Annotated in this window: 44 protein-coding genes and 3 pseudogenes (1 of these 47 only partly in view); 32 read left to right on the top strand and 15 right to left on the bottom strand. The window is 40.9% G+C overall.

Going from position 1 to position 47,205, the window contains the following annotated elements; genetic code table 11:
* Positions 1-455 precede the first annotated feature (455 nt).
* A pseudogene (locus EEL30_27285) lies at positions 456-938 on the top strand (PadR family transcriptional regulator).
* Positions 939-1,107: 169 nt separating this feature from the next.
* On the opposite strand, the gene EEL30_27280 reads toward EEL30_27285, so the two are convergent.
* Together EEL30_27280 and EEL30_27275 are read right to left on the bottom strand one after the other, a co-directional pair.
* The gene (locus tag EEL30_27280; GenBank protein ID QDX95633.1) at positions 1,108-1,446 is read right to left on the bottom strand and encodes a hypothetical protein; all 339 of its coding nucleotides are present in this window, start codon (positions 1,444-1,446) and stop codon (positions 1,108-1,110) included.
* Positions 1,443-1,667 carry a hypothetical protein gene (locus EEL30_27275; GenBank protein ID QDX95632.1) on the bottom strand — a complete coding sequence of 75 codons (225 nt, stop codon included), beginning with the start codon at positions 1,665-1,667 and terminating at the stop codon, positions 1,443-1,445. The genes EEL30_27280 and EEL30_27275 overlap by 4 nt, the downstream gene beginning before the upstream one ends.
* 197 nt (positions 1,668-1,864) lie before the next feature.
* Here EEL30_27275 and EEL30_27270 point away from each other — a divergent pair, with 197 nt between their 5' ends.
* The 4 genes from EEL30_27270 (at position 1,865) to ytxJ (ending at position 3,638) form a co-directional block, all read left to right on the top strand.
* Positions 1,865-2,062, top strand: a complete 198-nt coding sequence (locus EEL30_27270) for a hypothetical protein (GenBank protein QDX95631.1) — start codon at positions 1,865-1,867, stop codon at positions 2,060-2,062.
* Positions 2,063-2,281: 219 nt separating this feature from the next.
* A complete protein-coding gene (locus EEL30_27265) occupies positions 2,282-2,518 on the top strand; it encodes a hypothetical protein (GenBank protein QDX95630.1) in 237 nt (78 codons plus the stop codon).
* A gap of 306 nt (positions 2,519-2,824) precedes the next feature.
* Positions 2,825-3,226, top strand: a complete 402-nt coding sequence (locus EEL30_27260) for a hypothetical protein (GenBank protein QDX95629.1) — start codon at positions 2,825-2,827, stop codon at positions 3,224-3,226.
* 85 nt (positions 3,227-3,311) lie between these two features.
* Positions 3,312-3,638, top strand: coding sequence for a bacillithiol system redox-active protein YtxJ (ytxJ, locus tag EEL30_27255; GenBank protein QDX95628.1), 327 nt, complete (start codon positions 3,312-3,314; stop codon positions 3,636-3,638).
* A 42-nt stretch (positions 3,639-3,680) separates the two neighbouring features.
* Here ytxJ and EEL30_27250 read toward each other — a convergent pair whose 3' ends face one another.
* On the bottom strand, positions 3,681-5,861 hold the full coding sequence (locus tag EEL30_27250; protein QDX95627.1) for a cell division protein FtsA: 2,181 nt from the start codon (positions 5,859-5,861) through the stop codon (positions 3,681-3,683).
* Positions 5,862-6,128: 267 nt separating this feature from the next.
* On the opposite strand from EEL30_27250, the gene aroF reads away from it, so the two are divergent.
* The 5 genes from aroF to EEL30_27225 all read left to right on the top strand — a co-directional run bounded on the left by aroF (position 6,129) and on the right by EEL30_27225 (position 10,696).
* Positions 6,129-7,223, top strand: a complete 1,095-nt coding sequence (aroF, locus tag EEL30_27245) for a 3-deoxy-7-phosphoheptulonate synthase (protein QDX95626.1) — start codon at positions 6,129-6,131, stop codon at positions 7,221-7,223.
* A 357-nt stretch (positions 7,224-7,580) separates the two neighbouring features.
* Entirely contained in the window at positions 7,581-8,597 is a 1,017-nt protein-coding gene (gene ccpA, locus EEL30_27240; protein QDX95625.1) for a catabolite control protein A, read from the top strand.
* Between the two features lie 21 nt (positions 8,598-8,618).
* On the top strand, positions 8,619-9,329 hold the full coding sequence (locus EEL30_27235; GenBank protein ID QDX95624.1) for a 5'-methylthioadenosine/adenosylhomocysteine nucleosidase: 711 nt from the start codon (positions 8,619-8,621) through the stop codon (positions 9,327-9,329).
* A 5-nt stretch (positions 9,330-9,334) separates the two neighbouring features.
* Positions 9,335-9,577, top strand: coding sequence for a glutaredoxin family protein (locus tag EEL30_27230; GenBank protein ID QDX95623.1), 243 nt, complete (start codon positions 9,335-9,337; stop codon positions 9,575-9,577).
* A gap of 264 nt (positions 9,578-9,841) precedes the next feature.
* Complete coding sequence (locus EEL30_27225; GenBank protein QDX95622.1) at positions 9,842-10,696, top strand: VOC family protein; 855 nt, start codon at positions 9,842-9,844, stop codon at positions 10,694-10,696.
* 154 nt (positions 10,697-10,850) lie between these two features.
* Here the strand turns inward: EEL30_27225 and EEL30_27220 are convergent, their stop codons facing one another.
* From EEL30_27220 to EEL30_27190, 7 genes and pseudogenes are all read right to left on the bottom strand, one after another.
* Positions 10,851-12,005, bottom strand: coding sequence for an acetoin utilization protein AcuC (locus EEL30_27220; protein ID QDX95621.1), 1,155 nt, complete (start codon positions 12,003-12,005; stop codon positions 10,851-10,853).
* Entirely contained in the window at positions 11,995-12,645 is a 651-nt protein-coding gene (locus EEL30_27215) for a CBS domain-containing protein (GenBank protein ID QDX95620.1), read from the bottom strand. The genes EEL30_27220 and EEL30_27215 overlap by 11 nt, the downstream gene beginning before the upstream one ends.
* A 32-nt stretch (positions 12,646-12,677) precedes the next feature.
* On the bottom strand, positions 12,678-13,310 hold the full coding sequence (locus tag EEL30_27210) for an N-acetyltransferase (GenBank protein ID QDX95619.1): 633 nt from the start codon (positions 13,308-13,310) through the stop codon (positions 12,678-12,680).
* Positions 13,311-13,458: 148 nt separating this feature from the next.
* Positions 13,459-16,557, bottom strand: a complete 3,099-nt coding sequence (locus tag EEL30_27205) for a penicillin-binding protein (GenBank protein ID QDX95618.1) — start codon at positions 16,555-16,557, stop codon at positions 13,459-13,461.
* A 114-nt stretch (positions 16,558-16,671) separates the two neighbouring features.
* On the bottom strand, positions 16,672-16,971 hold the full coding sequence (locus tag EEL30_27200; protein ID QDX95617.1) for a hypothetical protein: 300 nt from the start codon (positions 16,969-16,971) through the stop codon (positions 16,672-16,674).
* A gap of 256 nt (positions 16,972-17,227) precedes the next feature.
* Complete coding sequence (locus tag EEL30_27195) at positions 17,228-17,824, bottom strand: 30S ribosomal protein S4 (protein ID QDX95903.1); 597 nt, start codon at positions 17,822-17,824, stop codon at positions 17,228-17,230.
* Between the two features lie 305 nt (positions 17,825-18,129).
* Positions 18,130-20,096: pseudogene (locus EEL30_27190) on the bottom strand (peptidase).
* Between the two features lie 254 nt (positions 20,097-20,350).
* On the opposite strand from EEL30_27190, the gene EEL30_27185 reads away from it, so the two are divergent.
* The 7 genes from EEL30_27185 to EEL30_27155 all read left to right on the top strand — a co-directional run bounded on the left by EEL30_27185 (position 20,351) and on the right by EEL30_27155 (position 28,468).
* Positions 20,351-20,956 carry a histidine phosphatase family protein gene (locus tag EEL30_27185; GenBank protein ID QDX95616.1) on the top strand — a complete coding sequence of 202 codons (606 nt, stop codon included), beginning with the start codon at positions 20,351-20,353 and terminating at the stop codon, positions 20,954-20,956.
* A 23-nt stretch (positions 20,957-20,979) separates the two neighbouring features.
* Positions 20,980-23,250, top strand: a complete 2,271-nt coding sequence (locus EEL30_27180; GenBank protein QDX95615.1) for a sensor domain-containing diguanylate cyclase — start codon at positions 20,980-20,982, stop codon at positions 23,248-23,250.
* Positions 23,251-23,292: 42 nt separating this feature from the next.
* On the top strand, positions 23,293-24,303 hold the full coding sequence (locus EEL30_27175) for an MBL fold metallo-hydrolase (protein ID QDX95614.1): 1,011 nt from the start codon (positions 23,293-23,295) through the stop codon (positions 24,301-24,303).
* 239 nt (positions 24,304-24,542) lie between these two features.
* Positions 24,543-25,196, top strand: coding sequence for a TVP38/TMEM64 family protein (locus EEL30_27170; protein ID QDX95613.1), 654 nt, complete (start codon positions 24,543-24,545; stop codon positions 25,194-25,196).
* A 16-nt stretch (positions 25,197-25,212) separates the two neighbouring features.
* On the top strand, positions 25,213-25,869 hold the full coding sequence (locus EEL30_27165) for a TetR/AcrR family transcriptional regulator (GenBank protein ID QDX95612.1): 657 nt from the start codon (positions 25,213-25,215) through the stop codon (positions 25,867-25,869).
* Positions 25,866-28,268 (top strand): septation ring formation regulator EzrA, encoded by a 2,403-nt coding sequence (locus EEL30_27160; GenBank protein ID QDX95611.1) that lies wholly within the window; start codon positions 25,866-25,868, stop codon positions 28,266-28,268. The genes EEL30_27165 and EEL30_27160 overlap by 4 nt, the downstream gene beginning before the upstream one ends.
* Positions 28,269-28,270: 2 nt before the next feature.
* Positions 28,271-28,468 carry a hypothetical protein gene (locus EEL30_27155; GenBank protein QDX95610.1) on the top strand — a complete coding sequence of 66 codons (198 nt, stop codon included), beginning with the start codon at positions 28,271-28,273 and terminating at the stop codon, positions 28,466-28,468.
* 342 nt (positions 28,469-28,810) lie between these two features.
* Here the strand turns inward: EEL30_27155 and EEL30_27150 are convergent, their stop codons facing one another.
* Positions 28,811-30,088, bottom strand: coding sequence for an NAD(P)/FAD-dependent oxidoreductase (locus tag EEL30_27150; protein ID QDX95902.1), 1,278 nt, complete (start codon positions 30,086-30,088; stop codon positions 28,811-28,813).
* A gap of 302 nt (positions 30,089-30,390) precedes the next feature.
* Between EEL30_27150 and EEL30_27145 the strand changes: the two genes are divergently transcribed.
* From EEL30_27145 to EEL30_27135, 3 genes are all read left to right on the top strand, one after another.
* Positions 30,391-31,467: a M42 family peptidase gene (locus EEL30_27145; protein QDX95609.1), complete on the top strand. Its 1,077-nt coding sequence runs from the start codon at positions 30,391-30,393 to the stop codon at positions 31,465-31,467.
* 27 nt (positions 31,468-31,494) lie between these two features.
* The gene (locus tag EEL30_27140; GenBank protein ID QDX95608.1) at positions 31,495-32,001 is read left to right on the top strand and encodes a hypothetical protein; all 507 of its coding nucleotides are present in this window, start codon (positions 31,495-31,497) and stop codon (positions 31,999-32,001) included.
* A gap of 243 nt (positions 32,002-32,244) precedes the next feature.
* Entirely contained in the window at positions 32,245-32,865 is a 621-nt protein-coding gene (locus tag EEL30_27135) for a class I SAM-dependent methyltransferase (GenBank protein ID QDX95607.1), read from the top strand.
* A 480-nt stretch (positions 32,866-33,345) separates the two neighbouring features.
* Here EEL30_27135 and EEL30_27130 read toward each other — a convergent pair whose 3' ends face one another.
* Positions 33,346-34,593, bottom strand: a complete 1,248-nt coding sequence (locus EEL30_27130; GenBank protein ID QDX95606.1) for an MFS transporter — start codon at positions 34,591-34,593, stop codon at positions 33,346-33,348.
* A 413-nt stretch (positions 34,594-35,006) separates the two neighbouring features.
* On the opposite strand from EEL30_27130, the gene EEL30_27125 reads away from it, so the two are divergent.
* The 6 genes and pseudogenes from EEL30_27125 to EEL30_27100 all read left to right on the top strand — a co-directional run bounded on the left by EEL30_27125 (position 35,007) and on the right by EEL30_27100 (position 39,840).
* On the top strand, positions 35,007-35,321 hold the full coding sequence (locus tag EEL30_27125; GenBank protein ID QDX95605.1) for a sporulation protein: 315 nt from the start codon (positions 35,007-35,009) through the stop codon (positions 35,319-35,321).
* Positions 35,318-35,830: a hypothetical protein gene (locus tag EEL30_27120; protein ID QDX95604.1), complete on the top strand. Its 513-nt coding sequence runs from the start codon at positions 35,318-35,320 to the stop codon at positions 35,828-35,830. The genes EEL30_27125 and EEL30_27120 overlap by 4 nt, the downstream gene beginning before the upstream one ends.
* Before the next feature lie 101 nt (positions 35,831-35,931).
* Positions 35,932-36,708, top strand: coding sequence for a sporulation protein SpoOM (locus EEL30_27115; GenBank protein ID QDX95603.1), 777 nt, complete (start codon positions 35,932-35,934; stop codon positions 36,706-36,708).
* 94 nt (positions 36,709-36,802) lie between these two features.
* A complete protein-coding gene (locus EEL30_27110) occupies positions 36,803-37,396 on the top strand; it encodes a hypothetical protein (protein ID QDX95602.1) in 594 nt (197 codons plus the stop codon).
* 210 nt (positions 37,397-37,606) lie between these two features.
* Positions 37,607-38,383: a GTP-sensing pleiotropic transcriptional regulator CodY gene (gene codY / locus EEL30_27105; GenBank protein QDX95601.1), complete on the top strand. Its 777-nt coding sequence runs from the start codon at positions 37,607-37,609 to the stop codon at positions 38,381-38,383.
* Between the two features lie 249 nt (positions 38,384-38,632).
* Positions 38,633-39,840, top strand: a pseudogene (locus EEL30_27100) (MFS transporter).
* A gap of 8 nt (positions 39,841-39,848) precedes the next feature.
* Here EEL30_27100 and EEL30_27095 read toward each other — a convergent pair.
* On the bottom strand, positions 39,849-40,625 hold the full coding sequence (locus EEL30_27095) for an SDR family NAD(P)-dependent oxidoreductase (protein QDX95901.1): 777 nt from the start codon (positions 40,623-40,625) through the stop codon (positions 39,849-39,851).
* Between the two features lie 125 nt (positions 40,626-40,750).
* Here EEL30_27095 and EEL30_27090 point away from each other — a divergent pair, with 125 nt between their 5' ends.
* Positions 40,751-40,963 carry a DUF1540 domain-containing protein gene (locus EEL30_27090; GenBank protein ID QDX95600.1) on the top strand — a complete coding sequence of 71 codons (213 nt, stop codon included), beginning with the start codon at positions 40,751-40,753 and terminating at the stop codon, positions 40,961-40,963.
* Positions 40,964-41,122: 159 nt separating this feature from the next.
* Here the strand turns inward: EEL30_27090 and EEL30_27085 are convergent, their stop codons facing one another.
* A complete protein-coding gene (locus tag EEL30_27085; protein QDX95599.1) occupies positions 41,123-41,737 on the bottom strand; it encodes a hypothetical protein in 615 nt (204 codons plus the stop codon).
* A 93-nt stretch (positions 41,738-41,830) separates the two neighbouring features.
* Here EEL30_27085 and EEL30_27080 point away from each other — a divergent pair, with 93 nt between their 5' ends.
* Both EEL30_27080 and EEL30_27075 read left to right on the top strand, forming a co-directional pair.
* Positions 41,831-42,442 carry a hypothetical protein gene (locus EEL30_27080; GenBank protein ID QDX95598.1) on the top strand — a complete coding sequence of 204 codons (612 nt, stop codon included), beginning with the start codon at positions 41,831-41,833 and terminating at the stop codon, positions 42,440-42,442.
* Positions 42,443-42,536: 94 nt separating this feature from the next.
* A complete protein-coding gene (locus tag EEL30_27075) occupies positions 42,537-43,115 on the top strand; it encodes a hypothetical protein (protein QDX95597.1) in 579 nt (192 codons plus the stop codon).
* A gap of 161 nt (positions 43,116-43,276) precedes the next feature.
* Here the strand turns inward: EEL30_27075 and EEL30_27070 are convergent, their stop codons facing one another.
* Entirely contained in the window at positions 43,277-43,801 is a 525-nt protein-coding gene (locus EEL30_27070) for a DUF84 family protein (GenBank protein QDX95596.1), read from the bottom strand.
* A 181-nt stretch (positions 43,802-43,982) separates the two neighbouring features.
* On the opposite strand from EEL30_27070, the gene EEL30_27065 reads away from it, so the two are divergent.
* The 3 genes from EEL30_27065 to thiI all read left to right on the top strand — a co-directional run.
* Entirely contained in the window at positions 43,983-44,849 is an 867-nt protein-coding gene (locus EEL30_27065) for a diaminopimelate epimerase (GenBank protein ID QDX95595.1), read from the top strand.
* Positions 44,850-45,414: 565 nt separating this feature from the next.
* Entirely contained in the window at positions 45,415-46,560 is a 1,146-nt protein-coding gene (locus EEL30_27060) for a cysteine desulfurase (GenBank protein ID QDX95594.1), read from the top strand.
* A gap of 12 nt (positions 46,561-46,572) precedes the next feature.
* Positions 46,573-47,205: the 5' portion of a tRNA 4-thiouridine(8) synthase ThiI gene (thiI, locus tag EEL30_27055; protein QDX95593.1), read on the top strand. Its footprint extends 567 nt past the window's final position; 633 of the gene's 1,200 nt are visible here — the first part of the coding sequence; the start codon lies at positions 46,573-46,575; the stop codon falls past the right edge of the window.

The raw sequence follows: 47,205 nt of genomic DNA, 5'->3' as shown, positions 1-47,205 counted from the left end.
TGTAGATTACTCATCTGCTGAATTTTGTATTCGTATAGGACCAGCCTCTTGGTTTCACAACTTCATCTCCTTACTTCCCTGCAGATAGGTATACATTCATTCTTATGGAGAGAGGATAAAGGTGGAACGCCCAATTGTGTGAGGAGATATTGTATTCATCTCAAAGCCAAGTAGGAGTAATTAATATCGCAGAAAATTCCTAAAAACAAAGACAAAAACTAGGAATATAGGATGCTTTTACTATATGCGAGAGAGGGAAATAAGCCTAAAGCACTTGTGCTATGACGATTTAAAGCGTTACTCTCATAATAAGGGGAGAAGGATTCATTTCTTGTTAAAATCTTGTTAAAATCTTGCTAATATCAAGTTAAACATTTTATAATATTGAAATAAACAAAGAATAATGTAAGTAAATAATTGAAATTTTGTACCAAGCCTACATCCGGGGAAATGTTATGGACGTCAAATCAATCATTTTAGGCTATTACATTATCGTGAAATGAGCGGCTACGATATAAAGCAGTTCTTTACGAGCAGGCATAGGTTTCTTTTACGATGCGAGCTACGGCGCGATTTATCCCGCTCTAAAAAAGTTGGAACAAGAAGGACATTACAAAAGAAGAAGTGTTACAGACAGGAAAGCCAAACAAGATTATGTATCGTCTGACGCAACAAGGACGCGATCAATTTCATCAGGAGTTAAAGACGGAAATTGAAGGACCGATTGTCGTGTCAGATATGTTAACGCGCTTATTCTTTTGTGATTTACACCCGGCAGAAGATCAAAAGTACTTTTTTGATGATTTGATTGCTTATCAAGAGAAGCGACAGGAGATCATTCGAAACAGTTATCAGAAAAGCGTGGAAGAGTTGAATGAGTATCAAAAAATGTGTTGGAGTTTACCCTACATCAATTAGAAGGCGCTGTTCATTTCTAAAGAATAAAAAACAAATGCTTGATAAAGGGCAAAAACGTAGTTCATACATCATAAAATGGCTACGCTTCCTTTCAAATGGAACAATTAAAACAAAACCTCGGGGATTTTAGTTCCTCGAGGTTTTGTTTTGTGCATTTATTTAAGATTTTCAGGGTTGAGACACTCTAGCTCAGGAAGGACAAAGCGCATCTTTACGGATCAAAACATCATCAAAGTAGATTTCTCCACCACCCCATTCAGGACGTTGGATTAGTACCATATCCCAGTGAATGGAAGATTTATTACCGTTGAATGCTTCATCGTAAGCTTGTCCTGGTGTAAAGTGAATGCTTCCGTCAATTTTTTCATCAAACAAGATGTCTTTCATTGGGTTTTGATATAAGGATTCACCCCAATAGCAAATTCTCCAATGAGCGTGCGCCTTCATCTTCGTCAAAGATTTTGTTAATGCGCTCTGTGTCATTTGCGGTGGCCCAACGATTTTTCCATCTCTGAAGGTCAGCTTCACATTTTCAAATGTAAAGCCTTGGTATGGAGATGGCGTGTTATAGGAAAGGGTACCATTACAGAGTCTCTCACAGGAGCTGTGAAAATTTCACCATCCGGAATGTTACACTCGCCTGCGCATTTAATCGCTGGGATGTCTTTAATAGAGAAGGACAAGTCTGTTCCAGGAGCTGTTAAGCGAACTTTATCTGTTTTGTTCATAAGCTCTACAAGGTTGTCCATTGCTTTGGACTTTGCTGTAGTCTAGATTGCAAACATCAAAGTAAAAGCTTTCAAACTGCTCATACAATGAGCCATGGATTCGTTTGGATAACGCATAACTACCATTTTGTTTCAGGTACACGGATATCTGTAACAGGTCGCTGCAACTGACGGGAATACATACTCATTTTGTCGCTTGGAACATCGGGAGTTCTGTAATGTTTTTACCTCCGCAATATAACAATCCATTTTTTCATAAAAGCAACTTCAGCTTCTCGCATGACAGCAAGATGTTCTTCGTTTGTGTAACAATTCCCGTTGAATGGCAGGATCTTGAAGTTGTGGGTGAGCTTCAGCTTCATATACCTTGCGAATTAAGGCTTTTACTAATTCAGGCTGATGACCGAGGTGAATGAATGAGTACGTGCTCGCCCTTTTGAGCGCGAATGGAATTGTATTGTATGTTTGCGACGTGGTTTCATATAGTATCGTTCTCTTCGCTCATATTGTACACAAAAAAATTTGGAAAGCGAAGTTACCTTGGTAAAAATATTTTTACTGATGTTTATATTCTGAAAATGTGGAAAAGCTGAATGATAACAAAGACATTCACAAAAAGGAAGGGGATGGATATGATGAATCGAGACATTTACGCGTTACAACCCAAGGAACATTTGTATATGACTATTTTTGTGGGAGAAGATTTTAAATCGATTGCTTGGAAAGCGCAATATGATATGGAATTTAACTCTGAGTGCTTGTTCTGTTCCTCAGAAAAAATTACCGGTTATCGGGTAGAGGATGAAATAGGACATTCGGGTAAAATTGCTATTTGCCCTACATGTGAGAAAGTAAACGCTATTTATCACTAATTGTAGGCTATAAGTATGCTGGCATCTTTGGCATTTATCTACCAAATTAAGTGGGTAGATGCCAAAGTTTTCATCTAGTTACAGAAAGTATGACATGTAAAAGTGAAAGGAAACCCCTACAATGTGTAGAGGATACGCTTTTACATATGGGGAAAGCGTTTGTGCGTTTGGAAGTTAAACAAGTACTGCCATCATGTACCAACATACCTTCAGCAGGATTATTATATCCCTCACTCGAAATGGGTGACTTAGAAAAACAGACAGATAAATCTGGAGGAAAGGCAGTTTGAGAGAGGAGAAGTACAGATGAAATATTGCAGCCAATGTGGCAAAGAGATGGACATCGCGCTGCGCAGTGTAATCTATCGCAGTCGGGTGAAAATTCTTAATGTGCCAATTCATGTCTGCAAAGATGAAGAATGTGCTTGCACGTCTGTTGTCGATCTCGTAAAGGATGATCTAAAACAACTGATGAGAAACCTGGGAGACCAACCGGAAGAGCAAGAGGTTGCCTTTGAAGCAATCAGCGAGTTTGCCAATCTACTCGTCATTATAGCGGAACAGAGCGAAGATGAAGAATTGAAAGACAAGATTGATGAGAGAGTAAATGAATTACTTGATCTATATTTGTTGGCCAAGTCACTTCATGCTCAGCAATGGATAAGTGAGATTCAACGGAAGCTGACACAAATCAAACTAGAAGTGTAACGTAACTTGGAAAAAATTTGCCTTTCGCTATCTTTCTCTTTATCATTAATTATCATCTACGTTATTGAGAAGGGAGCGAGTTTATTTGGCATTTCAACAGTTGCAATCCCAAGAAGAACTACAAGCATTCTTAGAGAAGAAAGGCAAACTACTACTGTTTAAACACAGTACAGTTTGTCCGATCAGTACGTCTGCTCATGAGCAGTTCCATGCGTATTTGCAAGCAAACAGCGATGTGGAGGCAGCTGTGGTACTCGTTCGTGAGGCTCGCCCTGTCTCTAATGAAATTGCAGAGCATTTTCAGATTAAACACGAATCACCACAAATCTTTCTAATTGAGAACGGTGCAGTCTCGTGGCATACCTCTCATTGGAAGATTACGAAGGATGCAATCGAGCAAGCTATGAAATAGGCAGACAAGAGAAAGACCCCAGCTATGGGGTCTTTTTTCATGCTATTCCCAGTACAGTTCTACTCTATCCCCACTTACTAAAGGGGTTTGAAAGGAAGCTACTTCATTATTTACCTTCATGATGAAATTGGGCAACTGATTTGTCCCAATAGGCTGAGCGGGAATCTCTACATAACGGAAGATGTCACTTAACATAGGAGCTTCTCCTACTACAGAATGTATCGTTACAACAGCATCATTTTGTAGTTGGGTTTGCATGGTAGCTGGGCTTCCATTAAGTTGTATGTCCATGTGGCCTGTTTCTAAGGATATGAGTTGGTCATTTACATACACGTTCACAGTTTCTTGAACCATATCATCTGGTGTTATCAAATCGCCTATAGTAGGAGTTTCTAGATCATGAACTTCGCAATGAATGATATCTTGTGAATAAACAGAATCCAACAAAGAAGCTTTTTTTCCGTTTAAAAGAATATGTAACTCTTTACGTGGTATGGAATAGGTTTGCTTGTTACATGTCATCACAAACAAGGGAGCTTCGGCTACTTCTTGTATCAGCGAAGCATATTTGCTGGACTGAATAGCTTCTCCGATGGTTTTAGGTAGGCGCATCTCTAGGTCCATACGATCACATAGCAGGGCATCATTTTGTAGGATTAAACTGTCATGTAAAACAATAGGTAGCTGTACAAATTCCTCACCATTAATAGTGAGTGTAAGTGCCATACTTGGATCAATAAGATCATGAGCTACGGCAGTTGCCTCTTTACCATTCATACCAGAGACTACACTAATAGTGTCTCCATCTGAAATGAGAGAGTCCAGAGAGCCTGACAGACCATTGATCAGAATGGTCGGAGAGGTGCCGTGCTCACCTGGAATGATCTTAAGACGTCCGTTTACACTGACTGACATAGCTAGCCCAGGACGACCGTGTAGACGCTTAATATCCATACCAGCAGCTAATAGTGCATCGCCTAATGTCATTTTACGTAGATCAAAGAGTCTTACCTGCGTATCATTAATAGTCACCGTCACATAACGAATAGGCTGTGAATGTGCTGCGAGGGCAATTCCAACAGGTGTTACGAATGCTGGACCATTTAGCAAGGGATGCTCTCCAACAAATTGCTTGATCGCATCTGCTCCTCTAACAGCCACACGATTAGCGGGCAGTCCCAAGTGTTGCGCTACTTTTGTTGGGAGGGTCGGGGTTAAGCTTCCGCCTCCAATTAGCATAACTGCTTGTGGGGCCTTACTATTAAGTTCCAAAATTTTATGGGCGATCTGTTTTGCAAGGGACTCGATATCAGATTCAATAGCCGCAATGACTTGTTCTGTGCTTACATCATGCTCAATTCCCAAAATATCATGGAACTGGACAGTTTCCTGATCATGTAGGTGGCGTTTTACCTCCTCTGCAACAGGGAAATCTAGCAAAAATGCATTCATAAGGGCATCTGTAATCTCATCTCCAGCCGTAGGTACCATGCCATAGGCCGTAATGCTTCCGTCTTCTGTTAATGCAATATCAGAGGTCCCTGCACCGATATCAACTAGTGCAATATTTAATCGGCGCATCGTGGTAGGGATCAACACATGGATGGCAGCGATTGGCTCCAGGGTAAGAGCTTTCATCTCTAGACCACTACGTTTTAGAGCAGCCAATAAGGAATCTACAACGACACGGGGTAAAAATGTGGCAATTACATCAACAGAAGCGTTCGTTCCACGTTGATCGATTAGATTTCCAATGATTTCTTCATCTAAATGGTAGTTGACCACGCTGTATCCTACACAATAATAGCGTGTAATATCCGTCTCATTTAGCTCTTGAGCTAATTCAGCCTGAGCCTTTTGTACAGCGGAAAATTCTAGGGTGAGCACATCATCCCTGGTCAGCACAGGCAAATGCGAGATAGGGAGCTCGAAGCGAACTCGCTTTGTTTTGAGCGAGCGTCCAGCTGCCGCTACTGCTACTTCTTTTAAGGTGCCATGCTTTTGAGACAAATGCTGTTTGATCCGCTCTATTACTTCAGCGACTGCGAGCACATCATGGATTTGCCCATCCAACATAGAACGTTCCGTATGCTCTAAAATGTAACAATCTTTAATTTGAAATTTGTCTTCAAGTGGTTCTACAATAAGTCCTACCACACTACGGGTACCGATATCTAAAGCAAAAAGAGTGTTATTTTGCTTGTCTGCATGTTGTTCTAGCAAATGAATTGACTCTCCTTCCCATCTGGAATGGAAGATTTACGTATTTTCTCTATCATATACTAGCTTCTAAAGATAATAAAACCCTATTAAATTAACCTTTTTCAAAATATTTATGGCTGTTAACAATTACTTTCGCGCTTTTTGGTACTAAAGGGCTGGTCAAACGCCTAATCATCTACTATAATAACAGGTAACTCAGAACGTCTTATGAATAACCATACTGTATTTTGTAAACGATAAGGGAAAAAGTAGAAGGGTGGAGTAGAGATGAGTAATGAGCAGATTGAGGTCATTCGCCAAAAACTGGATACAATTAATTTGCAATTATTAGAATTGATCAACAAGCGTGCCTCTTTGGTTCAGGAGTTAGGCCAAGAGAAGAGCAAGCAGGGCGTAAATCGTTTTGATCCAGAACGTGAGCGTGACATGTTGAATCTAATTGTAGAGAATAACAATGGACCATTCAGTGATGAAGCCATTCGCCATCTATTTAAACAAATCTTTAGTGCATCTCTTGATCTACAAAAAGATGAGGATAAGAAAATTCTATTAGTAAGCCGTAAAAAACAACTAGAAGATACTGTCCTAAACATTAAAGGTGTGGAGTTTGGTGGTAAAGAGAAGGTTCTGATCGCTGGACCATGCTCGGTAGAAAGCTACGATCAAGTTCGTGCTGTAGCTGAAAATCACGTGAAACAAGGCTTACGTGTACTCCGTGGTGGAGCATACAAGCCACGCACATCTCCTTATGACTTCCAAGGACTTGGATTGGAAGGGTTAGAGATTCTTAAACGTATCGGGGATGAATTTAATTTAGTGACGATCAGTGAGATCGTAACGCCTTCTGATCTTGAGATAGCTACTAAATATGTAGATGTTATTCAAATTGGTGCACGTAACATGCAAAACTTCGAACTGTTAAAAGCAGCAGGTCGCACAAACCACCCTATCTTATTAAAACGTGGATTGTCAGCAACCATCGAAGAGTTCATTTACGCTGCTGAATATATTTTATCAGAAGGAAATACGCAAGTTATGCTTTGCGAACGCGGTATTCGTACTTACGAAAAAGCGACACGTAACACCCTTGATATCTCTGCTGTGCCGATCTTAAAACAAGAGACGCATTTGCCAGTATTTGTAGATGTGACACATTCGACTGGTCGCCGAGATCTATTGCTTCCAACAGCGAAAGCTGGCTTAGCAGTAGGTTCTGACGGTATCATGGTAGAGGTTCATCCTGATCCAGATGTAGCGCTATCCGATGCAAAACAACAGCTTACCATCCCTGCTTTCAATGAAATGCTAGATGAACTGTATGCTTCTGGTCTTTACAAGCCAGAGCTTGCTATCGTGAAGTAAAAGCAGAACCGAACCATGTGTAATTCTAGCAGGCCTCTCGTCAGAGCGGTCTGCTTTTCTCTTATGATAGATTAATTTAGGGAATGTTTGTTATACATAACGTAAAGATAAAAACACATGAATTGTTTTCTTCTGTTAAAATTAGACAATATAAATGGACTAGATTCTTTCATTTTCGATCGTGACATATCAGATTGAGAGATAGAAGAGCCAAAAAACGCGAAATTATACCGTTAATAGGAAAAATATAGACCGAGAAAACGGTTGCAACTATGGGTATCATATCGTATTATATGGCTATAAATTTATGAAAATAATACTGAAAGGTATAATTTGGAAAAGATAGGTGGACGTAATATGCCAATTACAATATATGATGTAGCACGTGAAGCAGGGGTATCGATGGCAACTGTATCGAGGGTCGTTAACGGCAATCCCAATGTCAAACCATTGACACGTAAAAAGGTTATGACTGCAATTGAACGCCTAGGATATCGCCCTAATGCAGTAGCACGCGGTCTAGCAAGCAAGAAAACAACAACGGTAGGAGTGATTATTCCGGATATCTCAAGTCAGTTCTTTTCTGAGCTAGCACGAGGAATTGAAGATATCGCTACCATGTACAAATACAACATCATTCTCTGCAACTCTGACCACCGTTTGGAAAAAGAATTGCAATTAATTAATACCTTATTAGAAAAACAAGTAGATGGCTTGTTGTTCATGGGCGCTGAAATTAAAGAAGAACATTTCCATTCTTTAAAAACGGCTTCCATTCCAACTGTTTTGGCAGCTACTCGTGATCCAGAAGGAAAATTGCCTGCCGTGACCATTGATCACTTCCAAGCGGCTTATGATGCTACCCAAGCTCTCATTAGACGTGGGCATAAGCGTATTGCAATCATTACCGGACCAATGTCTTATCCGCTAGAAGGACTCGTACGCTTTGAGGGATACAAACAAGCGTTACTGGATGCAGGTTTGTCTTATGATGAGAATTTGGTTGCCAATGGTTCTTTCCGCTATGAATCAGGCTTGCAAAGCATGGGAGACTTCATGAAACTAGCAGAACCGCCAACAGCAGTATTTGCAGCAAGCGATGAAATGGCTATTGGAGCGATTCATGCTGTACAGGATTTGGGACACTCTGTACCAGAAGATGTGGAAGTAATCGGTCATGACAATGTGCGTCTGGCAGAAATGGTACGCCCTCGCCTGTCTACGGTTGTTCAACCGATGTATGATATTGGGGCTGTTGCTATGAGGTTGTTAACCAAGTATATGAATAATGAACAAGTTGAAGATCATATTGTACTATTGCCGCATCGCATTGAGTATCGTCAAAGCACGAAGGAAATGGCAGAGGAAGAGTAAAGCGTTAGAGGGAGAGATGAAATGATCATCGGAATCATGGGAGCGATGGATGAAGAGATCGCTCTATATCTAGAGGATATGCAAAACAAACAAGCTGTAACAAAAGCGGGTATAACCTATCATATAGGTGAATTTCACGGACAGAAGGTAGTACTCTGCAAATCGGGTGTAGGCAAGGTAAATGCTGCTGTCTGCACACAAATTCTTATTCAAGAATTTCAGGTGAGTCAAGTGATCTTTACTGGTGTGGCGGGGGCCGTCCATCCTGATTTACACATTGGTGACATTGTCATTTCCACAGATTGTATGCAACATGATATCGATGCTACTTCACTTGGCTTTCAACCAGGAGAGATTCCTTATGAGAAAACCTGGTGTTGGATCGCAGATGAAAAATTAAAGGGATTGGCGATGAATGCTGGGCATCAGCTAGAAGATGATATTCAGATCGGTGCAGGACGCATCCTATCAGGCGATCAATTTATTGCAGATCGTAATAAAGTCCAACAATTATCGGAGACATTTCAAGCATCTTGCACGGAAATGGAAGGGGCAGCAGTAGCTCAAGTGTGCTCTATGAATGAAGTACCTTTTGTTATTGTACGAGCGATGTCTGATCGTGCAGATGGATCTGCACATGTTAATTTCCTTGAATTTACGAAGCTTGCTTCCAAGCGATCTTATCAAATGGTGAGCCATATGCTTCGTACTTTTGAGAAAGAGGGGGCTTAACAAGCATGAGTCAAACAACGGCGATTGTCTATTCCACAAAAGGTTGCATCGAGTGCGACATGGTTAAAAAAATGTTGGATGAGAAGGCTGTCACTTATGAAGTGCGAGATGTCATGAGCAGTAGCCAGTATCAGGAAGAGGTAGAGGCATTCGGATTTATGGGGGTGCCTGTTACTGTAGTGAATGGAAAAGCAGTGAAAGGCTACCAGCCTGAAGATATTTTACAAATGTTAGGGGTTTCAAAATAACAAAATAAACTCGGTAACTCATACTTGAGTGTAAGGGATACCGAGATCAGCCAAAGCGGATTTGTATCGTATGCTTCATGCATCGTACGAATTCGCTTTTCTTTTCCAGTAAAAGAGCCAAGAATAACTCATAGTAATGTAAAACTAGATATGAATTGACAAGGATCTTTTTACCATATATACTTACAATAAGTAATCAACTTACTTTTAATTAATTATTGAAAGCTTTTGGATAAGAAATCAGGCAAAAGGGGTTGGAAAGAAATGAACTTTCATGGCTATCCTTATACATTTGTGAGTCAGGTTCATCTTATAATAGAAAATCTAGAACGTTCTGTAACGTTTTACAGAGATATGCTAGGACTTCAGGTTCTCCATCGCACCGAAACAAAAGTAGTATTTACTGCTAATGGCAAAACTCCTCTGGTAACGATCGAACAGCCGGATAAAGTGGTACCAAAAGAACCCCGGACGACAGGGTTATATCATTTCGCCCTCTTAGTACCACAACGTGCCGATTTAGCTAATATCCTATTTCATCTTTTGCAAAAGGGTTATCCCTTACAAGGTGCTTCTGATCATCTTGTCAGTGAGGCGCTTTATTTAGCAGACCCAGATGGTAATGGAATTGAAATATATGTAGATCGCCCTTCCAAGACTTGGATTTGGGATGGTGACAATGTAGGAATGAGTACAGAACCGTTGGATATTGAGGGACTTTTACAAGAGAATAAAGAGCAAGATTGGCAGAGGATGCCAAGTGAGACAATCATGGGACATATTCATTTACAGGTAGCAGATTTAAAACAGGCAGAGGAGTTTTATACGCAGGGGCTTGGATTTGAGGTCACATCAAGATATGGAAGTCAGGCACTCTTTATATCAACAGGGAAATACCATCATCATATCGGTTTAAATACATGGGGAAGTGCTGGAGCACCTGCTCCAAGTCCAAATAGCGTTGGATTACAATCGTATACGCTGGTATTATCTGACGAGGAATCAAGGGAAAGAATGGTTCAGCAGGTAAAAAATATGGGGGCATCAATCATAGAAGAAAACGGAGTAATCATTACGAAAGATCCGTTTGGTACTACTATTCATTTAGTGGTTTACTAACATAGAAATTCTAGGTTATCGTGCCTAATGAAATGGAAAGAGGAATGCAAATTATCTGCATACCTCTTTCGCATTTTCGTAAAGAGGTAACGTATAAATGCCTTCACTGATAGTGTGGAAAGCTTTTGAAAACGAAGAAAGTCCAGATCGTCTATTAGAGATATGGAGCATGCAAGACTGCTTTTCCCAAGGACAAACGATTCTTTTCACTAATTTCACCACGTCTTGGTATCGGCATAAAAGAACCCACATCATCAAATAAACAGGTAGGTAATTCTAAAGGACTGTAAGGAAGCCATTTCTGCAACCATTCTATGGGAAGTGGACCGTCCTGTAGATATTGATCAGTCATCTCACTCCACAACATGGTCCAAGCACGTGGAACAACACGCCAAATATCATAACCGCCTCCGCCAACAGCCACCCATTTTCCTTGACATAATTCATGAGCCAGCTGATGAGCAAGTCGGGGAATTTCCTGATAGATACGCATAGAGCAACTCAAATGTGTGAGGGGATCGTAGCTGTGAGCATCGCAACCATTTTGAGTAATGATGATATCAGGTTGGAAGCCGCGTGCGATTCTAGGGAGGAGTGAGTCATAAATTTCTAGGAATGAATCATCTTCGGTGAAGGCATCCAGTGGCACATTTACACAATAACCAAAGCCTTGGCCATCTCCGCGCTCCGTGACATTTCCTGTACCTGGAAAAAGGTATTTGCCTGTCTCATGCAGGGAGATCGTCATGACATTGGGGTCGTCATAAAAAGCCCATTGAACGCCGTCACCATGATGGGCATCAGTATCGATATACAAGACGCGGGCATTCCAATGTTTGCGTATGTATGCGATTGCCACCGAGCAATCGTTGTAAATACAGAAGCCAGATGCTTTCCCGCGAAAGGCATGATGCAATCCACCGGCAGGATTAAAGGAGTGGTCTGCCTGTCCATTCATCACTACATCGACGGCTGCGATTGTGCCCCCTACAATAAGCGATGTGGCTTCATGCATATTTGCAAATATAGGTACATCTTCCGTTCCTAAACCATAGCTAGCGGCAAGGGGCAATTCTTCCTGTTGAGCACCTTGCCGTTTTACTACCTCTACGTATCGTGGATCATGTACAAGCAGTAATTCATCATCGGTGGCATGGCGTGGAGCCATGATATTCTCTGGGGTCAGTAATCCATAAGCTTGCATGAGATCATATGTCAGTAACAGTCGTTTTTGATTAAAGGGGTGCTCCTCATGAAAAAAGTATTTGGTATAGTCAGCTGAATAGATCAAACGGGAGTTACGAGTCACGAAGGGAGTCCCCCCTGATCGGGTCGAGGACATGGAAGCCTTTATCACGTAACATGCTTGTCACTATACGAGTATCCATGGTTGTCACTCGAAATACCAGATTTTTTTTACCTTCTGAGGCTGAGGGAAACACAATAACACTGCTTACATTTACTTTAGATTCGCGGAAAACGTGGCTTACTTCAGCCAACACGCCGTAGCGATCTTCCACTTCTAATTCTATTTGAGAGCTAGCCTTGTTTACACCAAACAGTTCTATCATTTTATATAAAATATCAGATTCTGTTACAATGCCTACTAATTTGTTTTCTTCGAGCACAGGCAACGAGCCTACTTTGTACTCATACATGGTCTTGGCAGCTTCTTCAAGAAAATCGAGAGGATGGGCAGTGATAACATCTGTATTCATGATTTCGTGTACTGGTTTAGCCATGATAATATGATCATCAGATCTAGCGTATAGAGACGAGGGGAGAGCATCTCGTAGGTCTCGGTCGGAGACAATCCCTACCAGAATCTGATTATCCAATACAGGCAGATGGCGAATGCGATTTTGCTTTAAGAGGGCTAAAGCTTCTCGAATGCTCGTGGTCGCGGTAGCTGTGACTACCCGTTTGCGCATAAAGTCTTCTAAACGCATAGACAAACTCCTTTCAATCAAGAGATAGATTCTTAATACATATAACGTGATTGAAAACGCATGCTGTCAAAGGTAGTCATACTTTCAAGTGGAACACGTTTACCGATACGGGTCATTAGGCAGTTCGCTGGATGAGAGCAGATTTCAGGATCATCGGTGGCCATCCACATCATGCCGACGCTCCCCATCACTTTTTCCATCATTTTGCGATAGTCCCAGACATTTAATCCTGTTCCTTGTAAATCCCAATGCCAGTAATACTCCGTTGTTAAAATAATGTAATCCTCTAACGCATTGTCCATGAAGGCCACTTCTAGCATCTGTTTTGCTATACCACCGTTACGAATTTTGGAACTTACCTCAATAGCTCCTAACTCCAGTAAATCATCCATTGGTATCATGGACCAACGCTCAAGTGGGTCAGGATGTAGGAAGGTGACGTAGGCCAACACCACATTTTCATGGCGTGCTACAATGATTCGTCCTTCTGGCAGTTCAGCAATTTCGACTAGGGCTTCTTGTTGTAGTTTGGGAGCCCGAAATGCTTTTAAACCTTCATCAAATTCCATGCTAGCCAAGTCTTCAGAGCGTACTGGGCCTTCAATTACGATCTGCGTATCATTAACCCATACTTTTTTTTGAAAAAATGTTTTCCTATGAATCATTAGGGCTCACCATCGCTTCCCTCGAATCTTCATGCTTAGTATATCTCATTCCACACAAAAGGAGTCTTATCTTTTCGAAAATTCAATAATCTGTCATGGATGCAAAAAAGACTGCTGGGCTAATCCCCAACAGTCTTTACGTGGTTTGTTAATTTACTTTTGCATGAGCGGAGGGAGCTGATTCACCATAGGTATTAACTGCAGTGATGTAGAAGCTACCCCCAACTTCGTTTGTGGTTAACACAAAGCTTGTCTCGGCTACTGAATCCATCAGTTGATAACTCGTTGTGCCGCTCATAGCATAGTAAACGTTGTAAGCAACAATGTGATCTTTTTCCGGTCCCTTTTTCCAACTAACTTTAACACCATCTGCGGTTTTAGAAGTGCTGACACCTTGGATTTTACCAGGTGCACTTGTAGCTACTGGTGGGTGTGTAGTTTGTCCGCCATCAGGTGGAACAATAGGGTCCACTCCAGTGCCAGATTGGTTGTTGTCAGGATTCGGCTGTACAGGTGGATTGATTTCACTTGGTATGTCTATATTTCCGTTCATTCCTGCACCTGACGTAGATTCATTACCCGAGATGTCGACAGCTGTCACATAGTAGCCATGTTCTCCACTGCGTCCAGCATCGGTATAATTGGTCGTTTTCGGGTCTTTTACAGTTGCAATTTTTTCAAATCCGCCGTTTAAGCTTGTGCGATAGATACGATAGCCGAGTACATCTGCTTCTGGGCTGGCACTCCAGGATATGGTAGTACCACTACCTGATTTGACAGTAATAACTCCTGCTGGAGCAGCTGGTGTACCATCCACAGCTTCACGTGGATCTACTTTTTCTGGCATTCGTTCTGCCCAGTCGGCAGGCTTGGTTCCAACATTGCTGTTTTTAGCGGAAATTTGATCAGAAGATGGGAGTGGTTCTGGGCTCTTAAAGAAGACGCCCTCCGTAACAAAATCATCTGGTGTATTTTCGCGAGCTAGATAGAGAACTTCACCGACTTGAACGACACGCACTTTTTGATGAGAATCGTCCACTTTAGTTGGTACGAATTTTTTATTAAACAAATCGGTAATGACATGACCGGTTTGTTTGGATAGTTCACTTGGTAATAAACCAGATTTACTATCGATTGTTGCGCTGACAATGCCGCTTGGTTTGACAAACTTCGCTGATTTATCGGCAACTTTTGGATCAATTTTAAAGACCTCAGTCATGACCTTGCCCCAAATTTCCATTGGTCGGCGTTGTGCTGAACTAGGAATGGTGGTTGGAACATCATAGCCTGTCCATACACCAAGTGTAACATCTGGTGTGTACCCTACGAACCAAAGATCCAAAGAATCATTGGTAGTTCCTGTTTTTCCTGCTATATCAACTCCCTGTGGTACATATCTTCGTACAGAAGCACCAGTACCAGAGTTAACTACGGTACGCATCATGTCTGTCATCAGATAGGAGGTCTGCGGGCTAAATACCTTCACTGGCGTGACATTGTGTTCAAAAACGACATTTCCACGACTGTCTACGATTTTTTGAATCATGTAGGCATCTACAAAATTTCCATCATTGGCAAATGTAGAAAATGCATTTGTTATCTCTTCACTGTTCAGACCATAGGCTAGTCCACCAATAACTCCGGTAGCTGCATAATTATCGCTTTCCACCAGTGTAGTGACACCCATTTTCTTCACATAGTCTAAAGCGGTTGGAATTCCCACTTTGAGATAGGTTTTAATAGCTGGTACGTTCCAAGATTGACGCAGAGCTTCACGAGCGCTCATCATACCATGATATTTGCGATCCCAGTTAAGTGGCAAGTGAGTACCCTTGCTTCCATCTGCCAACAGTACAGGAGAATCGTCAATAGGACTACCAGGCTGTAAAAGCCCCAATTCAATTGCTGGTGCATATGCAGCGATTGGTTTCATCGCCGAACCTGGTTGTCGTGGTGCGGTTGCGTGATTGGTCTGCTCTACATTAAAATCACGTCCACCCATCATGCCGATTATCGCGCCTGTCTTGTTGTCAATGAGCGTTGCCCCTACTTCCTCCAAGGCGTTTTCGATCTTTTCTTTTTTTCCACCGCGCGTCACAGAGTAAGTACGATTACTACCAAAGTTTTCCGGATTGGCAGCGATCTTCTCCATGGCGTTGTTGATATCTTTGTGTACAGTGGTGTACACATGATAACCCTTTTGTAGAATTTGACGTCGTTGCTCTTCTAGAAGCTGACGATATTCATTACGTCCAATCTGAGACTTATCACGGCCGTCTTTTAATAGCTTTTGGTCCAATAGAACTTCTGCTGTACGTTCCTCAATTTCCATCATGAGGAATGGATGCTCAGCGTACGCACGTTTTTCCGGTTTAGCGAGCTGTGCCTGTAAATTAGTGGAGAGAACCTGTTGTTGCTGAGCAGATGTTATGTAATTGTTCTCTCTCATCCGTTCGAGCACCATTTTCTGGCGCTCCAGTCCACGACGGTACCCTTCTTTGTTAAAAGGAGAGTAGGCGATAGGACTTTGTGGAAGCCCAGCCAAATAAGAGGCTTCTGCTAGATCAAGATTACTTGCATCTTTGCCAAAAATCCCTTTTGCAGCTGCTTGAACGCCATAAATGTTGGAGCCATTGGCGTCCTTACCAAAATATACGTCATTCATGTAAGCTTCCAAAATCTGATCCTTGGTAAACATTCTTTCAATTCGTATCGCATGAAGAATTTCTTTTGCTTTTCGTTTATGACTTACTTCAGGTGAGAGGATGGTACGTTTAATCAATTGTTGTGTAAGAGTACTACCACCTGTTATGACACTTTGTTTGGTAATCTCCTGAATGGTTCCACGTAAGGTGGACTGAACAACAATTCCATTATGTTCATAGAAATACTTATCCTCTGTAGCAATGATTGCGTTAATGAGAGAAGGTGAAATCTCCGAAATTTTAACCATCCGGCGATCTTCTCCCTTGGCTCGAAGCTGACCGATCAAGGAACCATCTTGATAGTAGGCAAACCCTGTCTGAAACTTGCTAAACAAGAGTTCTTGAATTTCATCTTTGCTTCGGATCGGTTCATCTTTCACAAGAGCAGCTATGTAGCCCGTAGCAATCCCGCCTGCGAGAAAAAGCCCCATAAATCCTAACAAAAGACAGAATGTAAGAACTACTAGTATAGGGTTCTTCTTTCTGCCGCGTTGCCCTATTTTACGCCTAGGCCTCTTGGCAGAAGCATCTTTATTCTGCATATAAGTCCTTTCCCCCTTAAAAGATCAGCCCCATTATACCATAAGTAAAAATACTGGGGTAGAATCATGTCGAGCCCTAGATAATCTGGCTGAAAAATGACCGAAAACCATGAATTATGGCGTTTTTTTGGTCAGAATAAATTCCACACTCGGTGGTATTTCTCTTATGTGTGGAAAAATAGAACGCAGAGTAATTTTTCCATTCAGATAAGAGATTGTGATGGTTTTCATTCTAGGATATGTCTCTGTAGTAGGTACTTCTTCATAGCTAGATTCTGCGTTCAAATAAGCTATTATTGCACAAACGGAAGCTCCCCCATATAATTGACGCAAATTTTTCGTCCAGGTTTCGGAATTCCAGTCTGATGGCGTAATTTTGATGTTTTCTGACTTTAAATCATGGATAGCTGACATGACTAAATCGCCGTTAGCTTCTCGTAAACCACGTTCGAAAAGAACGTTTGAGTGGTCAGATGGAAATCCTTTCTGGTATTTGGTCAGGAGCAGGTTCCGTATTTTTTTTGAGGATGAGTCTGAATCTGAATATTCCCTTTTTTGGTGGCGTTTTATATCCCTCCATATTTGGGTTTTTTATAACGATCATTGTAAGCGTAAATACAAAAAAGCTCCACACCCAAAGGATGTGAAGCTTGATGTTTCCAAGTAAAGACTAACGGCTGTACCACTCAACGATCAGAGTTTCGTTGATTTCAGCAGGCATTTCAGAACGGTCTGGTAGACGTGTGAAAGTACCTTCTACTTTGTTATCATCGAAAGTGATGAAGTTTGGCACGAAATTGCGAGCTTCCAAAGATTCTTTCACGATTGTAAGACCACGAGATTTTTCACGAAGAGTGATTACGTCTCCTGGTTGTACACGGTAAGAAGCGATGTCAACTTTTTTACCATTAACAGTCATGTGACCATGGTTAACCAACTGACGAGCAGCTGGGCGAGTTGCAGCAAAGCCCATACGGTAAACTACGTTATCAAGGCGGGATTCAAGAAGCTTCATGAAGTCCTCACCCAATACGCCTCTCATTTTTTGAGCGTGTTCGAAAGTGCGACGGAATTGCTTCTCGTTTACACCGAACATGTGACGTAGTTTTTGTTTTTCTTGCAACTGGATACCGTACTCAGTCAATTTACGACGACTTTGTCCGTGTTGTCCTGGTGCGAAGTTGCGTTTAAGATCTTTTCCTGTTCCATCTAGAGAGATACCTAGACGGCGAGCCAGTTTGTGGCGTGGTCCTGTATAACGAGACATGTATTCATTCTCCTTTAATATGGATTCGCAGGTGTTTACTTCCAGAAGGCAAGTTTCATCTTCATACACGAACTTCAGACGGTAGCGTTTCTGCATCGTGCTCCTCTTGAAAAACAGCCGCAGTCAAAAGGCAAAAGGGGGGTGAAACTAAGAAGCAAGCCTCGTAGTCCTTCTGTTTTTACCTACAATCAATGCTACCCTATTCAAACATAACTCTTATTCTATATGTTGGTTCTAGGTAAAGTCAAGAGATTGCCTTAGAATAATGGTCGGAATTAGCTGGGAAAATCGAGTTTACTGTAGGGCTAATGACGATATGGAACGAGCAGAGCTTCTTCAGCCCCTCTTTTATTATAAACGTCTAAGAATTTCAGGAAAGAAATAGCTACTTCTTCTCGAGTGATGGATGCATCTGGCTTAAAGCTTTGATTTGTGGTGTCCATAATACCAAGTGCGGTTACGATTGAAATAGAACCCTTTTCCTTTGAACTGGCTGTGTCCGTTGTAGGTGATACAAAGAGATTAGGCAACTGGGCTAGGGAATGATAGCCTAGGGCTCGGTCCCCTGGTTCTGTGCGGCTTAATTCAACAAGTTTATTTGTATAAGGATTGATCCATTTACCAGTAACTGCGTCTAGAGTATAGCTTTGTTGCAATCTCTTTTCACTTGGCTGTACAGTATAAACTAATGTGATAGATGGGGGAGTTGAAGCTTGTTGTTCTTTACTTCTGTTTTCTTCATTATTAATTTGATAAGATAACTCTATTTCCAATTCCTGTAGCCATTTTTCTTTTGCTTCTTCTAGAGATAGGTGAGATGGTAAATGTTCAGGAAAGTTGTCTTGATAGGCTGATGAATAAAATAATAGTAAGTTCCCGGTCTTCTGATCTAAGGTGACTGTAGCAGTATCTGGAAAAAATTCCACCCCCTGTATATAACGCTTGAAATGGATATCCATCTCATCAGCTTCATGTTTGTTTGCTTCCCCATTGCTTTTCGTCACGTCTAGATATAGAGTTTCAGCTTGATAAGGGGCTAACCTTTGGACTGTTTCCAGAGCTATTTTCTGTAATTTTTCTGGAGCAAGAGGAGCTTTGCTTGCGTTTTCTTTAGATAATTTTTCTCTAAAGGGGAGTAAAGTGTAATTTAGTACGTTACCATTTCTTGCATCAAGAGTAATCTCTATTTCGTCATTACTATCTTTTGGATCATTCCTTTCAAAATAGAGCTCCCAAGCAGCTATTTCTTTTATATATTGCTTCCGATAGCTTACTCGTGTTAATTTCCAATCCTTCAGTTTCAAGTTTTTCTCTGCTAATTCTACTGCTTGTGTCTGAGTTAAGGATGTCTTTTTTTGCAAAGGAGCAAGTGGTTTGTTTGATACCGGTATATATTTTTGTGAAGAATCAGAAAAAAGTGCTGGTGGTTCTTGTACGAATTGACCAGTAATTGCGTTTATGACTAGTTTTGGTTCATAATCATAAACCAGTTGGGGTGCAATCGTTTCGTCTTGCTTAGAAAATAGTACGTTATATCCTAGTCTCAGGAATGGGCTTTGTTTAAAAATATGGGTAGCTTCCTCCAGAGATATCTTTTTTGTAGCGGGAGGAAAAATCAGATCTTCATGCCATTTTAAGGAATAGTCTACGACCTTACCATCAGGGCTGACCTCCAAATCAATGGAGTCATCAGGGAAGGGTACTCCATTAACTTGTCTTGTGTATGAAAAAAGGTATTTTTTAGAAGGGAGTGGTTCTCTGGTAACTGAAGTAGCATCAGGCTGCAAGGAAATGCTGGATAGATGCTTACTGGCGTATTGACGTAGAAATACTTCAGCTATCTGCTGAGCTTGTTCTCGTGAGATTAGTTTTTTACTTTGGTTTTCTAAGGATGAGGGTCAGATAAGAAATAATTAACTAGCTCTCCAGTGTTCGTATCAATAGCGACATGTAATTTTAAGGAGTTTCTTGGGTCAGTGTGTTCACTACTCTCCCAAAAAAAGCTCCAAACGGAAGGAGAATCACTACCTTCACGGGACTTGAGAGAGCTACCGGAAAGAACTGGTTTCATGCTAGACCATGCCTTTACGAACTCAGACGCAATAGAGAGGGCTTGTTCTTTCGTTAATTTTGATGTGCTAACATTTTGAGCTATAAGCTGTACATCTCGTTGAGTCAATTTTGATTTTGTGGTAGCCTCCACAATTGATCCGGGAAGTAGTAATATTCCTGATAAACCAAGCAAGACCACTGGACGTATCCATGAATGCATAAATAAAAGCCTCCTAATTTGAAATGGGTAATGTACTTACAGTGGATCGCCATATTATAGAAGTGAATAAACAAGGAGGTAAATGATGACGCTCCATAAAGAGTAAGACGAAAGAGGAGTTTGAGCGTTTCAGTGGAAACTTAAAAATAGGAAAAATGTGTTATTAGATTTTGAAGATTCTAGTATCTCATGAATATATCCATTATAATTAGAATGGATATATTCATGCAAGGAAAGTAGGGTGTCTTACTAACATGGAAACCATCGTTTACTTAATCCGACATGGAGAAACGGATTGGAATCATATACAGAAAATACAAGGTCATACAGATACCGATTTAAATGAATTAGGGTATAGACAAGCGGATAAGCTAGCGAACCGACTTGCTTTAGAAGGCTTTGCTCACGTATATTCAAGTGATTTAAAACGAGCTTTTGAGACGGCGAAACGTGTAGGAGAGCGTCAGCAGATTCCTGTTCCTGTCACGAAAGTACGCGGGTTGCGCGAACGCTGCTATGGCGAATGGGAAGGGCGACACCTTGCTGATGTACAACAAGACATGCTACAAGTCGAGCCACATCAGTCTATCTGTGGGATCGAATCCTATCATGCTATGCAAGAGCGAGCGGACCGGGTAATAGGCGAAATCATTGAGCAACATCCTGGTCAAAAAATTGCTGTGGTAAGCCACGGAGGATTCATTAATGCTTTTCTTCATCATATTACAGATGGGCAGCTCGGTACAGGCATCACTAAAATTGGTAATACCGGAATCACCATTTTACATGTGGAGAATAAATCGTGGAAAGTTATGGAGATTAGCCGAATTGACCACCTAGAGGAAACCATAACCGATTAATATAGAGGAAGAAGGAATCAGCATTGCGGACACGAACGCAAATAGGAACAGTAGGTAAATTATTTGATAGCGTTGTTCCCTTTTTTCTGCCTTCTTGGCCCATACAAGCACCAGGGCTTCTTTTCTTTGCTACTCCAGGGCGTGGTGTAATCGCTACCTATGAATTGGGGACACTCCCGGCACATTTGCCCCCAACTTTTTTTCAAGATGCCATGGAGAATCTTGTTGAACATGAAGTACCTAAAGCTTGGAAAAGTGGTCAGGTCATTTGTAAGGAGCGAGTTACTACTGATTGTGGTGATTACAAATGGCTGTTGCAAGCCCTAGGACCCCAACCAGACGACATACACGCGATCGCGGGCATACTTACTTGTGTAGTGGAAGCTCCGGTCAATATACAAACATACGGTGAAATGGTAAAAGGATTATATTCGCTTGGGTATAAAGGATTTATTCAGCGGATGGCTAGTGAAATAGTAGTAGAAGCGAGCAAATGTAAGGAAGCTATCCCGTTTATGAAGACTGTTGTTACTGGCTTACATGACATGGTAGGGAGGGGGCATTGTTCGCTGATTAAGTTAGATGAGAATGGGTATTTGTTGCCTCAGGAACGTTTCACCACAGATCCAGCTGTATATACAGGGTCTAAATTGCATCAGGTGTTAAACAGGTTTGTATCCAAAAAGGCAGAAGTATATCAAGAAGATTCACGCGTTGCTATGTACCCTATCTATGTCGAAGGTGAACCGATTGCTGCTCTTCTTCTCCATGTATCCGATCAAGAAGAAAAATGGCTCGATAGATTGGATATGGAGATGCTACATACGACTGGGGAGCAGGTCAGTCACCAATTACATCGAACCTTGCACATGCACGATATATTACGTGAAAGTCAAAAGAAAGAGCTTCTTTATCAACTGACGAAACAGATTCATGCCTCGATTGATGTAAATGATGTGCTAGCAGGAGTGCTTGCAAGCATTAAGCAATTATACCCGTATTTTTCAGCAGAATTGTATCTCACCATGGAAATGGAAACGAATTTACCAATCAAGACCTTCTCCTTACAAAAACAACATAATCAAGTCAGTCAGCAGGCTTATTTTGAAGGAAAACTAATTATGGGCCAAGAGGAAATGGGAGAGGAAACGATTACGTTCGTTGCCGCTCCATTGCATGGCAGACAGGGGATTTATGGAATCCTACAATTAGCAACCAATGAAATCATTAATTTATCTTCTAAAGAGACCGAGTATATCTCTATTTTAGCGGAAACAGCAGGTAGCGCTTTTGAAAACGCTCAGTTGTATCAGCAATCACGTGACATGGTTCGTGAATTACGTTTAATCAATGAGATGGCTCAACAGATTAATCGTAGCTTAAACATGATAGATATTCTAGAATTTGTGACCAAGATGTTGCATAGGACGTTTGATGCTAGTTATTCCGCTATCTTACAAAAAGCTCCAGACGGCGAGCGGATGCAAATTATCTCTTCATCTAAGAGTGATCAGGTCGGCCAACTGATACCCATTACAGCTACACCGATCTCAGAAATTTTTATTGATAAGCGGAAAATTCTGCCTTCTCCTGACTGTTTTACAAATCAATCTCATCATTTATTTCCCTACCAATCTGTGATGGGAGTGCCTTTATTACAAGATTCAGAAGTATCAGGACTATTAATTGTAGCAGATCATAAGTCCAATTTCTTTACTTATGACGACTATAAATTACTCGAACTATTTGGACAACACACAAGTCTAGCCATTACCAATGCTCTTTTACTAAGTGAAGTGGAACGTATGGTGATTACCGATAATCTGACTGGGCTTTTTACGAGAAGATATTTAAACGAAAATGTGAAAAAATCGTTACTTGCTGATGAGCAGGGTTCCTTGATTTTAATTGATATTGATTACTTTAAAAAAATTAATGATACTTATGGTCATCTTGTTGGGGATGAAATTTTGCATAAAGTAGCGTCTGTTATTAAGAACTGTATTAGAGACAGCGATATTCCGGCGAGATGGGGCGGAGAAGAGATAGCGATATATCTACCTCATGTTGATGTACTTGTAGCTAGTAAAATAGCGGAGCGAATCCGCATCCGCGTGCAGGAAGAAAGCAAGCCAAGTGTCACGATTTCTAGCGGAGTTGCTATGTGGAGTAGAGATGTACAACAAAATCGATCAGCGGAAGAATTACTTCACGATGCGGATGTAGCTCTGTATAAAGCGAAGCAAGACGGACGGAATCTAGTAAGAAAGAGTGATTCAAGAAAAATATGGTAGATTATGAAAAAGAGCTATCTGTAGGAAGCTGGAGGAGATAGAATGTCTGCCGTATCCAAGAAAAATATACTGTCTAAAGCCAAGATGGAGGTTGCAAAGGGCGTGTATCAAATTCCTCTACCGACTCCATTTGCGGTGGGAGACGTGAACGTATATGTGATTGAAGATCAAGGATGGATCACGCTGGTAGACGTGGGACCGTTAACAGATGAAGCTTGGATAAGCCTAGAGAACGGACTGGCTAGAATCGGATATCGTCTAGCTGATGTTAAGCAGATCGTGCTTACTCATCACCATGTGGACCATATTGGACAATTGGAGAAAGTAAAAAATTTATCGCAAGCAAAGGTGTATGCGCACCCTCTGGCGGCACCATATGTGGAATTAGACGAGGAGTTCATGCAATTCCACGATGAATTTTTTACTACACTATATAAAGAGTGTGGGCTACCAGAGGAATTGTTATCTGTTGTTGAAAAATTTCGTAGCATGATGGCAACCTTTCAACAAAAGAGTACAGTGGATGAATGGCTTGTTCATGAGCAAGGTATGCCTCATTTGCCAGAGTGGCAGGTGTTGTTTACGCCAGGACATTCCCAATCTCATTTATCCCTGTACCGTGCCTCTGATCAAGTGATGATTGCAGGAGATCACTTGCTTTCTTTGATTTCCTCGAATGCCTTTATTGAGCCACCACGGGATCGTAGCATGGCTCGACCATTAACATTGGTGCAATATCGGACAGCATTGGAGATGTGTGCAGCGATGGATATTAAACTGGTGATTTCTGGACATGGGGAGCCTATCGAGAACCATCGTGAGCTAATTTTTGAACGGTTGCAGAAAACCTGGGATCGTACCACGGATATTCGTCGATTTTTGCAGGATGGTCCTAAGACTGCATTTGAATTAGCTACCCTTTTATTTCCAAGGCTCTATCTCAAGGAATTACCGCTCGTCATTTCTGAAACCTTGGGACATATCGACTTATTAGTGATGGTTCATCAAGTGCATGTGCAAAATAAAGAGGGCGTGCTCTACTATTCACTATAACCCTTTCTTTCAGCAAAAGTCCTTTCCTGTTATACGAAACGGGTAAGGACTTTTTACTGAAATGAATCCTCCCAATACGATAATGCGTCTTTCTATAGAGAGAGGGTGAGTAAGGAACTCTTCATACGGTAATCTTATAGGTAACTATAATTGTCGAAAGAACCGAGAGGCACCCTTTTTTTGCATGTCAATCTGTACTATAATAAATGAGTTCCTACTCAAGATAGGGAGGTGGATGGATGAAAAAAATCATTCTTCCGCTACTCTTACTTCTACTAGTCATATTTTTATTGACTTATACTCAGTTAGGTAACATGTTACGTACAGGTGATCTGCAACGTATTGCTCATTATATACAATCTTTTGGCATTTGGGCGATTGTGGTAAGCTGTTTTATTACCATCCTACAAACCTTCTTTCCGTTTGTCCCTTATTTTTTGATTGCAGGTGTAAATGTTCTGATTTTTGGCGGAGTGGCCGGTTTTTTTATTACGTGGCTGTCTGCGACTGTAGGGGCTACTCTCAGCTTTTTTATGGCTCGTTACGTGGCATTTGACTGGGCGCAAAAAAAAGTGGGAAAGCAGCCTTTTTTTGCTAAACTGAATGTGCAGGCAAAACAAAGAGGCTTTCGTATTATTTTGATGGCTCGGCTTATTCCTGTCATACCCTCAAGTATGATTAATCTAGCAGCAGGATTGTCAGAGATACGCATTGCTCCATATTTGTTGGCAACTTTAATTGGCAAGATACCTATCACCATCTTAGAGGCTACAATGGGACATGATTTATTTGAGTTTCACGCTCATAAACTACGATTTTTGCTGATGATTGCCATTTTAGGTATGTTGATGTGGCTAGGATCTGTAGTAGGAAAAAAAGCGGAGAAGAAGTAGCCTAAGGATGATAAAAATGAGAACTGAACAGCATAACACGAAGGAACGAATATTGGTAGCTGCGGCCTCACTGTTTTATTCACAAGGGTATGATCGTACCACTGTGCGTCAAATTGCGGAGAAAGCTCAGGTTAATGTAGCATTAATTTCTTACCATTTTCAAGGAAAACAGGGAGTTTTGGAAAAGTTGATCAGCCACTATTATGATCATTTTTTCCAAATCTTACAGGAACAATGGGAGGAAGAAAAGCCGCAAAATTCGATGGGGCAGTTAGAAAAAATAGTGGGTCTATATGTTTTTTATCAACATGAACATGCGTTGGTAACTCGGCTAATCCAGCGAGAATTAAGTGTGGAATCTATGCTCGCTCGAGAAGTAATGACCGTCTACATACATCAAGTGAAGCACTGTTTTGCTAGCGTGATAGAAGAAGGGATACAGGCGGGGGAGTTTCGGGCGGTCAACATTGATGCTGTCTTAATGAATCTTTCCAGTATTTTAACCTATCCGTATCTGAATCCGCAGATTGTGCGTGAAGTATATTATTTAGAACCGGGTTCTGCTGATTTTTGTGAATGGCTTGTCTCCTCAAGCGTTCAATTCTTGCGTTCCCTCTTAGTACATACGAGATTGAATGAGAAACAAGTTGGTAAAGGGGTTGTCCAACCGTGAAAAAAAGGCTGTTGTTGTTATGTCTTGCCGGTACTCTTTGCTTTCACAATGTGGCAATGGCGTCTGCATTTCCTAAGAAGACGAATGACATTGTGCAAGACCAAGCAAAGATTTTTAAAAAAGAAGAACGAAAAAATCTCGAAGAATCACTCAAACAAACACCAGGCACCTATAAGGTTGTTGTGGTGGAGAATACAGAGCCAGAAGCAAAGACTCCTGATGAATATGCACAGAAGCTTTTTGCTGATTATAAATTAGAGGAAGATTCTCTCCTCATGGTGTTGGACAAGCAAAAGAAGGATCTGGGCGTATATGCAGGACCTAAGCTTGTTCAGCAAGGAGCAAAATCTGAGCTATTAAAGGGAAAATTGACAGCTTATTTTGATCCTTGGAAGAACACTGCTAAATTTGATCAGGGTATCTCTCAATTTGTAAAAGAGGTACAGAATGAATTGGGCAAAATGCCAAAGCCTGCGGAAACAGCAGCTACGGCAGACGCAGACCCCAACATCGAGTCACAGGAAAATACACTGTTGAACTGGTTACCTTGGTGGGTATTTGTTTTGGCAGGGGCCTTGTTTGTGGGGCTAATTTATTTGATGACACTAACGATGCGTCGCCGTAGCCTTATGCGTGATATTGATGAGATGGAAGATTGGAAAGATGAATTACTGGAAAAAATTGAAAAGATTGAAGTGGAAAAAAATAAGCGACGTGTGTCAGGCATTACGGAAGAACGCTATGTGGCACTCGCATCACGTAAAGAAAAGTTGCTAGGAACTAGTATTCCAGATATTGAAATGTTGATTATAGAAGCGGATGAAGCTTGTGATCGTTTCCGCTTTAAAGCAGCCAATAGCCTCATTATTGAAGGCGAATCGATGCTCAATGATATTGAAGATCAACTAGAAGAGCTTAAAAATGATACAACTCAAGTAGTACAGGCGAAAAATGAGAATAAGCAAGCTATACCAGAGATTGATAAAATGCTAGAACAGGTGGAGCGAAAATTATCTGATGTTCGATTGGAATACGGTCTTTCGTTCCATGAATTAAAAATGGATCTAGACCGCATTGGTGAAATGAAGGCTACAATTAAATCTGCCATTGCTAGTGGAGATAATGTTAAAGCGGCAGAGGTAGCTTTTGAAGCCCACTCTATCTTAAAAGAGACAAGTGACTTATTAGAACAGTTGCCCACATATGTTAATCAAGTGCGTACGGAAATGAAAGAAGAATTGCATCAGCTCGAACAGGATATCGAGACCGCATTGGGTGGTAAGTATGACCTGAATCAAACAGCGCTTGATGAGGAATTATTGCAGGTAAAACAATTGGTAACCTCCGCTGGTAATGCATTAGAAGAGGGCAATTTTCATATGTTGCAGACACATGTAAAAGCGTTCGTCTTAAAGGTGGAATCCATTTATAGCAATCTAGAAGAAGCGGTGCTTGGAGAAAAAGAGGAAGGGATCACTGATCGTGCGCAAGTAATACAGCTTTCTCCCGTTCTAACTCGTGAGGATACCTTCCAAGAGATTAATGATGACAAGCAGGCAGTCGACGAGGTAGCAGATTCAGAAGCGGGTACTCAGATGAATGATGAACAGGACATTGGAGTAGAGAGGCAAGAATCAGATAATCGTGCTACCAATCCATCTGAGTTGGCGGATACGACTGTAGCATATCGAGAAGCTGCGACAAGTGAGACAGTGGAAGCACCTGATAGTGAGAAAAGCGCATCTCTTTTACCTGATGATTTACAAAAGCGCAATTCTCATGACAATCATGGACAGCAGGAGCAGACGGCTAGAGAAGAGCATCCTGAATATGAGTTGGTTATGCCGAAAATCCCTAAACCGATGTCACAGGAATCTGAGAAGCTGGTTAAGATTGAAGAAAAACCATTCATTGAAACAGAAGATGATATTTTGGATGAAATGGAGCGCATTTCAGGTGAGTTAATATGTATCCGACAGCGCATTAAACGGAGTTATCTGCCAGGAGTGCCAGATGATTTAAAAACCAAGTTTGATACAGTTGTTGGTCTATTAGGGCAAATTCAATTACGAATGGAGAACACTCGATATGACATTCGTGAAATTGCTTATTACCTTGAAGAGGCGCATGAACAACTGATGGATACGCACTATATGGCCGAAAATACTATCGCGGCTTGTCAATCAGCGGAGGGTGCTATTCAATATACGAATCGCTATCGACGCTTAAATCGTCAGGTAAATGAATTGCTAACGAAATCAGAGCAAGCTTTTCGTCAGTTGTATTTTACCGAAGCCTACCAGTTGGCAGAAGAAGCCCGCTTAATTATTGAGGGTGACCATGATGATGAAGCAGGTAGTCGCTGGATGCTACGTAAGAAGAAAAGAGGAGCGCGTTAGCGATGAGTGATCCTATGCCGTACTTTCTGATGTTAGCAGGTTTATTAGTCGCTATCCAGCCCAAAACGAAACGCTGGAAACGACGCTTGAGTGCTCACTTTGCAGGAAACCAGAAACGGGTTAAACAACGAGCGAATACGTTTTATCTATTGGGTGTATCATGTTTGATACTGGGATGCTTCTTGCTATTACGGAAATAAGTGTGCTGTGCAATAGGATTGAACCCTTATAGAATAAGTTCTTATCATAAAGTAAGGCACGTCTTTCTTAAAAAGGCGTGCTTTTTTTGTAGACAATGCTCGATTCCAAACAAAAAAAGAAGCGTCAACGATCGACGCTTCCAAAGATAAAGATAAAGGGAGTAGAGGTGTGAGAATCAGTAACCAACTACTTTTAGGGGGAGTAGGGTTCTGAGACGCTCTTCTGGGAGGAAGAGCAATTAGTAATATATTCCCCAATAATAGAGATAGTTAAACATGTATTTTCAAAAAAATGATGCAAACCGTTATTTCTCTATAAAATGTACACAACTTACAGGGAAATTAACTAGATAAGGTGTATTGAGCCGCATGTAAGCCTGCTACATAACCGGAAGAAAAGGCAATTGTAATGTTATAACCACCGGTATGCGCATGCACATCAAGCACTTCTCCTGCAAAGAATAATCCACCTGCTTTTTTAGACTGCATAGTCTTCGGATCTACTTCCTTCGTTTGAATACCACCGCCTGTAATAAATGCTTCTTCTAACGACAACGTTCCAATGATGGTTAACGGGAATGATTTTATGAAACGTGTGAAATGTTGCCATTTTTGCTTGTTGAGATGGCTAAACGTGGTCTCTTCATCTAACTCTGCTTTCTGTAATAGAACAGGAATAAGCCGTTCAGGTACATAGCCCTTCAATGCATTCTTAATTGATTTTTTCGGTTGTTCCTCACAGAGCTTCCACGTTTCCTGGGAAATGATGTCGATCGAACGATCTGGAAGCAAATCAATTGTCAGTTGGAGGGGAACGGTGCCGAATTTCCGCTGAGTAACAGAGACATAATGGCCCAAACGAAGAACGGCTGGACCAGATATCCCAAAGTGAGTAAAGATCATGTCTCCCTCTTGAGTAGTTACCCGTTTTCCCTTTGGATCGGTCAGTGTCAGTTCAACATCACGTAAAGAGAGTCCTTGTAACGTTTTTTGTTTAATTAGATCATCGCTCACTCGTAATGGCACTTCAGTGGGATACAAATCAGTAATAGTATGTCCTGCTGCTTTTGCCCATTTGTAACCATCTCCGGTTGAACCAGTTTGCGGAACGGAACAACCACCAGAAGCAACAATTACAGCTTTTGTCCCCAGAATTTCTCCATTCTTTAATTCAACTCCTGAACAAGCCTCTTGTTCGTACAGGATACGTTCTACCTCTGCATGTAGGCGAATTTGAACTCCCTCCTGTTTTAATTGACTAACAAGAGCATTTGCTACGGTAATCGCTTTATCTGTCGTGGGAAACATCCGACCACGATCTTCTTCCTTTAATGAAACGCCCATGCCTTCAAAAAAGTAGATAATATCTTGATTATTAAATTGCGCAAAGGCACTGTGCATAAATCGACCGTTTCCAGGAATTTGTTTAATAAGTTCTTCTAATTCTTTAGCATTTGTGACATTACAGCGTCCGCCACCTGAAATGATCAGTTTACGTCCCAGTTTTTCGCCTTTTTCTAATAAACAGACACTGGCGCCGTGTTTGGCAGCAGAATACGCAGCCATTAGTCCTGCGGGACCGCCGCCGATAACAATGCAATCAAATCTTTCTTTCTTCATGATGTTCATCCTTTTATTTCCTGTATAGGGTATTGTGCACCTTTTCCCCGCTTGTTACACAAGATGTGATAAGGGGATAGTGACTGGGTAAACTAGACATAAGCCTGATAAGGAATGCTATTATATTTCTAAAAAAGACTAATAAAACCTTTTACTTCCATTGTTTTTAAATAAGGGCACTCTTTAGTTTTACCTGACTTACATGGTTGCATAAGTCCAACAGGTAGTCGATAATGGAAAAGTATACAATTGTCTCTACATAGAATACTACAAAAAAGACTCAGTTTGGGAGGATCAAGGTAATGGCCGATCAATTTCAATTAGAATTATGGGAAAAATTAACAGAAGCGCCTGGTGCCTCGGGATTTGAAGGACCTGTCCGCTCCATTATGAAAGAATATATCTCCTCTTATACAGAAGAAGTCACCTACGATAATATGGGAAGTATTTTTGGTGTGAAGCGTGGGGATGAGCATGGTCCTCGTATTATGGTTGCTGGACATATGGACGAAGTAGGATTTATGGTTACCCAGATATCTGATAAGGGCTTTATTTCTTTTCAAGCATTGGGTGGTTGGTGGAGCCAGGTATTATTGGCACAACGTGTTCAAATTATTACGGAGAACGGTCCTATTATTGGGGTAATTAGTTCCATTCCACCGCATGTATTAAGTGACGATATGCGAAATCGTCCAATGGATATCAAGAAAATGTATATTGATATCGGATGCGATTCTAAAGAAGATGTTCTCAAAGTAGGTGTAAAACCTGGTCATCCAATCGTACCGATCTGCCCTTTTACACAAATGGCGGATCCAAAAAAATTCATGGCAAAAGCTTGGGATAACCGGTATGGTTGTGCCCTTTCTTTAGAGTTACTAAAAGAGTTACACGAAAATCCACAGCATCCTAATGTGATCTATGCAGGTGCTACGGTTCAGGAAGAAGTGGGCCTACGTGGTGCAAAGACAGCGGCTCACATGATTGATCCTGACATGTTTATTGCATTAGATGCTAGTCCAGCTGGTGATATTCCAGGTGTAACAGACGGTATGGGTAAATTAGGTGATGGTTTGTTATTGCGTATCTTGGATCGCACGATGATTATGCAACCCGGTTTGCGCGATTTGTTAATCGATACATGCGAAGAGCTAGGAATTAAATATCAATACTTTATTAGCCAAGGTGGGACTGATGCGGGAGCTGTCCATATGCACGGTAAAGGTGTTCCTTCTGTGGTCATTGGTATTCCGTCTCGTTACATTCATAGTCATGCCTCTATCATGCATGAAGATGATTATCAAAATGCGAAAAAGCTATTGTTTGCCCTAGTGAAGAAGTTGGATTGGGCTACATTAGAAGCTACCCGTCGCCGATAAGCGTATGCGAAAGGAAGCGTGATTCCCATGAATGCCATCAAATTTTATCGCCATGAAACGGTTACAGATGCCGTACTGGAATATAATTTTTATGATCATAAATTTGCTCCAACCAACTTGGTGGTACGCAAAGTATTGATGGCTATGCTTAACTCTGTTCAAACACGTCTAACTGATTTAGAGGTGGAGTATAACGACAACATGCTGGTTGAAAAAGTAGGGGGACATGCAGCAAAGATTCTTAAGCTGCTGGGTGCTACTGCGGAAAATGTGCAGGACAATCATCGAGGGGAGACGGTGGTAAGCCGTACTTTTACCGCTAAGATGACACCTGAACGCTTTCAATACTTTTATGAGGTAAAAGATGTTGGTGAGCTCCCACGTTTTACTCTCAAAGAGCAGGAAGCTGATCGTATTATTTCATATTTCAATCAGTATTTGCTATTAGTAATTCCTCTTGAAGAAGAAAAGCAGTTTTTTGAACAGTTACAAGAAATGTACGTTCCTTACCACGTCCAAGCGGTTCAAAAGTGAAGTAGCTGAGGATTCTCCTGATCGAGCAGGAGAATCAGATATATTTCCTAACGCTACCTTTCAGCCAGCTATTTTGGAAATTTACAGGCATCCTTTTTATTCTGTAGGAGTTGTACAGAAGGAGAGGGGTGCTTTTTTGCCATATATATGCTAGCGAAAACAAAAAAATAGTTGTTTGAATATTATTCTATATCTTATAATATAAACATTCAAGCCATTATTTGAATGTTAGGGGCGAAGGAAATGAACAATAGTTGGAATAAATTCATCTATAGAATAGGGGCTCCGTTTTACGATGCTCTTTTTAACAGTGGATCCTTTCTACGAGCTAGGAAACAGGTATTTGATGACCTCCCTTTGCGTGCAGGGCAACATATTTTGATTGTGGGTGTTGGTACGGGAGCTGATCTATGTTTTTTTGCCAAACAGGACATTCAAATAACTGCTATTGATATATCATCTTCAATGATTTCTCAAGCTAAAGAAAAAGTAAGCACTCAAATGAATATTGATTTCATCGAAATGGATGCCCAGCACTTACTTTTTCCCGACAAATCATTTGATATGATTATTGCAAATTTAATTCTCTCCGTAGTACCTGATGCTAACCGATGCATGCAAGAAATAATACGTGTTACAAAAGAACATGGAAACATTGTGGTTTTTGATAAATTTGAATCTAAACACAAGAAACTTTCATTTGGTAAACAACTACTTCGTCCCATCATCTCCATACTTGGTACGGATATTGGACGTAATTTTGAAACAATGATTGAACCATTTCATAAGAAAGTAATAATTCAAGAAGATACCCCAGTTTTATTTAATGGAATGTACAGAAAAATTATCATGAAAAGTCAGTAAGGATTAAAAGTTGAACTTCGTTCGTTCAAGTACTGGTTATCTGGATATTAGGAAAAATTAACAGGAATATATGGAGCATTTAATTAGTGATGGGACCTTTTTCACGTAAAAAAGGCTTCCAATTGCCTCAGCATAGACAAATGAAAGCCAGTCTGTTTTACGTGGAAGGACGATCTGGTCCTTCTAATTTCTTGTCACCAAAGCCGGGACGATCGTCCTGGGTTTTTTTAGGCTGTGTATTCGTTTCGCTGCGTTCCTTGGAGTTGTTGGAAAAACGCTCTTTATCCATATTCATCTTCTCATCACTCCTTCCAGGGTTTTATTATTCCCAAAACAAAAACTTGTACTCAGGTTTATACCGCTTATGCTCCTCAACCATCGCCTCGTGAGCCTCATTTTCGATATGAAACAATAGAGACGAAAACGGTGCTTTATCCAAAAGGTTTGCTCCTTGTAAATCCTTATGATCAGATGAGAAATTCATCGTGCACGCTCCTTTTTTAGTAGTAGAGAAGAGGATGGACCCTTATTTTTATGTCGGGGGTTGGCATAGATAGCAAAAGCAGTCAGAATGGCAGTGGAGATCAATGTAATAATGCCATACATATACCAAGGTCGCATACTACCTACACCACCTAAATGCTCAATCATATAACCACCAGTTGCGTTACCTATGGCGCCACTAATGCCTGTGACTACGTTCGCGATCCCATAATAGGCTCCTAATAGATGGGGTTTAGCAAAATGCCCTACTAAGCTGTCAAACACGGGTACAGCTAGCATTTCGCCAATGATAAATAGAATGGCAGCAGCACTGAACGTCCAGAACTGTTGAGCAAATCCCATGGCGAACAGCCCTGCACCAAGAAACAAGGTGCCACTGACCATCGCCCAATATGGACTAATTTTTTCTAAGATATATCGGGCAATGACACCTTGAAATAAGACCACGCAGATCGAATTAATGGTCCAAATTAATCCTACCTTGGCACCCGTCCCCATAATATGTTGTCCGCGCAACGGAACAACGAGCGGAAATTGGGCATATAATCCCCAGACTAGCAGAGAAACCAGACAGAAAAACAGAAAGCTCCGATGGCCAAATAACTGTTTGTACTGGCTCCATGATAAGGGAGATTTTTTGGTAGCTTCTTGACGGTCTTCTTTAGGTAAGGTAAATAGTAGAAAAAGGGTCAACAATACATAAACCCCTGCTGCGTAAATGAAGGCAAGTCGATTCGTACTTAAGGCAAGCAATGTTACCGTGAGACCTCCAATAATGATCCCGATGTTTGCAGCGATTCCTCGCCATGAAAAAGCGGTTGTCCGATCTTCTTGTTTCACTACATCAGCTATTTTTGCCTTTAAGGCAGGGGCTAGTAAACCCATACCACTACCGTTAACGGCCGAAAATAGCATAAATAACAGGAAGGTTTGACTTCCACTATACCCGAACATGGCACCTGCCTGAATAGCAGCTCCACACACCATGACAATCTTCCGTGAAACACGATCACATAAAAATCCACCTACTAAACTGCCGATTTGGTACATTAAGCTAGTTATAGCAAGAATGAAGCCAATTTGACTCGCATGCAAATGACGTGCCTTTTCCAAAAAAATAGGAAAAATCGGCGTGACTAGAAAGATTGCGATATGCATGAAAAAAGCTGCAACCAGCAGAAATAGGAATGTGCGATTACCAAGTAAATGACGTGGGGTGGTCAATGTATCTGATCCTCCTCCTCTCCCCTAATGTCGGACTTAGTATGTGAAAAGAAGGACTCCCTTTATTCGTCAGCCCAAAATCCATGAAATTGGGCAACTACCTAGGGACTTTTTTGCAACCGTGACATATCCCTATAGAAAAGGAGCGAGTAGGAGGGAGATTATGGGAAATTTTTTAAAACTGGGCGGTTTTGAGGTTGTCATTGGGATCGTTGTTGTGATTTTTCTCGTCTCCATCGTCATTGATGATGGATTTGAATAAAGTCATATGGCAGATAGATCGGACAAAGAAAGATCGATAGAAGAGAGGTGCTTAGGACCTCTCTTTGGTCGCAATCATATTTGGCACTGTTCGCGCGTAGGGTAGAACATACACAAAAATGGTACAAGTATGAAGCAAGGAGCGTGAGATAGTGGCGCAAGTCATTTTAACGTTTTGTATTGCTTATGGAATCGTTATTGGAGGATCGGTGCTTGGAGGCATGGGTGCTTTTTTTAGCGATCGAGCCCCGTTACTTGTGATATCAGAGTTAGCCATTCAACTCAAAATTATGGGACTGGTCGGAGCTCTTGGAGGCACCTTTGACTCATTTTTGCAAATCGAAAAATTATTTGTAGGAAATTTCTCACCTGTCTTAAAACAGCTCATTTATATTTTTGCAGCGTTTATCGGAGCGCATCTCGGGACCATCTCTATGTTATGGCTTACGCAGGGGAGAGGCTCATGACAAGTAAGCAGGGGGAGCAACAACTACCTAAATTACGTCGTTACCTGCGCTATATCAGCTTGTTTATTCTAGGAGCAATCGCAGGGGGAGCTATATTTTTATTCCTATTTACTCAAAGGATGGAAGATTTAATGCTGGAGAACAAGAATCTATATGTTTTAAATGATCGCCTACAAAGCGAGATGGATAGCCTCAATGAATTGCATAAAGTGGCACGTAGAAAGCAAAACGTCGTGATTGAGGATGTTGAAATCACCTTTTTAGGACAACGGCCCAATACATTTGTAGAAGAAGAGTTGAAGCACAGCTTAGAAAAGGATCTGGCTCAATTAAAAAGGAAAAAAGTCGAACAAGTAGGGGAGATGCATGAATTACTCCACGAATTGTTGCAAAAAAGAGAGTACATTATTCAGGGAAAGGTCATGGAGGTAAATATAAAGACACTAGTAATTTCACGAGTCCTGCACTTATACGTAATAGTCAAAGAACAGCCGAAAACAATTGGATGACCATTTATTGATAGAGAGAAAAATGCAGCGAAGCCCAAAATCGTTCGTATATAGTTATAGTCAATTAAAGAAATGTTTTTTGAACGAGGGGGTTTTGGGGGATGTCTTTATTTAAAAAAATGATGGCGAGTGTAGGCGTTGGTGCAGCTACTGTAGATACACGTCTGTTCAAGGAATCATTGCTGCCTGGTGAACTAGTACAAGGCGAGGTTCATATCACCGGTGGAGATATTCAACAGGATATTGATGAGATTTATATTTATGTCATAACTCATTATGAGCGAGAAAGTAATAATAACAAAACAAAGGAAGAGTGTATCCTGTTAAAACATCGTTTGACAGAACCCTTTACCATTGAACCGCAAGAAACGAAGGTTTATCCGTTTACCTTCCAGCTACCTTATGCGACGCCCTTAACGATAGGTAGACAGCCGGTCTATTTACGTACAGGCCTAGATATTAAAAATGCTATTGATCCCGGTGACTCGGATTATATTGAAGTAAAACCACATCCGTTGATGTCTAACGTGTTAGAGGCAATAACTTCATTAGGCTTCCAGTTATATAAAGTAGATTGTGAATTTAATCGTCGACTTGGTCAACCTTATCCGTTTGTACAAGAATTTGAGTTTCGTCCACAAGGTCAATTTCGTAAATATGTGGATGAGTTGGAAGTCATTTTCTTTTTACGGGAAAATGAAATGGAGGTCCTTCTTGAGGTAGATAAACGTAAGCGTGGATTTGCAGGAATGTTGGAGGAAGCGTTTGATATGGATGAGCGATATATGAGATTTCATTTATCCGAAAATGACGAGAATAGACCAACTCAAGAGCTGGCAATCTGGATTGAACAGATGATTATGAAAAGCATTGGATAAGAAATAGGAATTACTAACGCCTTTTTCCTTTTTGGGTATGAGAAGCAGGCTTTGTTCATACACTAGTCTTGACCTCATCCCCAAGGAGAAGAGTATGGAATACATGATACGTAAAGGAATAGCTGTGATTGTAGGTAGTGTATTACTTGCGCTTGGAGTAAACGGTTTTATCATTCCACATCAATTAATGGACGGCGGTTTGACAGGCATTGCTTTGATAATCAACTATATGGTTGGCTACAAGGTAGGTCTGGTGATGATCATAACAAGTATCCCGATCTACTTATACGCTTGGTTTACCAAACGAGCTTATTTTTACAACAGCATCAATGGTTTATTGTTTTCCTCCTTTTTAATTGATTTATTTTCGCCGTTACAGCATGTTCCCACATTCACATCATTTTCGTTACTATCAAGTAGTATATTGGGAGGCTTATTCATTGGTACGGGTATTGGATTGTTACTTAAATTTAATACAGCTACCGATGGATTTGATTTAATGGCTAAATTTTTATCTGATCTAACACGAATTAATATCGGGATTTTTATCTTTGTTTTTGATATGGTCATCTTATTTATTGGTTCGCAGTTAGCTGATACGCCCCATTATTCTTACTCGTTTCTAGCGATTTCGATTGTGTCAGTCGTTACATTTTTGTGGAACCGTCAAGGCATTGTGCATGAATGACTGGTGCTTGTTAGTTGGAAAGGCTTGGCAAATGCCAGGCTTTTTCTATTGATTGGCTCCAGAGCTTTCAATCGTCCCATTTTTCGTAAAAAGTCCTCTCAAATATGGCGTATGTATAGGTCTGAAAAAATTTTTTTGGAATACGAGGTATCAAGGCACATTTTTCAGACAATACTGTGAGCATGAAACATTTAGAGGAGGAATTTCCAAATGAATTTGTTAGAAAAAACGAGAAGAATAAATACGATGTTACAAAAAACTATGGGTGGCAGTGGAGTGTCTTACCAAGATATTGCTAAATTGCTCGCTGATATCATCAACTCCAATATGTATATCATCACGGCGGATGGTCAAATTTTAGGTAGTGGATTTGTACAAGAGATTTCTATTCAGGAAACAGGACGTTTTACAAGCTTCTTGCCTGAAAACTATAAGGAAAAATTATTGGAGATTCATTTCTCCGTAGCTAACGAAGCTGTTCAAAGCAACTACAGCATGGTTCCTTCTGAGTGGAAAAATCTGTTTCCGCAAATGATGACAACAATTGTGCCCATTAATGCAGGTGGTAGTAGATTAGGAACATTAGTATTAACTCGTGCGTTTGGTGCTTTTGAAACCGACGATCTCATTTTAGCTGAAATTGGTGCAACAGTAGTCGGAATGAAAATTGTACGTCAGCGTACAGAACAAATTGAGAATGAAGTTCGTGATAAAACATTTGCTAAGATTGCATTGTCTTCTCTATCATATAGCGAGCAAATTGCAATTGAAAAAATCATGGAGCAATTGGATGCCAAAGAAGGCTTATTGGTAGCTAGCCAATTAGCAGATCAAGCAGGTTTGACCCGCTCCGTTATCGTTAATGCATTGCGCAAGCTGGCAAGTGCAGGTGTTCTAGAATCACGTTCTCTTGGTATGAAAGGAACGTATATTAAGGTGTTAAATGATAAATTCCATTCTGAACTGGAAAAATGGAAAACATCATAATCACATAAGCCTAGTATCAAACGGTTTCCATGTTCTCCTTCCTTTTGTAAGACATGCTTATTTAGAGCATGTCTTCTTTTTTATTATTTTTAATGTTTCATGTGAAACTTTAATAGACTAAAGTAAAGAATGGTATCTAACTGCTAACAAAAAATGAAAGAGATATTTACTAAATATTATCACTTATTAAATTTTTTTATATAAAAAGTTAATCAAATATGATATCCTCTTTTTTAGGAGGTGTGCAGCATGAGAGACCTATGGAGGACACCATCGTTTCGTTGGTTCTGGCTTGGTATCTTTTTATCAGCTGTTGGAAATTCTTTTGGATCATTTGGAGTAAGTTGGTATTTGTTGCATCGAACAGGTTCTGGAGCTATTATGGGTACTTCCATTTTGTCTTATTATGTACCGGCTCTATTATCCGGTTTAATAGCAGGTGTTTTACTTGATCGTATCGATCGGCGCAAATTAATTATTTTTGATAATGTGGCAAGAGGATGCTTGTATGGCTTGCTTGTTTTCTTGCTTTCTTTGCCAACAGTCCCCGTAGTAACGGTATGGCCTTAGCTGGTATGTTATCACCATTAAGCAGTACCGGTCAGCAAGCTATGTTACCGCATCTTATCAAGAATAAAGAACAGATTATAAAAGCAAATAGCGTAATGAGTGCACAGTGGCAGATTGTCTGGCTTTTTGGACCTATGCTAGCTGGATTGGCTGTTACATTAATTGGACCTGCTAACGTCATTATTATTGATTCGATTAGTTTCTTTTTGTGTGCAGCTTGTTTTTTACGAGTTTCCTATACATATAAGCCAAGTTCTACCGTAGTAAGTAATACAAAACGAGAATCTTTGCTGAATTTCTGGAAAGATCTTGTTGTAGGGTATCGTTATATTGGCGCGCATTCGATGCTTCTTTCTCTTTTATTCTTTAGTTTGTTTTTTAATATGGGATATGCACCTGTGGAATTATTGCCAGTGTATATACAGCAAGTGTGGGGGCTTGGTAATGAGGCTTATCAGGGATATATGCTTACAGCAATAGCTGTTGGGTCCTTGTGTGGCTCAGTGTTATTCATTGCGAAGAACTGGAAGTATCCAATTGGAGTGACAGTAGGGGCTATTATTTGTTTGTGGGGCTTGGTTACATTTCCTCTGGGTTTTACCAAACGTATGGAAGTCGCTGTTTTGTGTTTTTTTGTTGCAGGCATTGTTTTTGCTCCGTTTCATGTGTTGGTTTCAACCTATATCCAAAAACAGGTGCCGAATGAGATATTGGGTCGAGTATTGACTGCCAATCGTTCCATTACAGGATTTGGTCTACCTGTAGGAAGTTTCTTATCCGGCCTCCTGGCTTCTTCAATAGGAATGGATCGTATTTTTGTCTATTGTGCCGCGCTATGTATCATAGTTGGAATTTTAGCTATGGTAAGATTGCGTGCCTTGTATTGATGGTATGATCATTTACGGTTTAATAAGGATGCAACGCGTTTCATGATAAACTCTGGCAACAAAGGATAAATAAGCGACAATAGATGGAGGCGTTTTGGTAGAGCAACCTCATAGCGCTTCTGTTTTGTTGCTTTAATAATGGCTTTTGCAGTCGCTTCGGGAGATAACAGGTAGCCACTTACCTTTTGTTTATAGGAACCCGTTTCGTCTGCATACATGAGGAATGGTGTATCAATAGGTCCGGGTAGTGCGCAAGTGACAGAGATTTGAGTAGAAGCGAGCTCATGTCTAAGTGACTCACTAAATCTTATCACAGCAGCCTTGGTCGCCGCGTATACAGCGGTTTTAGCAGAAGCAACTCGACCTGCTAGAGAAGCGATGTTTACAATCCTAGCTTCTGATTGAGCGAGCATCATGGGTAGAAAAGCACAGGTCATATATAAGGTGCCCAATAAATTAGATTCAATGGTCTGATGAATTTCTTCCAACGAGTGTTCTAAAAAAGGCTTAAATAAAGCAGAACCTGCATTATTAATAAGAATGTCGCAACGACCAAATCTAATTTTTACCCAAGCTGAAAAAGCCCTTACCGCTTCATTATCAGATAGGTCAAGTTTATAGATATGTAGGACAGGAGGGCGGTTCCATTCATGTTGGACCCTTTTTAGTTTCATATGATCTCTGCTTGTGATAATCACATGGTATCCCTCACGTATATACTCCTTGGCGAGTGCCATTCCAAGTCCACCGGTACCTCCTGTAACAATTACTACTGGTTTACTCATAATGGTAATCATTCACCTCCTGTAGATATCCTACCATTACCGCTATACTATGTAAAAAAATCCTGAATGTAACGGTTATAAAAGTCTTCATATGGGTGCAGTATAGCCCATAGGAGGTGACCAACATGCCAGAAGTAAAATGTAGTGTAGCGAGTTGCACGTACTGGGGGCAGGGAAATAACTGTAATGCCGAAGCAATTATGGTTGAGATTGACGCCCATGCAAACAAAAAGTACAACGCTGAAATGGCAGGCGAGTTCGGTTATGATACAGAGCACCGTGATTATGCAACAACTTCTCGTGAAACCTGTTGTCATACGTTTAAACCAAAGGAGTAATCATTCAAATGCGACGTTGATTACTTGAGATGAAAGAAAAAGTGACGTTTTCAGCGGAGATAACAACTAAAAACGGGCGACATGTAAAAGACGTAACCTCTCGCAAGGTTACGTCTTTTTTTGTCAGCTATTTGGCTATGTAAGAAAGAATCACTTGTCTTACAAGGCTTGTTTTTCTAAAGTCGTTCCTGCTGTATGTCCCATTTTCATCCGGTTCATAAATGCATTAGCTTCATCCCAGCTAGTAATCCGATGGACTAGGGATGGTAACTCTCCCTGATTATAGGGCGTGTCAAACAACAGAACAGGAATTTCGAGCTCACTAGATAATTGCAAGGCATTTTCCAGACGATCTTCCATGAATAGATCAATGCTCCATGTTTTTGCGGCACTAACTTTATCATGACAGCCAACCAGATCAATATGATGATAAGGGATATGATGTTTAGTAAACCAAGCTTTGGTTACATCCATATCATCTAAGGCTCTGGCACTGATATAGATGAGTTCGTGCGATAGGTACCAGTTTTGCAAAATTTCGGAGGCGTTACCATGTAAAAGCGAATGGGAGTAAACCTCCTGGCTATTTTGTAGAAGCCAGGTATTAAATTCTTCATCTGTTATCTGATATACATTCGCTAAATTATATTCAAAGCAATCTTGTAGTGTTAAATTTTTGCCATAAGTTCGATTTAGAAATGGGACAATACTGCCCGGATCGGTAACGGTACCGTCAATATCAATGCCAATTCTTAGTGATTTATTGTTTGTCATCTCCACACCTCCTGAGTAAATTGTACACCGAAGACAGAGAATAAGGCTACTTCCTTCATTTCATCCTGATTAAAAAAGGGGTTGGAGCACAGCATGGGTAACGATCAGAAACGACGTTTACGTGGTGAGCAGAAGGAAGCGAGGACTGCTCAAAGCCGCAAGGACAAAATTGATACAAAATCGTATGACACGGAGCTAGCGAATGATTCATGGATGCGAGCTACGATGGAACCAGGTGCTACTGAAACAAAGGGGAATATGGAATATAATCCTCGGACGCAGACAGAGCGCTATTCAGGCGATCTAGATCAATCTGTGCAAGCGGTGGCGACATCTTCTCAAGTCGATAACAATGATGCGATGTCTTATCGTAATGATGTCACAACGGAAACAGCTGCGGAAATCGCTGAGCCGTACCGTCCAACACGGTTGCGGGATGGTGATGAATCCAGCTTGCGAGCAACTAGACGAGCAGAAGAGAACAGTGGCACTTTGGTACAGGGAAGCGGAATAGGTATGGTGGGGCTAGGTTCTTCCATCTTGTCCTTGTTCCTGTTGCCTTATGTTTTAGGGCCACTGGGAATTGTGCTAGGGTTTCTTGCTTTCCGTCGTGAGGCAAGATCACTGGGAACTTGGGCAATGGTTATAGGGGCTCTTGCATTTGTCGGGGCGCTCTTAATTTATCCTTATTACGCTGCCCGGTAGATCATTGTTTATTGACATGATTGACAAAGAAGGGGCTGTCTCGCAGGTATTTTAACCTGTTGAGTCAGCCCCTACTTTGTGTTGAATAAAAAGAGTGGAGGGGGATGTTCTAGAGTCTACATGCAAGTTTACTGCTACATTTCCGTTTTTAAACTCGTTATTGCCTAAAGACGAAGATGGTCAATTAGAAGATGGCCAAGTAACTGAGGTCGTGGGAATAGCTACACAGACATTAGAGAAATCGGATAAAGAATTTCCGGAGATGCGAGGGTCAGAGCAGATCATATTTCTTGAGCCCTCTAAACAAAGCCAAAAAAGTGAATATTACATTGAGTTTCGGAAGAGAGAGAAGGACAAAGTGACTTTGTACCGTGATGTAAGCATCGACAGCCAAAATGGATTGCTTCTTCTTTACAGGGACAACCTCTCAAGTGAAGATGACAAAAATGTAGCTACTCCAAAAGAGATTGCGTTAAAAAGAGCAAAAGCTTTTTTACAAGATTTTATTGGACAATCTTTTGAGGAATACCAAATGAATTCCGTAGTTGCTAATGATAAAGAGACGCTAGTCCAATATACAAGATTTGTCAACAATCTTCATGTGGCAGGATGGCTAACAGATAAGCCAATATTTTCTGATCCGTCCATTGTTTTAGAAAAATCAATCAATTAAACAAACTCCAATTCTTGTCTATACACCTATTCCGAATGATGGAGAATCAGGAAGTATTGATGCTATAACGGGACAATATGAAAAATAATGCTGGTTTTACTAAAGTTGAAATGATATCACTTATATCTTTATCCCCACGATAGCGTGGGGATAAAGACTTATCAGGAGCGATAATAATCTGATTCAAACGGCGTCAAGGCAGCAATAACTGCTTCTTTAAAGACATGGGCGCGAGTAATTTTACCTTCTGTAAAAAGTCCGTATGCTCCCTCCTTATGGTTACTGTTGAGGGTACCTGATAAGCTGTCGATCACTTCACGTAATTCTCTACCAGACGTTTTCATGGTCTCACCGATTTGGTTGGGGATTGGAAAAGCAAGTCCTTTACCAATATGTAACACTTCACCATTCCAAGCGGCACAGATGGATATCAGGTACCACTGCTTTGTATAGATGGAATCAAAGGCCAGACCACCTTCTAATCCTAAACCTATCTCTGCATTCGGTACTGCCTCAAAGGCTTGTTTGGCTCGCTCAATGGCTCCTCTAATCGTTTCATCCTCCGATAAAGGTTGCTCGGACACTCCTGAAGGTACACTTACACAATGAGGTTGAATGCCAGTAGCTAAAAAAATAGCTTTCTGTTTAGCTTGATTATGACTTCCTAAAGCAAGTTGATTAAACAATTGTATTCCCTCCCAGCTTTGTTTCTTCTTATTATAGCAGGTGAATATTTGCCCATCTGTTGTAAGCAAGGGTAGCTTGTCAACAGATGTTTTTATCAAACAACTATGATGAAGGAAGAAACCACGCAATACATTGCGTGTGATACAATGAGGGGAAAACTCGGAATGGTGGGAGTCGGGGATGAAGTTTACCAAAATGCATGGGATAGGCAATGATTATGTATATGTCAATTGTTTTGCAGAACCGCTTACGAACGTAGATTTGCCGGAGCTTTCACGAAGAGTAAGCCAGCAACATTTCGGTATCGGGGCAGATGGTTTGATTCTGATTATGCCGTCTGAAATAGCGAATTTTCGGATGAGAGTATTTAATAATGATGGTAGCGAGGCGCGCAATTGTGGCAACGGTCTGCGTTGTGTTAGCAAATATGTATTCGATCATGGCTTAACGAATGAAACCTCTTTTACCATTGAAACAAGTGGAGGAATTGTTACACCAGTTGTACACGTAGGGCTGGATGGCAAAGTAGAAAAGGTGACAGTTGATATGGGGAAGCCACGTCTTTTACGTGGACAAATTCCTATGACAGGAAATCCTGACACCGAAGCAATTAGTGAACAGGTGGAAATAAATGGACGTACCTTTACTTTTACAGCTGTATCTATGGGAAATCCACATGTGGTAATTCTGACGGATAACATATCCGAGGAAGATGTAACTACCTATGGGCCATTGTTAGAAAAGCATTCCTTATTCCCTGAAAGAGCCAACATTGAATTTATCTCAATCAATACAGCTTCTGATATTACCTTTCGTGTGTGGGAACGTGGCTCTGGAGTAACACTTGCCTGCGGAACAGGAGCATGTGCTGCATTAGTAGCTGCTGTTTTGGAAGGAAAAGCAGAGCGAATGGCGACGATCCATTTGCTAGGTGGCGATTTGCAGATTGAATGGCGTGAAGATGACCAGCATGTATATATGACGGGTGCAGCAACAGAAGTATTTGCCGGGGAGTATTTCGAAACATTGCCCATACTTGAAAAATAGCTTTCTCTAATAAAGAAAGACAAAAAAGTGGTTATCTCCTCGTAGAGTGAGTAACCACTTTTCCTGTGTAAGCTTGTCATTAAGCTTAAGCGAATTTCCATGTCCATGCTTAGTTGTAAACCTCTGTTAAGACATCGTGGGAAGCTTCATCATCCGTATAAAATGTCTTGGATTGTTTTGCCTCTTCAATAACTTCTTGTTTTAAACGCTGTAATTCATCTTCCATTTGTTTGATTTTTTCCATGACGGTCATGATAAAAGCCCCTTTTTCTTTAAATTTATTGATAATTCTAACAAATATAGAGGTGTGTGTAAAGCGGCGAAATATGTTGAAAGCGTTTGCAACTATGACTTAAATGTGAACGAGCGCTTGCTAGAATATTATAGATGCTGGTTAGGATAGTACGAGAGGTTCGCTCTTATGCATAAGGACAAATAAAGACCTACAGCAATTACCAAGTCGAAGTAAAGAAGTACAGCATGAAGGTAGTTGTAAAAACAAACAATATGGTATGATGTAAGACAGTTCGACCCAGATTTGAATTGTAGGAAGGGTGTCTTTGCCGTGATTTACCTGGATAATAGTGCCACGACCCAACCTCATCCGCAGGTGATTGAAACCATGAAGCGGACTATGGAAGCTTACTATGGGAATCCTTCTTCCTTGCATCGTATGGGCGTAGAAGCAGAGAATGTTTTAAAACAGGCTCGCCAAATTGCTGCTCATGCTTTGCAAAAGAAACCAGCTGAGATTTTCTTTACTTCCGGTGGCACGGAAAGCAATAATACAGCGATTAAAGGTGTAGCCATGCGCTATCGTGAGCGTGGTCGCCATATTATTACTAGTCAAGTAGAGCACGCCTCTGTATTGGATGTATGTAAACAACTAGAGGAATTTGGCTACGAGGTAACTTATCTTCCTGTAAATAAGGAAGGAAGAGTTTCACTAGACGATCTAAAACAAGCGTTGCGACCAGATACAATACTGGTTTCTATTATGCATGTTAATAATGAATTAGGGACAATCCAACCTATTAATCAGATAGGTACGTATCTTAAGCTGTTCCCTAAAGTCTTGTTCCATGTAGATGCGGTTCAAAGTTTTGGAAAAGTACCTCTTCGGATCAATGAGTGGGGAGTTGATTTGCTTAGCTTGTCTGCCCACAAATTTCATGGTCCTCGTGGTGTTGGTATACTAGTAAAACGAGAAAATTTGTTGATTGAGCCTTTATTAAAAGGTGGTGGTCAGGAGAGTGGATTCCGTTCTGGTACGGAAAATATACCTGGAATTGCAGGAATGGCAAAAGCTATGCGCCTAGTCGAAGAGACTGCTAATCAAGATATTCCTCGTTTGAAAGAGATGCAACAACGTTTGAGGGAAGGAATTAAACAGATTCCTGGCTGTATGATAAATACACCTGAAACAGAAGTGGCACCCCATATCTTAAATATTTCCGTAAAAGGGATGAAAGCAGAAGTCTTGTTGCATGCCTTGGAAGCGGAAGGATTCTGTGTGTCTACTCGCTCCGCTTGTTCAGCTAAATCAGATGAGCCAAGTCCAGTATTGGTAGCGACAGGGATGAGTCGTGAACAAGCCAAATCGTCTTTACGGATAAGTCTAGGAAAGCAAAATACAAAGGATGACGTGGAGAAATTCCTAGTAGCGCTGCTAACATGCAAAAATCGCATTTTACCATATACAAAAGTGTAGAGGATGACAACAATGAACTATGATGTAATTTTGATTCGCTATGGCGAATTAGCACTAAAAGGACGTAACCGTGATCAATTTGAAGATACGTTGATGAGAAATGTACGTAATGTTTTGGTGACACACTCCTCAGTGGAGGTATATCGTCGTTACGGTCGGATGTATGTTCAACTGAATGGGGAGAACGCCTATGAGGTTATGGAAAAGCTACAGGCAGTGTTTGGAATTACTTCCATTAGCCCAACGATCCAAGTAGAACAAACAGAAGAAGCGATCAAAGAAGGAACTCTTCGCTTGGTTCAATCTCTGTCGCCAGCTCCACGTACCTTCCGAGTAGACACAAGAAGAGCGGATAAGCGTTATCCAATGGCTTCGATGGATGTTAGTCGCATGGTGGGTACCCACCTGTTGCGTAATATAGAAGGATTAAAAGTAGATCTTCACCAACCGGAAGCCTCTGTTAAGGTGGAAATCCGTGCGGAAGGTACTTTTATTAGCAGTGAAACCCTACCATGTGCTGGTGGATTACCTGTAGGTGCTAGTGGTAAGGTCTTGCTACTATTATCCGGTGGGATTGATAGCCCTGTGGCTGGTTGGATGACAATGAAGCGTGGAGTAAGATTAGAAGCAATTCATTTCCATAGT

Source organism: Brevibacillus laterosporus, assembly GCA_007833815.1.
Lineage (GTDB): Bacteria > Bacillota > Bacilli > Brevibacillales > Brevibacillaceae > Brevibacillus_B > Brevibacillus_B laterosporus_D.
This window is presented reverse-complemented; position numbering and strand designations above follow the sequence as displayed.

Coding starts and splice junctions, on each gene's coding strand:
- EEL30_27275 (QDX95632.1), bottom strand. CDS start 1,667: ATGGACAACCTTGTAGAGCTTATGAACAAAACAGATAAAGTTCGCTTA.
- EEL30_27270 (QDX95631.1), top strand. CDS start 1,865: ATGTTTTTACCTCCGCAATATAACAATCCATTTTTTCATAAAAGCAAC.
- EEL30_27265 (QDX95630.1), top strand. CDS start 2,282: ATGAATCGAGACATTTACGCGTTACAACCCAAGGAACATTTGTATATG.
- EEL30_27260 (QDX95629.1), top strand. CDS start 2,825: ATGAAATATTGCAGCCAATGTGGCAAAGAGATGGACATCGCGCTGCGC.
- aroF (QDX95626.1), top strand. CDS start 6,129: ATGAGTAATGAGCAGATTGAGGTCATTCGCCAAAAACTGGATACAATT.
- ccpA (QDX95625.1), top strand. CDS start 7,581: ATGCCAATTACAATATATGATGTAGCACGTGAAGCAGGGGTATCGATG.
- EEL30_27235 (QDX95624.1), top strand. CDS start 8,619: ATGATCATCGGAATCATGGGAGCGATGGATGAAGAGATCGCTCTATAT.
- EEL30_27230 (QDX95623.1), top strand. CDS start 9,335: ATGAGTCAAACAACGGCGATTGTCTATTCCACAAAAGGTTGCATCGAG.
- EEL30_27225 (QDX95622.1), top strand. CDS start 9,842: ATGAACTTTCATGGCTATCCTTATACATTTGTGAGTCAGGTTCATCTT.
- EEL30_27215 (QDX95620.1), bottom strand. CDS start 12,645: ATGCGTTTAGAAGACTTTATGCGCAAACGGGTAGTCACAGCTACCGCG.
- EEL30_27210 (QDX95619.1), bottom strand. CDS start 13,310: ATGATTCATAGGAAAACATTTTTTCAAAAAAAAGTATGGGTTAATGAT.
- EEL30_27205 (QDX95618.1), bottom strand. CDS start 16,557: ATGCAGAATAAAGATGCTTCTGCCAAGAGGCCTAGGCGTAAAATAGGG.
- EEL30_27200 (QDX95617.1), bottom strand. CDS start 16,971: ATGTCAGCTATCCATGATTTAAAGTCAGAAAACATCAAAATTACGCCA.
- EEL30_27195 (QDX95903.1), bottom strand. CDS start 17,824: ATGTCTCGTTATACAGGACCACGCCACAAACTGGCTCGCCGTCTAGGT.
- EEL30_27185 (QDX95616.1), top strand. CDS start 20,351: ATGGAAACCATCGTTTACTTAATCCGACATGGAGAAACGGATTGGAAT.
- EEL30_27175 (QDX95614.1), top strand. CDS start 23,293: ATGTCTGCCGTATCCAAGAAAAATATACTGTCTAAAGCCAAGATGGAG.
- EEL30_27170 (QDX95613.1), top strand. CDS start 24,543: ATGAAAAAAATCATTCTTCCGCTACTCTTACTTCTACTAGTCATATTT.
- EEL30_27165 (QDX95612.1), top strand. CDS start 25,213: ATGAGAACTGAACAGCATAACACGAAGGAACGAATATTGGTAGCTGCG.
- EEL30_27155 (QDX95610.1), top strand. CDS start 28,271: ATGAGTGATCCTATGCCGTACTTTCTGATGTTAGCAGGTTTATTAGTC.
- EEL30_27150 (QDX95902.1), bottom strand. CDS start 30,088: ATGAAGAAAGAAAGATTTGATTGCATTGTTATCGGCGGCGGTCCCGCA.
- EEL30_27145 (QDX95609.1), top strand. CDS start 30,391: ATGGCCGATCAATTTCAATTAGAATTATGGGAAAAATTAACAGAAGCG.
- EEL30_27140 (QDX95608.1), top strand. CDS start 31,495: ATGAATGCCATCAAATTTTATCGCCATGAAACGGTTACAGATGCCGTA.
- EEL30_27135 (QDX95607.1), top strand. CDS start 32,245: ATGAACAATAGTTGGAATAAATTCATCTATAGAATAGGGGCTCCGTTT.
- EEL30_27120 (QDX95604.1), top strand. CDS start 35,318: ATGACAAGTAAGCAGGGGGAGCAACAACTACCTAAATTACGTCGTTAC.
- EEL30_27115 (QDX95603.1), top strand. CDS start 35,932: ATGTCTTTATTTAAAAAAATGATGGCGAGTGTAGGCGTTGGTGCAGCT.
- EEL30_27110 (QDX95602.1), top strand. CDS start 36,803: ATGGAATACATGATACGTAAAGGAATAGCTGTGATTGTAGGTAGTGTA.
- codY (QDX95601.1), top strand. CDS start 37,607: ATGAATTTGTTAGAAAAAACGAGAAGAATAAATACGATGTTACAAAAA.
- EEL30_27095 (QDX95901.1), bottom strand. CDS start 40,625: ATGAGTAAACCAGTAGTAATTGTTACAGGAGGTACCGGTGGACTTGGA.
- EEL30_27090 (QDX95600.1), top strand. CDS start 40,751: ATGCCAGAAGTAAAATGTAGTGTAGCGAGTTGCACGTACTGGGGGCAG.
- EEL30_27085 (QDX95599.1), bottom strand. CDS start 41,737: ATGACAAACAATAAATCACTAAGAATTGGCATTGATATTGACGGTACC.
- EEL30_27080 (QDX95598.1), top strand. CDS start 41,831: ATGGGTAACGATCAGAAACGACGTTTACGTGGTGAGCAGAAGGAAGCG.
- EEL30_27065 (QDX95595.1), top strand. CDS start 43,983: ATGAAGTTTACCAAAATGCATGGGATAGGCAATGATTATGTATATGTC.